This window comes from Brevibacillus sp. BC25 (assembly GCF_000282075.1).
Classification (GTDB): Bacteria; Bacillota; Bacilli; order Brevibacillales; family Brevibacillaceae; genus Brevibacillus.
In genome coordinates, this window is record NZ_AKIX01000055.1 from 1 (window position 1) to 57,671 (window position 57,671).

At 47.0% G+C, this 57,671-nt stretch carries 59 protein-coding genes and 1 riboswitch (1 of these 60 running past the window's edge); of the genes, 13 read left to right on the forward strand and 46 right to left on the reverse strand.

Features of this window, described 5'->3' with window-relative positions:
• Positions 1-99 precede the first annotated feature (99 nt).
• The 26 genes from PMI05_RS15775 to PMI05_RS15895 all read right to left on the reverse strand — a co-directional run bounded on the left by PMI05_RS15775 (position 100) and on the right by PMI05_RS15895 (position 23,147).
• Positions 100-690 (reverse strand): hypothetical protein, encoded by a 591-nt coding sequence (locus PMI05_RS15775; RefSeq protein WP_007723447.1) that lies wholly within the window; start codon positions 688-690, stop codon positions 100-102.
• Positions 687-3,068, reverse strand: coding sequence for a hypothetical protein (locus PMI05_RS15780; RefSeq protein ID WP_007723449.1), 2,382 nt, complete (start codon positions 3,066-3,068; stop codon positions 687-689). Before PMI05_RS15780 ends, PMI05_RS15775 begins: the two co-directional genes overlap by 4 nt.
• A 227-nt stretch (positions 3,069-3,295) precedes the next feature.
• The gene (locus tag PMI05_RS15785; RefSeq protein WP_007723451.1) at positions 3,296-3,682 is read right to left on the reverse strand and encodes a hypothetical protein; all 387 of its coding nucleotides are present in this window, start codon (positions 3,680-3,682) and stop codon (positions 3,296-3,298) included.
• Between the two features lie 14 nt (positions 3,683-3,696).
• Positions 3,697-4,149, reverse strand: a complete 453-nt coding sequence (locus PMI05_RS15790) for a hypothetical protein (protein ID WP_007723453.1) — start codon at positions 4,147-4,149, stop codon at positions 3,697-3,699.
• Positions 4,150-5,487 carry a phage tail sheath subtilisin-like domain-containing protein gene (locus PMI05_RS15795; RefSeq protein WP_007723456.1) on the reverse strand — a complete coding sequence of 446 codons (1,338 nt, stop codon included), beginning with the start codon at positions 5,485-5,487 and terminating at the stop codon, positions 4,150-4,152.
• A 2-nt stretch (positions 5,488-5,489) separates the two neighbouring features.
• Positions 5,490-5,681 carry a hypothetical protein gene (locus tag PMI05_RS15800; protein WP_007723458.1) on the reverse strand — a complete coding sequence of 64 codons (192 nt, stop codon included), beginning with the start codon at positions 5,679-5,681 and terminating at the stop codon, positions 5,490-5,492.
• Complete coding sequence (locus PMI05_RS15805; protein WP_238543307.1) at positions 5,681-6,178, reverse strand: hypothetical protein; 498 nt, start codon at positions 6,176-6,178, stop codon at positions 5,681-5,683. Before PMI05_RS15805 ends, PMI05_RS15800 begins: the two co-directional genes overlap by 1 nt.
• Positions 6,179-6,194: 16 nt before the next feature.
• Positions 6,195-6,338: a hypothetical protein gene (locus PMI05_RS30730; RefSeq protein ID WP_007723463.1), complete on the reverse strand. Its 144-nt coding sequence runs from the start codon at positions 6,336-6,338 to the stop codon at positions 6,195-6,197.
• A gap of 212 nt (positions 6,339-6,550) precedes the next feature.
• Positions 6,551-7,204, reverse strand: coding sequence for a hypothetical protein (locus PMI05_RS15810; protein WP_007723465.1), 654 nt, complete (start codon positions 7,202-7,204; stop codon positions 6,551-6,553).
• Positions 7,205-7,455: 251 nt separating this feature from the next.
• A complete protein-coding gene (locus PMI05_RS15815; RefSeq protein WP_007723468.1) occupies positions 7,456-7,650 on the reverse strand; it encodes a hypothetical protein in 195 nt (64 codons plus the stop codon).
• Positions 7,647-7,874: a hypothetical protein gene (locus PMI05_RS15820; protein ID WP_007723470.1), complete on the reverse strand. Its 228-nt coding sequence runs from the start codon at positions 7,872-7,874 to the stop codon at positions 7,647-7,649. The genes PMI05_RS15815 and PMI05_RS15820 overlap by 4 nt, the downstream gene beginning before the upstream one ends.
• On the reverse strand, positions 7,820-8,158 hold the full coding sequence (locus PMI05_RS15825; protein ID WP_007723472.1) for an RNA polymerase sigma factor: 339 nt from the start codon (positions 8,156-8,158) through the stop codon (positions 7,820-7,822). Before PMI05_RS15825 ends, PMI05_RS15820 begins: the two co-directional genes overlap by 55 nt.
• A 400-nt stretch (positions 8,159-8,558) precedes the next feature.
• The gene (locus PMI05_RS15830; RefSeq protein ID WP_007723474.1) at positions 8,559-9,035 is read right to left on the reverse strand and encodes a DinB family protein; all 477 of its coding nucleotides are present in this window, start codon (positions 9,033-9,035) and stop codon (positions 8,559-8,561) included.
• Between the two features lie 28 nt (positions 9,036-9,063).
• Positions 9,064-9,621: a DNA-3-methyladenine glycosylase I gene (locus tag PMI05_RS15835; RefSeq protein ID WP_007723476.1), complete on the reverse strand. Its 558-nt coding sequence runs from the start codon at positions 9,619-9,621 to the stop codon at positions 9,064-9,066.
• Positions 9,622-9,744: 123 nt separating this feature from the next.
• Positions 9,745-10,488, reverse strand: coding sequence for a type I methionyl aminopeptidase (gene map / locus PMI05_RS15840; protein WP_007723478.1), 744 nt, complete (start codon positions 10,486-10,488; stop codon positions 9,745-9,747).
• 135 nt (positions 10,489-10,623) lie between these two features.
• The gene (locus PMI05_RS15845; RefSeq protein WP_007723480.1) at positions 10,624-11,439 is read right to left on the reverse strand and encodes an alpha/beta fold hydrolase; all 816 of its coding nucleotides are present in this window, start codon (positions 11,437-11,439) and stop codon (positions 10,624-10,626) included.
• 72 nt (positions 11,440-11,511) lie between these two features.
• Complete coding sequence (locus PMI05_RS15850; protein ID WP_007723482.1) at positions 11,512-11,841, reverse strand: DUF2085 domain-containing protein; 330 nt, start codon at positions 11,839-11,841, stop codon at positions 11,512-11,514.
• Positions 11,842-12,157: 316 nt separating this feature from the next.
• Positions 12,158-13,690, reverse strand: coding sequence for a YcdB/YcdC domain-containing protein (locus tag PMI05_RS15855; protein ID WP_007723486.1), 1,533 nt, complete (start codon positions 13,688-13,690; stop codon positions 12,158-12,160).
• 84 nt (positions 13,691-13,774) lie between these two features.
• Complete coding sequence (locus PMI05_RS15860) at positions 13,775-14,650, reverse strand: PepSY domain-containing protein (RefSeq protein WP_007723488.1); 876 nt, start codon at positions 14,648-14,650, stop codon at positions 13,775-13,777.
• Positions 14,651-14,662: 12 nt separating this feature from the next.
• The gene (locus PMI05_RS15865; protein WP_007723490.1) at positions 14,663-16,027 is read right to left on the reverse strand and encodes a HAMP domain-containing histidine kinase; all 1,365 of its coding nucleotides are present in this window, start codon (positions 16,025-16,027) and stop codon (positions 14,663-14,665) included.
• A gap of 3 nt (positions 16,028-16,030) precedes the next feature.
• On the reverse strand, positions 16,031-16,717 hold the full coding sequence (locus PMI05_RS15870; RefSeq protein ID WP_007723492.1) for a response regulator transcription factor: 687 nt from the start codon (positions 16,715-16,717) through the stop codon (positions 16,031-16,033).
• A gap of 97 nt (positions 16,718-16,814) precedes the next feature.
• Positions 16,815-18,155 (reverse strand): SLC13 family permease, encoded by a 1,341-nt coding sequence (locus PMI05_RS15875; RefSeq protein WP_369751215.1) that lies wholly within the window; start codon positions 18,153-18,155, stop codon positions 16,815-16,817.
• Between the two features lie 56 nt (positions 18,156-18,211).
• On the reverse strand, positions 18,212-19,396 hold the full coding sequence (locus PMI05_RS15880) for a glycerate kinase (RefSeq protein WP_007723496.1): 1,185 nt from the start codon (positions 19,394-19,396) through the stop codon (positions 18,212-18,214).
• Between the two features lie 144 nt (positions 19,397-19,540).
• Positions 19,541-20,539, reverse strand: coding sequence for an ABC transporter permease (locus PMI05_RS15885; RefSeq protein ID WP_007723498.1), 999 nt, complete (start codon positions 20,537-20,539; stop codon positions 19,541-19,543).
• Between the two features lies 1 nt (position 20,540).
• Positions 20,541-22,031 (reverse strand): sugar ABC transporter ATP-binding protein, encoded by a 1,491-nt coding sequence (locus tag PMI05_RS15890; RefSeq protein ID WP_007723499.1) that lies wholly within the window; start codon positions 22,029-22,031, stop codon positions 20,541-20,543.
• Between the two features lie 93 nt (positions 22,032-22,124).
• Positions 22,125-23,147, reverse strand: a complete 1,023-nt coding sequence (locus PMI05_RS15895) for a sugar ABC transporter substrate-binding protein (RefSeq protein ID WP_007723502.1) — start codon at positions 23,145-23,147, stop codon at positions 22,125-22,127.
• A 316-nt stretch (positions 23,148-23,463) separates the two neighbouring features.
• Positions 23,464-23,583, reverse strand: a riboswitch (SAM riboswitch).
• Positions 23,584-23,785: 202 nt separating this feature from the next.
• Here PMI05_RS15895 and PMI05_RS15900 point away from each other — a divergent pair.
• Entirely contained in the window at positions 23,786-25,039 is a 1,254-nt protein-coding gene (locus PMI05_RS15900; RefSeq protein WP_007723504.1) for a sensor histidine kinase, read from the forward strand.
• A gap of 47 nt (positions 25,040-25,086) precedes the next feature.
• On the opposite strand, the gene PMI05_RS15905 is transcribed toward PMI05_RS15900, so the two are convergent.
• Both PMI05_RS15905 and PMI05_RS15910 read right to left on the reverse strand, forming a co-directional pair.
• The gene (locus PMI05_RS15905; protein WP_007723506.1) at positions 25,087-25,806 is read right to left on the reverse strand and encodes a DUF421 domain-containing protein; all 720 of its coding nucleotides are present in this window, start codon (positions 25,804-25,806) and stop codon (positions 25,087-25,089) included.
• Positions 25,807-26,137: 331 nt separating this feature from the next.
• On the reverse strand, positions 26,138-26,881 hold the full coding sequence (locus PMI05_RS15910; RefSeq protein ID WP_007723508.1) for an IclR family transcriptional regulator: 744 nt from the start codon (positions 26,879-26,881) through the stop codon (positions 26,138-26,140).
• A gap of 190 nt (positions 26,882-27,071) precedes the next feature.
• Between PMI05_RS15910 and PMI05_RS15915 the strand changes: the two genes are divergently transcribed.
• The 4 genes from PMI05_RS15915 to PMI05_RS15930 all read left to right on the forward strand — a co-directional run bounded on the left by PMI05_RS15915 (position 27,072) and on the right by PMI05_RS15930 (position 30,558).
• Positions 27,072-27,947 (forward strand): dimethylarginine dimethylaminohydrolase family protein, encoded by an 876-nt coding sequence (locus PMI05_RS15915; protein ID WP_007723509.1) that lies wholly within the window; start codon positions 27,072-27,074, stop codon positions 27,945-27,947.
• Between the two features lie 244 nt (positions 27,948-28,191).
• Positions 28,192-28,446, forward strand: coding sequence for a FeoA family protein (locus PMI05_RS15920; protein WP_007723510.1), 255 nt, complete (start codon positions 28,192-28,194; stop codon positions 28,444-28,446).
• Positions 28,443-29,174, forward strand: coding sequence for a FeoB small GTPase domain-containing protein (locus tag PMI05_RS15925; protein WP_007723512.1), 732 nt, complete (start codon positions 28,443-28,445; stop codon positions 29,172-29,174). The genes PMI05_RS15920 and PMI05_RS15925 overlap by 4 nt, the downstream gene beginning before the upstream one ends.
• Entirely contained in the window at positions 29,152-30,558 is a 1,407-nt protein-coding gene (locus tag PMI05_RS15930; RefSeq protein WP_007723514.1) for a nucleoside recognition domain-containing protein, read from the forward strand. The genes PMI05_RS15925 and PMI05_RS15930 overlap by 23 nt, the downstream gene beginning before the upstream one ends.
• Before the next feature lie 83 nt (positions 30,559-30,641).
• Here the strand turns inward: PMI05_RS15930 and PMI05_RS15935 are convergent, their stop codons facing one another.
• From PMI05_RS15935 to PMI05_RS15945, 3 genes are all read right to left on the reverse strand, one after another.
• Positions 30,642-32,045, reverse strand: a complete 1,404-nt coding sequence (locus PMI05_RS15935; RefSeq protein ID WP_007723515.1) for a hypothetical protein — start codon at positions 32,043-32,045, stop codon at positions 30,642-30,644.
• Positions 32,042-32,599: a sigma-70 family RNA polymerase sigma factor gene (locus PMI05_RS15940; RefSeq protein WP_007723516.1), complete on the reverse strand. Its 558-nt coding sequence runs from the start codon at positions 32,597-32,599 to the stop codon at positions 32,042-32,044. The genes PMI05_RS15935 and PMI05_RS15940 overlap by 4 nt, the downstream gene beginning before the upstream one ends.
• A gap of 198 nt (positions 32,600-32,797) precedes the next feature.
• On the reverse strand, positions 32,798-33,538 hold the full coding sequence (locus tag PMI05_RS15945) for a GNAT family N-acetyltransferase (protein ID WP_007723517.1): 741 nt from the start codon (positions 33,536-33,538) through the stop codon (positions 32,798-32,800).
• A gap of 144 nt (positions 33,539-33,682) precedes the next feature.
• On the opposite strand from PMI05_RS15945, the gene PMI05_RS15950 reads away from it, so the two are divergent.
• On the forward strand, positions 33,683-34,855 hold the full coding sequence (locus tag PMI05_RS15950) for an NAD(P)/FAD-dependent oxidoreductase (protein WP_007723518.1): 1,173 nt from the start codon (positions 33,683-33,685) through the stop codon (positions 34,853-34,855).
• 45 nt (positions 34,856-34,900) lie between these two features.
• A complete protein-coding gene (locus PMI05_RS15955) occupies positions 34,901-35,767 on the forward strand; it encodes an RNA polymerase sigma-70 factor (protein ID WP_007723519.1) in 867 nt (288 codons plus the stop codon).
• Positions 35,768-35,857: 90 nt separating this feature from the next.
• On the opposite strand, the gene PMI05_RS15960 is transcribed toward PMI05_RS15955, so the two are convergent.
• From PMI05_RS15960 to PMI05_RS15970, 3 genes are all read right to left on the reverse strand, one after another.
• Positions 35,858-36,424 carry an SMI1/KNR4 family protein gene (locus tag PMI05_RS15960; RefSeq protein WP_007723520.1) on the reverse strand — a complete coding sequence of 189 codons (567 nt, stop codon included), beginning with the start codon at positions 36,422-36,424 and terminating at the stop codon, positions 35,858-35,860.
• Between the two features lie 29 nt (positions 36,425-36,453).
• On the reverse strand, positions 36,454-37,026 hold the full coding sequence (locus tag PMI05_RS15965) for a histidine phosphatase family protein (RefSeq protein ID WP_007723521.1): 573 nt from the start codon (positions 37,024-37,026) through the stop codon (positions 36,454-36,456).
• Between the two features lie 100 nt (positions 37,027-37,126).
• Positions 37,127-39,193: a methyl-accepting chemotaxis protein gene (locus tag PMI05_RS15970; protein WP_007723523.1), complete on the reverse strand. Its 2,067-nt coding sequence runs from the start codon at positions 39,191-39,193 to the stop codon at positions 37,127-37,129.
• 248 nt (positions 39,194-39,441) lie between these two features.
• Here PMI05_RS15970 and PMI05_RS15975 point away from each other — a divergent pair, with 248 nt between their 5' ends.
• Both PMI05_RS15975 and PMI05_RS15980 read left to right on the forward strand, forming a co-directional pair.
• Positions 39,442-40,011 carry a DoxX family protein gene (locus PMI05_RS15975; RefSeq protein ID WP_007723525.1) on the forward strand — a complete coding sequence of 190 codons (570 nt, stop codon included), beginning with the start codon at positions 39,442-39,444 and terminating at the stop codon, positions 40,009-40,011.
• A 233-nt stretch (positions 40,012-40,244) separates the two neighbouring features.
• Positions 40,245-41,876: a peptide ABC transporter substrate-binding protein gene (locus PMI05_RS15980; protein WP_007723527.1), complete on the forward strand. Its 1,632-nt coding sequence runs from the start codon at positions 40,245-40,247 to the stop codon at positions 41,874-41,876.
• A gap of 57 nt (positions 41,877-41,933) precedes the next feature.
• Here the strand turns inward: PMI05_RS15980 and PMI05_RS15985 are convergent, their stop codons facing one another.
• From PMI05_RS15985 to PMI05_RS16005, 5 genes are all read right to left on the reverse strand, one after another.
• Positions 41,934-42,953, reverse strand: a complete 1,020-nt coding sequence (locus PMI05_RS15985; protein ID WP_007723530.1) for a nitric oxide reductase activation protein NorD — start codon at positions 42,951-42,953, stop codon at positions 41,934-41,936.
• A 74-nt stretch (positions 42,954-43,027) separates the two neighbouring features.
• Entirely contained in the window at positions 43,028-44,149 is a 1,122-nt protein-coding gene (locus tag PMI05_RS15990) for an AAA family ATPase (RefSeq protein WP_007723532.1), read from the reverse strand.
• 16 nt (positions 44,150-44,165) lie between these two features.
• Positions 44,166-45,374 carry an MFS transporter gene (locus tag PMI05_RS15995; protein ID WP_007723534.1) on the reverse strand — a complete coding sequence of 403 codons (1,209 nt, stop codon included), beginning with the start codon at positions 45,372-45,374 and terminating at the stop codon, positions 44,166-44,168.
• A gap of 1 nt (position 45,375) precedes the next feature.
• Positions 45,376-45,855, reverse strand: a complete 480-nt coding sequence (locus PMI05_RS16000; protein ID WP_007723537.1) for a DUF6530 family protein — start codon at positions 45,853-45,855, stop codon at positions 45,376-45,378.
• Between the two features lie 23 nt (positions 45,856-45,878).
• A complete protein-coding gene (locus PMI05_RS16005) occupies positions 45,879-46,238 on the reverse strand; it encodes a GIY-YIG nuclease family protein (protein WP_007723539.1) in 360 nt (119 codons plus the stop codon).
• A 365-nt stretch (positions 46,239-46,603) separates the two neighbouring features.
• Between PMI05_RS16005 and PMI05_RS16010 the strand changes: the two genes are divergently transcribed.
• The 4 genes from PMI05_RS16010 (at position 46,604) to PMI05_RS16025 (ending at position 49,513) form a co-directional block, all read left to right on the forward strand.
• Positions 46,604-47,401 (forward strand): hypothetical protein, encoded by a 798-nt coding sequence (locus PMI05_RS16010; RefSeq protein WP_007723540.1) that lies wholly within the window; start codon positions 46,604-46,606, stop codon positions 47,399-47,401.
• 283 nt (positions 47,402-47,684) lie between these two features.
• Complete coding sequence (locus tag PMI05_RS16015; protein ID WP_007723546.1) at positions 47,685-48,005, forward strand: helix-turn-helix domain-containing protein; 321 nt, start codon at positions 47,685-47,687, stop codon at positions 48,003-48,005.
• Positions 47,945-48,859: an IS3 family transposase gene (locus PMI05_RS16020; RefSeq protein ID WP_157230902.1), complete on the forward strand. Its 915-nt coding sequence runs from the start codon at positions 47,945-47,947 to the stop codon at positions 48,857-48,859. The genes PMI05_RS16015 and PMI05_RS16020 overlap by 61 nt, the downstream gene beginning before the upstream one ends.
• Positions 48,860-49,045: 186 nt before the next feature.
• Positions 49,046-49,513 (forward strand): SMI1/KNR4 family protein, encoded by a 468-nt coding sequence (locus PMI05_RS16025; RefSeq protein WP_007723552.1) that lies wholly within the window; start codon positions 49,046-49,048, stop codon positions 49,511-49,513.
• Positions 49,514-50,078: 565 nt separating this feature from the next.
• On the opposite strand, the gene PMI05_RS16030 is transcribed toward PMI05_RS16025, so the two are convergent.
• The 7 genes from PMI05_RS16030 to PMI05_RS16060 form a co-directional block, all read right to left on the reverse strand.
• Positions 50,079-50,543, reverse strand: a complete 465-nt coding sequence (locus tag PMI05_RS16030) for an N-acetyltransferase (RefSeq protein WP_007723554.1) — start codon at positions 50,541-50,543, stop codon at positions 50,079-50,081.
• A 12-nt stretch (positions 50,544-50,555) separates the two neighbouring features.
• On the reverse strand, positions 50,556-51,686 hold the full coding sequence (locus PMI05_RS16035) for a mandelate racemase/muconate lactonizing enzyme family protein (RefSeq protein WP_007723556.1): 1,131 nt from the start codon (positions 51,684-51,686) through the stop codon (positions 50,556-50,558).
• Complete coding sequence (locus PMI05_RS16040; RefSeq protein ID WP_007723559.1) at positions 51,683-53,149, reverse strand: serine hydrolase; 1,467 nt, start codon at positions 53,147-53,149, stop codon at positions 51,683-51,685. The genes PMI05_RS16035 and PMI05_RS16040 overlap by 4 nt, the downstream gene beginning before the upstream one ends.
• 36 nt (positions 53,150-53,185) lie before the next feature.
• Entirely contained in the window at positions 53,186-54,826 is a 1,641-nt protein-coding gene (locus tag PMI05_RS16045) for an ABC transporter substrate-binding protein (protein WP_007723561.1), read from the reverse strand.
• A 162-nt stretch (positions 54,827-54,988) separates the two neighbouring features.
• The gene (locus PMI05_RS16050; RefSeq protein WP_007723563.1) at positions 54,989-56,302 is read right to left on the reverse strand and encodes a transcriptional regulator; all 1,314 of its coding nucleotides are present in this window, start codon (positions 56,300-56,302) and stop codon (positions 54,989-54,991) included.
• Positions 56,303-56,322: 20 nt separating this feature from the next.
• Positions 56,323-57,327, reverse strand: a complete 1,005-nt coding sequence (locus tag PMI05_RS16055; protein ID WP_007723565.1) for a dipeptidase — start codon at positions 57,325-57,327, stop codon at positions 56,323-56,325.
• Positions 57,328-57,344: 17 nt separating this feature from the next.
• Positions 57,345-57,671: the 3' end of an aminopeptidase gene (locus PMI05_RS16060; RefSeq protein ID WP_007723569.1), read on the reverse strand. It continues 780 nt past the right edge of the window; 327 of the gene's 1,107 nt are visible here — the last part of the coding sequence; its start codon lies beyond the right edge, outside the window; the stop codon is at positions 57,345-57,347.

Consider the following 57,671-nt stretch of genomic DNA (forward strand, 5'->3'; position numbering starts at 1 on the left):
TCCCCTGGCCGAGGACCAGGACAACTCGGTAACGGCTGGGGTCAGGTCATAGCGGGTCTGTTCTTTTCCGTAAATGACTTTCATTTCGTCTGCCCTCCGTTACATTCTGTTTTCTCTTTCTAGCTTTTCGTTAATCTCTCTTTTCCTGTCTTCCAATCTTTTGCTGTCTATCCGTGGGGCCGCTTGCTGTTTCCGTGTCTTCTTTGCTACCTTCCCGCTCGTATTCGGACGAGCTGGCTGCTGTCGTGTGATAACCGCACCCGGGGATAGAAGCTGTGTCTGATTGCTCCACGTAATGAATTCGTCTTTGACAAACAATGGAAGCTCAATCGATCCGTGAAAATCGACGTTTTTTCCGTGGAATTTTCCGTCACATGGCCCGATGAGCACATTCCAAGCCAGATCAAGCTCGTCAATAGTCAAAAGTGCTTCTGAACCCGTTAAGCGATCCAATCCAGCAAGCCACTGTCTAGCACCTTGATAGCCCTGCACTTCAACATAGGGAGCCGTACTGTCTCCGGGTAAGATGAAGTCAAAGGAAATGGACTTTGGGCGTCTGGAAGAGATGCGGTTGCCAGCCAATAACGTGATTGATGTCGTGCTTTCGATGTCGTTGCCGTAGCCGCGAAACTGGATCTCCGCAGGTGTGACCGGAAATGTCAGCCTATATTTTCCTTGTAGACGGATCATGTCGTTACTCCTCCCCTCGTCTCTAGTGCATCGAGCAGCGAGCGTTCGATGATGTCTTTGATGCGTTGGGCGACAGACGGGTCAGTAAGCATTTTCAACATGGTCGGGATATCCTGTAGCATTCCTTGTACGTGAAGGGGTACCGTAATTTGCGGAATGTTTACCGAGGTAACCTGTTGTTTTGCTGGCGAGTTGCCGACAGGAGAACGACCTGGAAAAGGAGGACCTGCTGGTATTGATGGTTGTGTACTGACAGATTGTGCAGGAGGCGTATCTTGCCACCACGACTTGATCCAGTCGTATAGAGCACCTCCCGCCATTGATCCACCGATATTTCCACCGACACCACCGGCCACACCACCGATCGCTGTTCCAACGCCAGGGGTAACGAGTGAGCCAGCGGCTAATCCGACTGTCGCTCCCAATCTTGCTCCAGCCCAGCCACCGAGGGATTCCGCCCCCAAACGAGCTGCAGCATCAAGCTTGTTCTCCGATGTGAATACTTCTGCGAGGCTTTCGATGATTCCGAGTTTGGGTACCTTTTTCATCCCAGCTTTCATTTTGTCGATGGGCAATTTGTTGAATTGTTCCATGAGCTTGTCTTTGAGTTTACTCGGGTGTAATTCTCCAAGCTTATTCATGAACCCATCCTTGAGTTGGTCGAATGACAAGCCCTTGAACTGCTCCACAAGCTTGTCTTTACCCAACTGCAATCCCCCAAGCCCAAGGCCTTTCATGAGTCCATCTTTGAGCTTACTCGGGTGCAATTCTCCAAGTTTATTCATGAACCCATCCTTGAGTTGGTCGAATGACAAGCCATTGAACTGCTCCACAAGCTTGTCTTTACCCAACCACAATCCCCCAAGCCCAAGGCCCAACATGAGCCTACCTTTGCGTCCACCTTTGCGCTTCCCAAAAGGAAAGCGGTTCATGAGCTGGTCTTTTAACTGATCTGCTAACTGGTCTATGACCTCACTCGTACGTCGTTTCCTAGGAGTATTCTTGTTACGTCTATTTTTTGAAGAGGTACCTGATTTACTTTTACGGTTATTACGGTTATTACCCTCACAACAGCAACAGTTTTTCCCGCCAGTTGCTTCTTGAGGAAACTTTTCTTTGGTTGTCCGAAGATCTTTGAATTTTTTCAGTTGAGATATCGTGTGGATCAGAGCACTGCCAAGGAGTAGTAATCCTCCGGCAAAAATCACAGTACCTTTTATCGACTCGCCCAAAGAGTTAAACGAGCCCATTATTCCTTCAGCTGCTTTTGAAATCCCTGTATTTATCCCAGACATTTGTTCTGCGTACAGAGTCGCGATCTCCATGGCCTCGTTTCTCGCCATCACTTGTGCCTGCCCAGTTTTATAATAAGCATCGTTCTGAGCAGACAGTTGATGCGCATTTACCGCTTCATTCCCGACTTTATATGCGCTCTCTTTCCCCATTTCCGGAACAAAAGCCCCTGTAGATATATCTTTTACTTCTCGCAGACCATTCGCCACGTCAACTCCGGCATCGCCTGTCAAAGTATCGAATGCACTTTGTTGTAACGTTTTATCCTGGATGCTAGAAAAAGTCATCAGGAGTTTTCCGAGGGCGATATTTATTGTTTCTTTCTCCCCCGTTGCGAGACTTCGATTCAGCGTTGCTATATCTTGGGCGGCCTTGGCCTTTGCATCCTTCTTATTTTGAGCCTTGTAATGCTTCTCAAGGATTGCGGCGAGATCACCATTATCCGACATCTTCATTGCATTCTCATACAACGCACCATACGTTTTAAAATCATTCAAAAGGTTCCCTATTGAAACATAGGTAGCGGCCATTTTTTCAGGCGTATTCAGCAAATTGCCATTCTGTAGGTTGAAGTGAGCCATAGACTCCACAAATTTTCCAGTCGCGGCTCCCCCTCCCTTGTTGCTTAAATACTGAACGGCATTTGACTGCCTAACGGTACTTTCATCACCAGTAGAAATCTCAATAGAGCTCATCATTTTCATGATTTCATCTTCCGTAAACCTCGTCGTGTATTTCAACATGCCTGCTTTTTCTGCGTACTTTAAACCATTGGTTGCATGCACAAGTTCGGCTTTGGCGATGAGGCCGTATGCTTGATCTTTCTTTATATCAGGGTTGAGCTCACGTATTGTTATGGAAGTCTCTTCTACCTTCAGGAGTTGCTCATTACCTTTGCCACCAGCTTCAAAAAGCGTGCGTTCTCTTTCAGTCGCCTGAGCTTCTTGGGCAACCGAACTCAGCGTTGTTCCAAGAGCCTTTTCGATCAAAGGAGTTAGTGAGCCCAGGAGTCCTTTTGCGAAATCGTCATATTTACCTACTACTCCGCTATAAGCATCAAACGTTTCCATCATTGTTCCTGCCATTCTTTCACCTCCTTGTCCTCCCAGATGTCTCCACCCAGCAAAACCGAGAAAAAGCCGGGAGACCTACCCCCCAGCTCTTTCCTCGTCCTCTGCCTCAATCATCTGACAAGCAAAAATAAACAGCTTCTGCTTGTACAAATCGACTTCGTACTCGAGTAGATCCGACGGGCGGCCTCTGCCTTTTAGAAAAGCGCGGCAAATATGCCAGGCCTCGCCGTCAGATCGGATTAGTTTTTTGCTTCTTCAATGGCTTCTTCTTCCGTCTGGGTTGCATTGACTTCACGGACCGCATTGAGCAGCTTGGTATAGCCTTCTGGATTGTCGCGGAAAATTTTCTCGACGAGTTCGTACTTGGTGCCGACTTTATACGCTTTCTTCAGCTCTTCCTGATTCCAAGGGAAATCGTGCTCGGTGGCCTTCACCAAACGGGCATCGTTGTACAGGAACCAGTCCGTTTTCTCGCCTTTGTCAGCCATGCGTTCGCACTCGCGCAGCTCGGACAAATTCAGTTGGCGAACCTTCCATTCGTCACCGTCGATGGTTACGGTGATTTCTTTTCGCGGAGCTTGTTCATTGGCTTTGGCCAAAAATTTCTCAAGTTTGTTTTTGTTCATTTTCAAACACTCTCCTATTCGGTGTAGGTTGGCAATTCATCCAGGTAGTCTGGCTTTTCGATAGACATCCCTTTCAGGTCGTATGTCGCGTGATCGTTGCCGTCTGCTTTGGCTTCCCACAGCGTAATTTCGTCTGGGTTCAGCACGATGTTGGAGATGCGGACGCGTTCGGAGTTGCCCGCTTCCTTGTCCAGTGTTTCGCCGATCAGGAATGGGAGGACTGGTGTCTTGCCTTGAGTCAATTGATCGACACAGTAGTATTTCAACGCAGCGTTGGTTGCGGTAATTTTCAATGTCACTTCTACATGCCAGTCGTTGACGGTCTGGATTTTCCCTTTTTGCAGACGATTCGTGTCGCCGTACTCTACCTTGAGGACCATTTTTCCTTCCAAGGTACCGAAGATCGGGTCTCCGTTTTCATCGTAAATTTGGCAGTTCTTCAGTTTAATATCGCGTGCAATAGCCAATTACAGCACCTCCCAGTCAATGTCAAAGTATTCGATGGCATCAAGCGGCTTCGCAGACAAGAGGAAGCCACGGCGATCCCCCATGCCGTTCTTTTGATCCGTAAACGTCCAGCCTGTATCAATCGCGCCTTGCTGCTCGCGGACGGTCATGTACGCGTTGACGGCAGAGACAAATACCGCGCCGCCCAAATCGTTGTTAGCGAGCTTGCCTTTGTATTTCTTGCCGACTTGGCTGATGTCGTTGACGATCTGATCTAGCGTCATGCTGACACGGATTTTTCCGTAGTCCTCGCGCTCATGCGTACCCAGAACAGCCAGTGTATTGACGGCGCTCTCGATGATGTACACATCTCCGTCGCGGGTTGCGATCAGCGTACCAGAACCGAGTGCACTCAAAATATCGGTGTGGCCCCAATCCTTGAGCGCTTTTTTCAACGGAACGACAACGGCCGTCAGCGATTCATGCGCAGGTGTCGCGGCGATCATACCCGCTACCCATGCGGCCCACTCCAGGCTGCCGTATACTTTTCCGTTGTTGTGCTGACCAGCGATAGCACTATTCACGACAAAACGGGCATTTTGCGCCACAGAGCGCTCGATATGCTTCGCCATGTTCTCGTCATCCGCCGCCTTGCCACCGATCACCAGCGTGCTGAGCTTCTTATTTTGCGTGCGACGATCGCTACTAAATTGCTTCGCTGCCGCTTGTACAGCCGCATCGTCAAAAGGCAGATACATCGTGTCAAAATCAGCACCGGACACCGCCATGAACAGCTTAGTCGAGTCAGCAGGGGTAAGCGCTACTGTGCCACTTTTCGCTCCTGTCAGCGCTGTTTCTGGCATGATTGTAACGGCAGTCTCGCCCAGCTTTTTCACACGCACATAGTTGGATTGGCTCGTTTTCGCTGCCAGCTCATTCGCATCCGCAAACGAAAACTTCTCGGTTTGCAGCGGGCCTGTTACCTGGAGTTCTTTTTTACCTGGCTCAGACGTTGAGGCCGTGATGACAACCTTCAACTCATTACCTACCAAACCTGGATACAGAGCCTCGACCCTGATCGCATCCGCTTGCTCATACGCTGCTTTTGTGGCCGTGCCATTCGTCATGCGGTATGCGAGAATCGTCGCGCCGCCTTCTGCTGCCAGTTCTACGGTATCGACCTTGCCAAACGTCTGCGCTAGTCGCTCCTCAAAGCTCCCCAGCTTAACGAGCTCATCTGGCGCGCCCCACTCTGCTTGGTACGGCACCAATACGACACCGCTCTTCGGTACTACACGTTCTTTTGCTTTTGCGATCAGTTCGACCGTTACACCTGGACGTTCACGTTGAATAGTCATGCTTACACCCCGCCTTTGTATTTGGTCAGTCGGCTCTTCACTTGTCCTTCTGCCAGTTCTTGATTATCTGCTTCAGAAAAAAGAGCACCTGCTACCTCGAACCGTTCGGCTCCAAGATAAGCGGCGCTCTTGATCCACTCTTGTTTGGTTTGCACAAGCTCTGGGGCCTGTGCTTGTTGTTCTTTTCGTGCCACTATGATCGGACCCCCTCTACATCAAATTCGTTGATCTTGTCTGTGACTGCTCTCTGCACCGCCACGTTGTAGGTGAACTGGAACGCGATTTCCGTCCGGTCCTTTTTATCCCGCCAAATACGCAAGGTGGAGCTGTCGATCTCGATGGACAATCCAGACGTCCTGCCTTGATAGCTAAATTGCTTTTGGCGAAGAAGCTCACGCAGCGGCTCAGCTGAAAGCGGCTGATAGACACCTGCTACCTTTGGATAGTGGAGGACGATGGCTGCTTCTGAGACCACCTGATAGGAAGTGAGGCTTCTTCCTTCTTCACGGACCCCTTGCGTCAAAAGAAACGCGATAGGCGGCTGGAATCGCTGCGCCATCCAGTCGTCCACGTTCACAACAGTAGCCAGCTCTGGATACGCTTCATTCACCAGTTCAATGAGAACGGTTAGCTCACGATCCATCCAGCTTCCACCTCCCATGCTTGCGGTATTCTCTTCTGTCTTCGTCACATGTCTCTTCCCCCCACTACTTCACTTCATTTGGCAAGGCATCCACGGCAAATGCCCGCCGAGCAGGGAGCGAGTAGCCTTTCGCTTTGGACTCGCAACATCGTGTGGCGCCAATCGCCGTTTTCCCTGCTCGCCGGACATTAGAGTCTGCGGCGTACATAAAAAGCCACCCGACAGCTTCATCGGATGGCTCGTATCTCTCTTACTTGTTTCGCTTGACTCAAGTATAACTGATTCGGAGGAAAAACCGGGAAAATGACCCGATGTGTCAGGAAGTGTCAACCTTTGTCAGTTTTAACATGCTTGTGAAAATGAAAAGAAGCTGTCATCATCAGACAGCTTCTCGTCTATCGAGCCGGGCCCTGTTTTTCATTATCCAGTCTGCTGAACCTGATCGCCATACATCGCCCATGCCATCTTCATCACGGCACTGCGCTTGATTTCATAATACCGCTGTCGGGACACACCGATTTCTTTGGCAATCAGATTGTTCTTATCGCCATCCAGCAAAGCTTCGACTACCAATCGCTCCTGCTCCCCCGGAATCGTCTCGACCGCTTTGTTGATCCGCTCGATTTTATCCTGCAAACTTTGCAGCCTCTTCCACTTTCGTTCCCGGCGTGCAACCTCCGCATGCGTTCTATCTCCCGTGGTGCCCTTTCCTTTTGGCATGACTGCATCCAATCCGTACTGAGAGACCATTCCTTCCCCCGCCTCGCGCAAAAACCGCTGGATGCGTATGATCTCGATCTGCATGTAATTGTAGTCGCGGATTTCTTCCTCGGCTTTTTGTAGAAAATCTACGATGGGTGCTTGCTCACTCAGCCGGACGAATCCTTCTTTTCTAGCGGATACTGTCTTTTGCTGCCCTTTTGCCTTTTGATCCCGCATGTACTTGTCCCACTCCGGGCAAGAATCGATTTTTCCTACGTGCTTATCATGAACCTGGCAATGTGATTTCTTTCCCCAGCAAGTTGCCGGACACACCTCGCATACTGCTTCCATGAAAATATCTTTGCTGATCAAGGCACTATTCCCCCTCGGTCATCTATATGAAGTCCGTATGATTGCTTAACGGTTTTCGTTGATTCCTGCGTCTTTTCTTAATCTTTGAGACAAACCGATCTGTCCGATAATGACTCCGATCAATAAGACAGCTGCTCCGATTAATGCTGCTTCTATCATTTCGTACGTATCTCCTTTGCATCGTCATTTTCTTGTATAATGAAAGGGGGGCAAAGAGGATACTCACCAGTTGTATTCTTTGCCCCAAGCAATTAATGGGGATTCCGATCGTCAGTCGGAGTCTCCTTTTTTTCCAGTTGCTCTTTCTTTTTCTCTTTGTTTGCCTTTAATTGCAGGTTGAACAGATTATTAATCCGAATCTGCAAATCTACCTGCTTAAACGTGACGATTAAAGCTAGGAAGCACACGACAACCGCGAGAACCTGAACGTAATCAATCGTCATCATAGCATCACTTCTCCACTGCGGATCGCTTCGAGCATCGCCGTTTTCATTTCTTGCATGCTCTCTTCGCGAGGTAGTTTGATAAAGGAAGCAAGGTACTCCATGTCGGGAAGCAGAAAGTCGAGGATTGTCAGTACGGCCCGATTATCCCCTGACTGTGCTTTTTGGAGGGTCAGGCTGAACGTGTCAGCTTCTCGGCCAATTGGCGCAAATATTTGTTTTTGCATTTACTCACTCCTTGTCTGGTCATATTCAGTTTTTTGGCTACCTGTTCTTCTGTCATTCCTTGAATAACGACTTGCTTGATAATGATCCGAGCTTTTTCTGGGAGTTGCATCAACACCTCCTGAACATACAGGTCCGACAGGTTGTCCTCGATCTCTTCCGTTCCCCGCATCTCCTCTTTGATCACCGTCTCCCTGTACAAACGCTTCTTGGCGGCGTACTGCAATCGCCAAGCAATTCTTTTGAGCACTTTTCTGCAATGCTCTTTCAACTGCTCATCTGTCATATGCTTCACCTTCTGTTTTTTTCGAACATCTAATCGCAAAATAGGAACACTCGTTCTCTTTGTAGTACAAGTATCTCATACTATGGTAATAAGTTCAAGTTCTTTCCACCAGATTTTTGGAGATGATTTTTCCGGTTGATTCACTGCATAACTTTCAAAGAAGACATTAAAAAACACGATCCCAAGTGGAGATCGTGCTTGTGTAAAAGTATTCATTTTTCCTTACACAACTGATGTTTCTACTCTACAAAAGTACATAATTCTCATACTTTTTGAGTTTTATCTTCCCATCATGCAAGAAACACCTTAAATGAAGAAGGCCCTTTTAAAAATAAAAAAGCAAGCCCCTCTCGCATTCATAACAGAAGAGCTAGCTTGCTTTTCTATCTTTCGCACTCTTTTAATCCCAAATATTCGGACGTTCAATACCCATCGTTCGCATATAATCTAGCAGTTGACCGGTATGTACCGACTCATGATAGGCGATTCGCAGCAGCATGTCTCCAAGCGTGCGGACATAGCCTACATCGGATCGATCGATGCGGACACTCTCCAAGTCGCCCTTGGACAACCCTTTGACAAAGCGGAGAAATTCTTCTCGATACGGCTTCGCAAAGGCCAAATCTTCTTCTACAGTCGAAAACTCTTTGGTTTCATACGGATTGGGGATAGTAGACAAAGCGGCGCTTCCCCGTTGGATCAAAATCTGGTGATACAAAAACTCACCCTCGATGACATGGCGAATCATTTCCCCACACGTGAATGCTTTATCGTCAGGCTTCCAGTTCAGCATTTCTTTAGGAATTGCCTTCCAAACTTTGATGCTTCTACGTCTTACTTCCTCAAAGTTTAAGATTAGGAGATCATTTTCGTTCATGTCATTCTCCCCTTTCCGTAAGCCCGTCCTAGTTTTTTTGATAGAGATCACATGTCGCTACGTGATCATTAACCATACCGACTGCTTGCATATAGGCGTAGCAAATTGTTGAACCGACAAACGTAAAACCGCGCTTTTTCAGGTCCTTGCTCATCTTGTCGCTGATTTCGGTAGAAGCAGGCACATCCTTCATTTCCTGAAAATGATTATGGATCGGCTTCCCGCCTACAAACGACCAAATATAGCTGCTAAAGGACCCAAACTCCTCCACAATCCGCAAATACGCGTGGGCGTTCTTCACGACGCCGCGAATCTTCAGCCTGTTTCGAACGATGCCTTCGTCTGTCAGCAATTGCTCGATCTTGGCTTCATCGTATTGAACGATTTTCCCCGCTTCAAAATTATCAAACGCTCTTCGATAATTTTCCCGCTTCTTCAAGATCGTGTACCAGCTCAGTCCGGCTTGAGCGCCTTCCAAATTCAAATATTCAAAGAGCAAACGATCTTCATAGACAGGAACTCCCCACTCGTGATCGTGATAATCCATATAGATAGGGTCTTGATTCACCCAGCCGCACCGATTCATGGAAAGAAGCCTCCTCTACGTAACACGAACATATATTCTTATATAAAGAATATACAATCATTGGGTATTCTGCAAGTTTTTCTTCACAAAAAAAGACCTCATCAATCTGAGGTCTCCCGACGATCAAGCTGTTAAAATAATTGGCTTCCCCTTCGTCACAACGATGGTGTGCTCGTATTGAGCAACATAACTCTTATCAGGCGTAATGATCGCCCAACCGTCCCTGCCATCATCCACATATTCCGTCCCCGTCGAAATAAATGTTTCAATGGCCAACACGAGACCCTCTGTAAGCAAGCGTCTATCCTTTTTGTCATAGTAATTCAAAATGTAAGCAGGCTCTTCATGCAAGCTTTTGCCGATGCCATGACCCGTAAGGTTTTTGACGACTGTAAAGCCTTTTTTCCTAGCCTCCTGGTGAACAATGCGCCCAATCTGGCTTAGCTTCGATCCCGCCTTCGCCGCATCCAATGCCTTGTACAGCGACTCCTCGGCGCATTGGCATAAGGTTTGCTTCTCAGGCTCGCCTTCCCCTACCACGATAGAAGCACCTGTATCGGCAAAATATCCATCCAGCTCTGCCGAGACATCAATATTGATGATATCGCCATTTTTCAGGACAGTATCATCAGGGATCCCATGCGCAACAATGTGATTGACACTGATGCATGTATGCCCAGGAAAATCATAGGTGATATTCGGTGCAGACCGCGCTCCGTACTTTGCCAAGATCTCTCCGCCAATCTGGTCGAGCTCTTTTGTTGTCACGCCTGCTCGCACGGCTCTTATCATCGTCTCTCTTGCCTCTGCCACAATACTACCGATCCGTTTCAAGCACAGCAAATCATGTTCATTTTGAATCGACATGTGTTTCCCTCCTTTTCGCATATACCAGTATTTCCTTGACCCATTTCTTCATTTGAACATTTTTCTTCGCCAATCGCAACCGAAGCAAAAACAAAGAACCCCAGAAGCATTCTCTGCGGCTCTTATCTTACGAAGCTATGCTGGATTCAGTGCATACATTCCGTGTGCTATTGTCGACTGCTTTTGAATAAACCCGATGGAGATTCGGTTAAATTCTTCCGGCTGATCGACATTGACGACATGACCGCAGTCAGCGACTAGACTCAACTGTGCAAACTGTCTTTTTTTCACGCGCATCTGGACGAACGGCAAAAACATATGGTCTTCGTCTCCCATAATGAACAAGGTAGGGATGGGAGGCTCTTTATCAAAGAGGGTTCCTAGGAATCGATTAATGCCTTTTGTCAGCTTGAACCATCTCTTGAATTCTTTTTGACAAAGCTTTTTGGCTTCGCGGATAAACAAGGAACGCGATTCTTTATGACGCTTGCTCGGCATGATCACCCATGCAAACAGTCGATACAGCCACATGTACGGGATGAAATGTTTGACCATATTCCCCAGCGTGATCAGTACCTGCGATCGAACGTTCATGTGCGTCACAGCTCCTGCCAAAACCATAGAGCGCATTCTCTCTGGGGCCTGCTCCGAAATAATCTGCACAATGATCGTCCCCAAGGAAATCCCCACAAAATGGGTGGAAGTGATTTTTAAATGATCCAAAACCTCAATGATATCTCTGCTGACATCATCAAAGGTGTATGTTTTGAACAGCTTGCCTGGGATGTTCTTAGATTTTCCGTGACCACGCATATCTACTAGAAGAACATTGAAATTCTCTTTGTATGCCTTGAGTTGTTTACACCAAATCGATGAGCTTCCCCCTGCCCCATGGACAAAAGTCACCCATTCGCAATCTTCACCACGTATGTATGTCTTATAATGGATCACTAATATCCCCCCACCAGTATTATATAGGAGGGATGTCCCAGGTGAAAGGATTACCATAAAATTGAAATTCAATCACCTGAGTCTCTCAACCAAGAACCAAACGAGATTGGAAATGAGTAACGACTGTCCGACACCAAAGCTAAACCCTGTTAAAAATCGGAGCTTGTTATTGCTTGTCCGCCACTTCCATTGTTGGGTAAAGCCATCAATGAGCATTGGCAGTAAAAGCAAACCAATCAAATAGTAAGAGGTCAAGAGATGCATCCCTACAAAAACTGGCGCAACCAAGTATCCAGCCAATATCGAAACACATCTGGCACATAGCGGCATTTTTTTACCCGCTATATAAAAGGAACGATCTGGGCGCCGATGACACGGAATCCACTGCATATTGATCTTCATCAGCTCCCTCAATGTGAGCAATCAGGCTTGCAATCGCAATCGGGCGTATCACAATCTGGAACCGGACAATCAGCTGGAATATAGTTGCAATCTAACGAGCAACTGTTACGCTTCTTACGATAGAAGATGATCATGCAAATAAAAAGAAGTAGACCTAGTCCGATCAAGACCCCGCCCATTACATAATCACCTTGATACAGAAATACGCCTCCCGCTATCCATGCGATCATGCAAACCGTTAATCCAAGAAAAAACAGATACATCCTCCCCCTTCTTTTCTTTCTACGTCAAAGAGTATCAGCCGTTTCACTTTGGGTTACGTCCTGGGCTTGAATTGATTGGTAATCGCATCCAAATATTGATAGCGCTCTTGCCTTGCGTATTTGAGCTGATAGATTGGAATCGGAACAGAGGCCTTTTCCCTTCTACTTGTATTTCTGTCTTCCACTTGCACATATTCCAGTTCCATGTCATACAGGCTCATGAAGCTCTCCGCCGCTTCCCTAAGAGACACACACGAGCCCGGATCGGGAATGACTTTGTTCTTACGTACATCATGCTTGTAAAAACCCGTTACTTGGCCCGTGCAACGATTTACTTTCACGGAGTACATCCGATTTGTCAGAACGATTCCATTTTTGCGTTCATAGAAGTAATACGTATTTCCCGTACCGCGTAAATAGCATAATTCATAGTAGTGCAGCTCGGTAATTCCCTGCTCGATGTATGTTTCCAAATAGCGCGTGGCTATTCGCAGAGCATCGCGGTCAGACATCCGCGGCGCTATATACTTCATTTTTTGATTAAACGTAAAGGCAAGTAGCTCGTTGGTCTGGCGATTGAGAGTCACGCATACAAAATCAGGATCGTAGACAGTTTCCGCGTCTTCTGCTTCTGGCAGCGACCAGAAGTAATGGATAGTAGAAGGCCAGTCCGGCTTTTTCACAGCATCAATATGTTTGAAATAACCGCTCCTAGGATTATAAGTGACCCCATCCTCGTTCGGTGTCACAAGCGTTTCTCTTTTGATATCCGCTTCGATTACATCAATTTGAAAAGATTCCTTCACCCACAACTCAATCTCTTGCACGTTTGAAAAAATTAGAGATTTTCCTTGGGTTACTACTGGAATGACCTCTGAGTGCTCTTCCTTAAGGTGTCTGCCCCCTACCACTGTCTTCGTGATTTGCCCTGTCTTGGCATGAACAACCGCATAGGCCATCGGTGGCTCATCAGGGAGATACTGGAGTATCCCTTCTTCCTGTTCGTCGCAGGCGAGCATCAAATTTTCCTGATAGAGAGCAAAATATACTTGTTTCGCCTCCTCTTTCGTTATTACTTCTGGCTTGGAGGGCTTGTTTTTCCGATCAAAATCATGAAATCCCCGATATTTGATGTCAGTTAAATTCCCCCACTCGTCTACCTTAATAAACAGATACACGCTGGAAAGTGGAATGTCGTGAAAACAATAACGATAAGAAAGTTTCCAATTCTTTTCCTCACGATACTCTGACAAGCTCGCTATATCCTCTCTCACCATCTCATTTAGATGATCGCCATACAGTGCTTCCGCCACTTCTATGATACGCTGTGTTGCTGTCTCGGCATCAATTGGCTCGCCAGAAGCAGCCGAATCTTGATAGGTTCGATCCCTCAAACGAAACTCCGTCACATACCCCGTTTCTTTGTCGATTTCCAGCTCTGTACCATCATGACCTACTTTGATCTCGCACGTCTTCCACTGATCGTACGTTTCGATTTGCACCTGAGACAATTCATACATACTTGGAAACATAGCAAACCATTTCTCCATCGTCAGGCGAACCGCTTCTGTCGGATATGTCACCATCTCTTTTCCTCCCGAACGAAAAAACCGTCAATGCAGACACTGACGGCTTTCTCTATTTGAATGCTAAATGCTAAATGCTAAATCTTAATCATCATCACCATCATCCAGATCATCATCGTCGGTGTCGACGGGGTTCGTGTCATCACTTGAAGATGTATCCGCCGGAGCACTACCATTTTTATCGGCTGGTGTCTGATCATCATCGTCATCATCATCGGTAGAGCTATTGTCGATGGTCGTAGTCGAGAGCACTTTTCCAGTAATAGCATGTATGCGTACATCTACCGTTTTGGAGTCTTTTTTCGTGATCACCCGATAGACTGCCCCACTCTTTGTCTCGATTAAATCAACATCATCGATCTTGCCGCCACTTGTTCTTTCCGTCGCAATCTGCTTCGCTTGCTGTTCGGTAATTTTGGTCTGTGGCTGCGCTGGTGGATTCAAGCTTTGGTTGGGTTTCGATTGCTGCTGCGTTTGGGTTGGGGTTGTAGCTGGCTGTTGTTTACCTGTCGCAACAGTCCCCACTGTCCCCGTACCTACTGGCTTGGTCGCGTTGCCTGAAGCATCCTTTCCGCCGTTATTCGGTTGTTGCGCTGTACTGGCTGTCGGATTTGAACCCGGCTGTATTGGATTCGCCGCCGTTTCGTTTGCCTTCGGCTGCCCAGTGGCTGCGACCAAGGAGAGCTCCTTCAAATCAATAATTTCGCCCGTATGTGCATTCACCATCACACTATATGTTCCGCGCTCATTGAGGAGTTGGAGATTGTAAATGCTGTTTTCTCCTACATCCGTCATGGAGATCGATTCAATCTTCCCCGGGTAGCGGGCCGTCACGATCTGTTTGACTTCCTCGGCAGACAATGACTGCAAATCCATGCTCGCAAAGATCCGTTGCATGCCAAATACCGTAGTGACCAACAGAAAGCTCGCCAGCAACCCTATTTTCCATTTTTTATTCATACGTACCTCCTGCTATTTCTTAGCCTGCCCCGGCAAAAAAACGGTCACGAGCGTCCATTTCCCTTCTTCGCTATCCAGTGCAATATCGCCTTGATGGGCATCAACGATCTGTTTGGCAATGGAAAGACCGAGTCCTACGCCCCCTGTTTCGCGACTGCGGGCTTTGTCTACACGGAAGAAACGGTCAAAAACATGCTGCAAATCTTCTTTGGGAATCCCCATTCCGTAATCCTTGACTGAGATATATGGGCGGTCCCCTTGAAGTCCCACCCCAACCTCGATTTCATTGGAGCTGTATTTCATCGCATTGTCGAGTAAAACGACGAGCACTTGTTTTAGTTTTTGTTCATCGGCCATCACAGGAACCGACTCGTGGTTTGCGCCCAGTTGAAAGGACCTGCCATACGCATTGGTCAATTGTGTAATGGTCGTTTGGCACATCGGGACCAAGTCGATTTCTTTGACATCCAGATTCCATTCGGCGCTATTGTTTGCGAGAAGGAGCATTTGATTGGTCATATCCTTCATGCGCACGGCTTCCGAATAGATCGCTTCCACCGACTCTGCCAGAACCTCCGGCTTTTTCGTCCCCCAACGCTTCAGTAGCTTCGCATAGCTTTCTACTACGGTCAGCGGCGTTTTCAATTCATGGGAAGCATCTGAGACGAACTGCTGCTGCTTCTCGAAGTTTTGCTGTAATAAATCCATCATTTTGTTAAAGGTACTTCCTAGCGCGTGCAATTCATCTTTGGATGTGTGCTCAAGCGGTATTTTCTTAAAAATACTGCGCGCTTGAATGTCTTCCATCGTTTGTATCATCGAGTTGACTGGTCGCAAAATCAGATTGCTCAACATGCGTCCTGCAAAAAAAGCAGGAACCAGCACGAACATCGAAGCAAACAACAGAACGTTTTGCAGCAGGCTCAAATTTTCTTGCAAGCCCGCAATACTTTCAATGACTTCTAACGTGACAATTTTCCCATTCGTCCAAATGATCGGGACCTTGACGTACGCGTATTTCGCTCCGTTGACATCGAAGACACCGTCACTCGCTTTTCTATCAAAGATGGGCTTCGGTGCCGGGATTGGCTGCGTGCTGTCTACTTCCTGCGTGACGATGGCCCGCGACTGCTGATCGATAATCCGGATCATCCCGTTCGATGGCAAATACGGCTGCAAGAGCGTCGCAGGGTCGAAACTTTCTACACCGATCTGATTGAGTCCACTTTGGATGTGCAGAACTTCTCGTTGCAGACGATCCAGCTCTCCGTCTGTTGTCACTTTGTAGAACATGAAGTAAATGAAGCTGTTGACCATGAGCAACATTAGCAAGAGTGCGACCGTAGAGAACAAATGAATTTTATTTTTGATTTTCATAATCTACCCCTTCAGCATATAACCAACGCCTCGTACCGTATGCAAAAGCGGGGTTTCATACCCTTGGTCCACCTTTTTACGCAAATAACGGATATACACGTCAACGACATTTGTGTCTCCGAAATAATCAAATCCCCATACGTGTGTAAGAATCTGTTCACGATTCAGAACTTGGTTTTTATTCTGCATCAGATAAAGCAACAAATCGAATTCACGCGGCGTCAGCTCGATCTGACTGGAGCTTCTCGTCACTTCCCGCGATTTTTCATCCAAGCTTAAATCCGCTACTTCTACTTTGGAGCTGGCCTCCACTTTTCTTGTCATTTGGGACAAGCGGAGGCAGGAACGGATGCGAGCCAGCAGCTCTTCGATTTCAAAAGGTTTCGTGATGTAGTCGTTCGCGCCTTGATCGAGTCCATTTACTTTGTCCACGACAGCATTTCTTGCCGTCAATAAAATGACTGGCGTCGCGGAGTCCTTTACCCGAATCCGGCGAAGCACTTCTATGCCTGACAATCCTGGCAACAGTACATCGAGCAAAATCAAGTTCCATCCGCCTTGATTGTATTGTTCCAGCGCCTCGAGCCCTGTTTTGGCGATCTCGCTTTCGTATCCTTCGTATTCCAGCTCTAATTGAATCACACGAGCAATTTTCTCTTCATCTTCCACAATTAATATTCGCTCCGACATGTAATCCTCCTAAACCTTGCATCCATTATCCAGATGAGTTTAGCAAATATTGGCTGAGGATCAAAGAGTAATCCGTACGAAAGATATAATTTTTTACTTATATCGATAACCCTACCCACTGCCAGTACGCGTAATAAAAGACGACCATCAGGATCGCGTGGGCCGCACCTGCATACAAGCTCAATCGCAGCAAATCCTTAGGCAAAAAGGTCTCCTTGCCGCTTTCCTGGAACATGAGCAATGCTTTGGAGCTAACAGGGAAAGTCAGGCAGTAGTTCATGCCGACGATTCCTAAGAACAACACGGTCACTTCATTCAAATCAAGGCTACTCGCAAAGTAAAGAAGCGGTGGAACAAGAATGACGGCTCTCGTTGTATGCGATGTAATGTACAGATGGGAGGTCAGTGTCAGCAATGTGATAACCACAATGATTAACAGCGACGATTCCCCTTCCAGTTGCTCGGTGATCGTGAACAGCTTCTTCATGATCCACTCTGCCGCACCGCTGTCCAACAACGACTTTCCGAGGGCAATGGCTGCCCCTACAAACAGAATCAGGTTCCACGAGACAGACTGAACGCCATCTTTCCACTTCATGACACCCACATTGGGGAGTGTCAAAAGAAAGCCGCCGACAACTGTCGTGGTAGCAATCTCGATTCCGTGAAAACGCTCTGTCAGCCAGAAAATAACCATCGCCCCAATCACAATTACCGTATATTTTTCGTTGCGGGACAAGGTAAGGGAGAGCTTTTTGCTCGCAAGTGGGCGCTGCATCTCTTCTTTGGTGAGAAACAGAGCCAGAACAATCCGGCAAGTAACGATGCTGGCCACTACCCCGAACGGCAGTCCCCACAATAGCCACTCCGCAAAGCTAATCCCTTCTCCATTGAACTCCTTCAGCATATCGAGTGCGATAAAATGGGAGCCCGCTCCGATCATGGTGGAGCTCGTCGACACTAAAATAATCGTCGGAATCAGGATCGCCATGGCTTTCGTGATTTGCTTGTTCCCGATTTCTGAGGTCAGCGAGTGGAAAACAGGCAGTAGCACCGCTGCGCGTCCAGAAGTAGACGGGATAAAGAAAGCGAGAAATTGAACGACGACCGTCAAGAGCCAAAACAAGCTTTTGACATTCTTTGCCTTGCTCACGACCAGATCTGTGAGTTTGCCTGCCAAGCCAGTCACTTGAAGAGCACCGCCGAGAATGAACGAGCCAATCATTAACCAAATGACATCGGAGGCGAGCGAGTCGAACAAAATTTCCTGGTCAGCCGTTCCTGTCACGACGAGGAGTAACACGGAGCCAATCGCTACATAGGCGGAGTTCAGCGAGGTAGTCGTCCACAGGATCACGGCGACACAGAAGCAGAACATGCTCCATTTGGCTTCAAATGTCAGGGAAGACGGCAGCATGAGCAGTAATTCAACGAACATAATCAGGACAATCGGAAGGACCCAGGCAGGTCTTTCCTTTGCAGCAGTCTGTGCAATCACGATACTTGCTCCTTCTCCATTAAACGATTTGCGAGCTGCAGGCCCACCATGATGGTTCGCATGGAGCTTTCCGAGCAATCAGTCAGCCATTTTTGCGCATGCATGAACGCTTCCTCCAACGTAGACGGCATCGGCAAAATACTCGTGTACGCATCAATTCCGTGCTCATAATTGAGTCGGGCACCTTTGCCAACAGTCCCCACCAAAGCCACTACCGGCAGGGCATGCTTTTTCGCTCGCTTCGCAACTTCCACTGGAATTTTTCCTCGCGGTGTTTGAAAATCTATGCTGCCTTCCGCCGTAAACACAAGGTCTGTCTCTTGAAGCATTCGATCCAAATCAATGTACTTCATGATGATGTCGTAGCGTGGATACAGATTCGCACCCGTCAGCGCATGCAGACCAGCACCCAAGCCACCCGATGCACCACTGCCCGGCATTTCTCTGACATCGATACCGAAATCCCGCTCGATGATAGCCGCGAATTGTTCGAGTGCTTCTTCCAGCTCAACCACTTGCTCTGGCGTTGCTCCCTTTTGCGGGCCAAACACGCGAGCGACTCCATTTTCCCCACAAAGCTTGTTAAACCAGTTGCAAGCCACATCGATTTGCACCTGCTTGAGTCTTTTGTCCATGCCGGATACATCGATTTTCGTTACTTTTGCCAGCGAGATTCCGCCTTCAATACGGATTTCTTGACCGCTTGCATCCAAAAATTTCGCGCCAAGTGCTTGCGCCATGCCTGCCCCGCCATCGGAAGTACCGGAATCGCCGCAGCCTAGCAAAATACGATCTGCCCCCATGTCCAGCGCCGCTTTGATCAATTCACCGACGCCATGTGTCGTCGTTTTGCGCGGATCACGCAAGCTTCTTGGAACCAGTCGCAGTCCCGCTGCTGCCGCCATCTCAATCACAGCCGTTTGACCGGTCGTCTTTGATCCGAATATCCCGAAATGGGAAGGAACCTTTTCTCCTACAGGGCCAGTTACTTCCTTATCAATAATCGATCCATTCGAAATTTTCACAATCGCTTTTGTAAAGCCTTCTCCTCCGTCTACCATCGGCAGTGTCTGCACTTGGGAGAGCGGGAGTACGCGCAGGATTCCTTCTTTCATGCATTCTGCTGCTTGCTCGGCATCTAAACTTTCCTTAAAGCCCGAAGGCACAACGAGTATACGCATAAAAACAACATCCCTTCTCTTTATTTGAATTTGCTTTCGCATTTGTCTCACTTGAGTAAGACCAATACTAAGCTTCAAAAAAGAGAAGGGAATAATAGGAAGATGAGAAATTGATGAGAGAAAAGCGAGAAGAACGTTACGATTCTAAGCGTTTCGTTTTCTGCGCAGTTGATAATAGGTCACAGCCAGGGCAAGCGCCAAAACCGTCCCCTTAATAATATCGTAAGCGTAATACGGAAGATTGAGCATCGTCATGCCGTTGAGCAGCACTCCAATCAGGATGGCTCCCACAAATGTACCGAATACGTTTGGCTTTCCTGCACCGAAAACGGAGAAGCCTACGAAAGCAGCCGCTACTGCATCCATCAGCATGGAGCCGCCACTACTCACCTGCCCGGTACCGATCCGCGCTGCCAAGAGCATCCCGCCCAAGCCTGCAAAAAGAGCAGAAAGCACATAAGCCAAGGTACGATAGCGATTCACAGGAATCCCCGACAGACGGGCTGCTTCCAAATTACCGCCTGTCATGTACAGCATCCGCCCCTGTCTCGTATAGGTCAAGTACACATGCGTGATCGCGACAAGTAAAAAGGTCAGGATAACCGGAACCGGTACGGAAAAAATTTCTCCTTGGCCCAGCCAGAGGAACCATTCCTGGAATTTTCCCGGTGCCTGTGAGCCGTCCTGCATCGGCATGTTTGCGTAGATCGAGTAACCTTGGGAATACGTCATATGAATGCCGTTGACGATGTAGAGCATCGCCAGAGTAGCCAGCAAATCAGGAATGCGGATTTTCACGACCAGGAAAGCGTTGACCAGCCCGACGAGCAAGCTGAGTACAATTGGAACAACCAGTGTCGTGAAGACCCCTTGTTCGTACCAAACCATCATCGAAGCAGAAACGACAGTGGTCAATGAAACCGTCGATCCTACAGACAAGTCAAAGCCCCCGACAATCAGCGAGAACGTAACACCAATCGCGACAAATGTCACAATCGAGATGGAGCGAAGAATGTCCGTCAAGTTGTCGTACGTGAAGAAATACGGGTTGGTCAAACTGAATAACAACATGACAATAACGATGACTGCAACCGTTCCGTATTTGTAAACAAAATCAAATAAGCTAAACTTTTTATCTGCCACGTTACTCACCTCCGCTTGCGTAGTACATAATTAGCTCTTGTGTTGCTTCCTCGCGACTCAATTCCTTCACGATCTTGCCCTCGAACATGACGAGAATCCGGTCTGCGATCCCGATGACCTCCTGAAACTCACAGGAGAAATACAGGACGCCCTTTTTCTGCTCGGCAAGATTTCCGATCAGACGGTAAATATCGCTTTTCGCGCCGATATCCACCCCTTTTGTCGGCTCGTCAAACATAAAGAGGTGAGCGTTTGTATCCAGCCATTTGCCGATAGCAACTTTTTGCTGGTTTCCACCGCTAAGGAAACCGACCAGCTGCTTGATATCCGCTGTTTTTACACCAAGGCGCTGCACGAGCTCTCTTGCGTTGGCCACTTCTGGCCCTCTTTTGATAAATCCAAGCCAGGACTTCTTTTTCAACGAGGCGACAGACAGATTGTTCTGCACGGACTCCTCTACGAAAATTCCTTCCTTGCGTCTTTCCTCTGGGACGAGTACGATTCCTGCATCGACGGCGTCTTTTGGAGAGCGCAGTTGGATACGTGATCCATGCAATCGAATGGCACCAGCCTTTACCTCATCCGCACCGAAGAGCAATCGGGCGAGCTCAGTCTTCCCTGCCCCAACCAGACCGACGACACCCACGATCTCTCCCTCGCGAACCTTCAAGTCGACTCCGCGTACTTTGCCACCAGCCACTCCTGACGCCTCAAAAATCGTTTCGCCAATCGGCACCTCCAGCTTAGGGAACTCCTCGTCGAAGCTTTTGCCCAGCATGTTCGCGATCACTTCATCCATGGTGGTATTTGCCGTGTCTGTGGTCACGACATGCTGTCCATCGCGCATGATGGTGATCCGATCACAGATTTCAAAGATTTCCGGCAACCTGTGGGAGATATAAATGATCCCGACTCCAGCTTTTTTCAACTGCGCAATGATTTGAAACAGCCGTTCGCTCTCCTTCGTGCTCAACGGCGCTGTCGGTTCATCGAAAATGACGTACTTCGCCTTTTGAACGGTAGCACGTGCAATCAAAATCAATTGCTTTTCCGACAGCGTACATTCTTCGACGAGCATTCTCACCGGAATGGAGAAGCCGAAGTTTTTTAAAATCTGCTCCGATTCGTTGTACAAGCTCTGCCAGTTGATCAGTCCCTTGGTTTTCGACTGGACGAGCTGGCCCGCCAATATGTTTTCGGCGACGCTCAAATACGGGATCAAGGCGGTGTCCACTTCCTGATATACACATTGAATGCCCTGTGCTTTGGCGTCCTGCGGCGATTGAATCGACACGGCCTGTCCATCGATGGTGATCGTACCGCCATCTGCCTGATACGCTCCCGTGAGGATTTTCATCAGTGTACTCTTTCCTGCGCCATTGGCACCGAGAAGTGCGTGAACCTCTCCTGCGCGCACCTCAAAATCGACGGATCGCAGGGCAGGAACCCCAGAAAACTGCTTCGCCATCCCTTTCATCTGCAATGTGGACATTTTTCGCACCTCCTGTTTACCTGCGTGTTCCAACCTCTATAAGGAAAAATCCCGTTGACGGATACAGATCAACGGGAAAAGCCAATTTGGTTCTTACTTGCCCCACTCTTGTACGTATTGGGACAGGTCGCCCATCGTTACTTTCTTATCCTTCGGCAGGTCTTCCTGTTTCACCAGCACTGGATTCAGCTTCACGTTGTCTGGCACTTGCTCACCTTTGATTTTTTGGAACACGGTTTGCGCATGAATGCGTCCGATATTGGATGGGTCTACTGCTGCCGTCGCTGCCCACGGAGAGTTTTCCGTCTGGATCATTTGCAGATCCTCATCGCTCAAATCAATGGAGTATACCTTGATTTCCGTACGGCCTGCTTGCTGGATGGCACGTGTCGCCCCTTTGGCAAATTCATCCCAAGCCGCCCATACTGCTGTGATGTCGCCTTTATTCGGATACTTTTTCAAGATCGCTTCCATCTGCGTTTGTGTATCGAGTGCCGTATTGTTAGTAGCAGAACCGAATGCCGCAATCTCTTTTATGTCTGGGTATTTCTTCTGGAAAGCTTCATACGTGACTTGGCGTTTTTCCATAGGCGCAAAGCCAGCTACCCAAATTTTTACGATGCTGCCTTTGCCGTTTGTATCTGCACCCAGCTTCTCCAGGCTCAGCTCTGCCAATTTGTTGTCATCCTGCGCCACAACTGGCACACCCGGAATGTTGATGTCTGTATCAAACAGGACGACCGGGATTTTTTTATCCACAGCTTTTTGCGTGCCCTGCTGCAACGCTTCCGCCGTACCATGGTCGATCAGAATGCCATCAAACTTTTGGTTCACAGCCGCATCGAGGTTGGACGCCATTTTTGCCAGATCAGTATCTGCGTTGAATACAGTCAACTCGCCGCCGTTTTTCTCCACCTCTGTCTTCACACCATTAATGTATTGTGCGGAGAATGTCCCTACGTTTTGACGCATGATCAATGCGATTCTCTTTGCCTTCTCTCCCGAAGCACCGCCGCTTGTGCTGCCGGTTCCGGTGCTTGTTCCTCCGCCGCATGCAGTCACGAGAACAGATGCAGCCACAACTAGTGAAGTTAGTAATCCCAGTTTCTTTTTCATCAAAAATTTCCCCCTTTTTCTTTTTGATAACAGATGACAAAAGCCTCGTAGAAGAAGCGCATTTCCAGTCCAAGCGCCTTTGGAGCCCACCTCAGCGTAGGAAGAAATGGCGGGGAATTTCAGCTTCACTTATGAAATCCTGCCTCGAACCTTCTACGTTTGAAGCGCTCCCGCCATTTCTTCCGAAGCGGACAGTCTTCACTCACAGCGGGGCGGAGGCCGAAGCGTAGACTGGAAATGCGCTTCTTCCCCACGTTAGCTACGCAAAAAATCCTCTTTCACAGAGAAAGAGGACAAAAATCGACAAGATTCTCGCCTCTTATCTGTCAGGTATTCTACCTGTTGGAGTTAGCACCTTGGCTCGAAAGAACGTAATCTCTCGTGCTAGGTTGCCGGGCTTCATAGGGCCATTCCCTCAGCCTTCTCTTGATAAGAGTAGTTTCTATTTTCAAAACGTTTGTATAAGTATATACAGAATATAATCTGGCAATTACCTATCTGTCAACTGGGTTTACCGAAAGAATTTTCTTGATAAATATTCCAGTTTCTTCTGTAACATCAAGAGGGATTTTGTTGTGTCTTGTCGAATTATCGTAGATTGATACAAGCCTAGCAAATATTTGCGATGGGGATGCTACATGAGTCTATTAAAAGAAGTCATTCTTCAATGGTTTTTCGCCATTATCCCGTTTGTGTTTTTCAACATCTATTACCGTGACAAAATGCGGAACTACAGCCGTTCCTTTATTGTCATCACCAGCTCAGCCTGCATGTTTCTCGCGATGACCTTCGCCCCGAGTGTCACGAATGGCATGTTTTTTGATATCCGACATATCATCATTCTTTTCGGACTCGTTTATGGCGGAATCGAGATTGCCTTGCTCCTTCTCATTGAAGCCTTGGTTTATCGGTACTACCTAGGTGGAGAAGGAACATGGGTTGCGATGCTGATCCTTACAGTCAATTTTGTCTTGTCACTCTTTTTATATCGACACTACAAAGCCAGTTATCGGAAAACACTGTATCTTTTTATGACGAGTGCGATTTTTTCTACGGTTGCTTTAGGGACTACTTATTACTTTTTTCCCACGTATGTAACTCAACACCTCGTTTACTACACCATGGTGATTCCTATTCAAAACTTTTTCGGCCTCTGGTTATTAATGTCGCTATTCAGCAAATGCGTTTCGGATAAGGAGCTGTTTATTCGCCACGCGCAAAATGAAAAAATCCAGACGATGAGCCATGTTGCTGCATCGCTCGCACACGAGGTTCGCAATCCACTGACAGCTGTCAAAGGCTTCTTGAAATTAATACAAGAATGTCCGGAAAATTTGGCAAAAGTCGATCAATACATTCGCATCAGTCTCGACGAAGTCCAACGGACAGAAGCCATTTTGACCGAGTACCTTGCGATTTCGAAACCGCTGAAGGAACGGCATGAGATCATTAATATGAGCGAGCATCTGCATACCATCCGCGAAGTAATGCTCCCCTTTGCCAATATGCATAACGTGGAGCTTACGCTGCAAGACTTTGAGAGACCTGTGACCGTCAAGGCCAATCCAGACGAGTTCAAGCAAGTGTTGGTGAATTTCATCAAAAATGCCATCGAGGCGTGCTCGGATATTTCGGACGGAAAAGTCTCCCTGGACTTGCTCATCGAGCGAAACAAAGCACTGTTGATCATCAAGGATAACGGTGTCGGCATGGATGCAGGACAGATCAGCCGCCTCGGAACGATTTACTTTTCTACGAAAACAACTGGGACCGGGCTTGGATTGACGTATTCCTATCATGTCATTCATGCGATTGGCGGAACGGTCAATGTATCAAGCAAACCACGAGTAGGAACCAAGTTCACCATTATGCTCCCGTATAAGGCACAGTGACTTCATGCAGGTTTTGCAGAGGGACTGTGCCTTTTTCCATTCGATAGCTAATGATGCAACGGGGGTACTTGTGATTCTTTTTCGTTTTTTAAGGAGAACTGCAATTCATTTTGGCGATTGATCGTTGCAAGAAAGACTTGTTCGGACGCGATCCCCTTTTTCTTCAATTCGTGCACAAGCCATTGCTCATCGCGGTTCCGATATGACAGCACATCCGGATATATCTTGCCTTCCACAATGACAGGCAATGACATTCCCGCAGAAGAAGTCTGGATGTTTAAATCTTGTTTCGTTACGAACTGCTGCTCTACTTTTTTGAGCACAGTCAACCGACCGTTCGCCTCGATAATAGCCAAATCAATCTCCGCCAGGTCAAAAATATCTTTTTCGCGAAGCATATGGAGGACATTATCGAGCGAGTAGCGGATTTTTTTCATGTTTTTGACGTGAAAAGTCCCGTTGTAGAAGATGACGGTCGGTTCAAATGTAACCATTCTGCCAAACCAGCGAAAGACAATGGACAACTGCGATACGACCCTTTGCAAGATGCCCAACATCAAAATCGCTACTGCAATCGAAATATGCCGGACATCTGGCTCTGCAATGTCAGCCCCTGCCACTGATCCCAAAGTAATAATGATGATAAAGTCAAAGACAGGCAGCTCCCCAATTGAGCGCTTGCCCATGAACAAGGTGACTAGCAGTAATAAAGGAATAATCGTACATACGCGCCCGATGACGAGCATGCTTTCACCGAATCCTTCCACGTTTGTCCCCTCCCTTCACGCTTTACTATGCAATTTCTGGGAAGGCATTATGCAAAACAAAACACCAGGAGTCTCCCCCTGGTGTATCTCTTTCCCGGACAAGTGGGAAGATCGAGTTTTATGAGATCGATAACCACAAGAGCTGTTACCACCATGAACATTTTCGAAAAGCTAATCTTGCCTTCTTTATCAGTATCTTTTCGAAAAGGTGGTTGAAATCCCAATAGATTAGCCCCTCTCGTAACTTCTTGTTGCACTCCCTTTATAGAAATTACATTTTTTTCTACGAACTATCTTCACAGTTGGTTTCATCGAAATAAAAAAAGGCCAGTCAAGCCTTTGACAGGCCGCCTAGCCGTTGCGAGGTTTTGTGAGCGACATCCTTTACCCGTTCAATCAAATACTGGAGTCGTTCCTCCTTCAAATCATACGTAACAATTCCAATGCTTAACGCCCCGATTACCTTTTGGGTGTAATCAATTACTGGTGCTGCGACGGACGCCGTATTTTCCGTCCGCTCCGCAAAGCTGACCGCATGACCAGCAGCTCTGATTTCCTTGAGCTTCTCCATAAAAGCAGGTACCTGCTCTTCACCCACCAGTTGCACTACGGTTTGTCGTGCTTCTTCCACAGACATATGTGCCAGCACGACTTTATTGGCCGCACCGATATGCATCGGAATCCGCAAGCCCAACTGATCGTAGATGCGGATATTGTGCTGACTGTCTACGCGATCGACGACAATGGATTCGAGTCCGCTAGGCTGACTGAAATAAACACTCTCGTTCACTTCTCTGGCAAGCTCCTCGATCTTCGGCTTGATTACTTTGCGATAATCGATCCGATCAAGCACGCGCAAACCGAACTCCATCCATTTAATCCCCAACGTATATTGCTTGGTCGCAGCATCCTGCTCTACCAGTCCATGCTTCATCAACGTGTACAACAGTCGATAAATGGTGCTGACCGGGAGCTGGCATTCCTTCGCTAAATCATTGATCGTCCACCATTTTCTATGTTCATCCGACGAAAGTGCCGTTGCAATCGCCATCGCTCGGTCAAACGATTGAATCACGGTCATCCCCCCTTTTCTATCTATCTTCTCATATGAAACTATGTTAAACCATTTGCTCTAATTTTGTGAATCGCAAAAAAACTCCAGGTAGGAATCACAGATTGACAGTCAGAAATCAGAATGTGTAAACTAATGGTGAACATTTCGAAATATGAATAATATTCTGTAATGTGGAAAAAGGGAGGCAACTATGTTCCAAGGCAGCCAATCCATGGTCAAAAAGATGAATACCGTCATCATCAAGCATCCCCATCAAGCATTTATCAGTCAAGAACATCTCGATCAATTGTGGAAAACCTTCAACTATACAGACCGCCCTGACTGGGACCGCGCTCTGCATGAATACGCCAAATTCGAATCGATTTTGCGCGAGCATGTAGAAAACGTCCTGCACTTGCCACAATCTGATAAAACCGGACTAGACTCCATTTACGCCCATGACCCTGTGAAATTTACCTCTAAAGGGGCAATCATCCTCAAATCTGGCAAGGAGCTCCGTCAGGGAGAAGCCGAAGTATACAAAGCCTTTTTAAAAGAAAACAATATCCCGATCCTGGGACAGCTCACAGGCGATGCCTTGTCAGATGGCGGCGATCTCGTCTGGCTGGATGAAAAAACGCTCGCGATCGGCCTTGGCTTCCGCACGAACGAAGCGGCAATCGCTCAAATTACGGAAATGGTCAAGGATTTCACAGATGAAATCATCGTCGTACAGCTCCCGTATGATCGCGGTCCTGCGGAATGTCTGCATCTGATGTCGATTATCAGCATGGTCGATCATGATTTAGCAGTTGTTTACTCCAAGCTGATGCCAGTATTTTTCCGCCAACTGCTCATTGACAGAGGCATTCAGTTAATCGAGGTACCGGATCATGAGTACGATAATCTCGGTAGCAATGTTCTCGCTCTCGCGCCGCGTGTGTGCATGGTCGTGTCCGGCAACCCGATTACGAAGCAACGCCTTCTCGATGCAGGTGCGACTGTGTACGAATATGAGGGCCAGGAGATTTCTTTTAAGGGAACAGGTGGGCCTACTTGCCTGACAAGCCCGGTGGAACGGATCTAGCCGTTAGATACACGCGATAGACCATCAAGACTGAACTGTACCTCCATCGTTAGATACCATGAACGATTGGCGGTGCAGTTTTTTCTATGACCAAAAAGTTTCCTTAAGCAAAAACTTTGTTGCCAGGGAAAGAGTCTTATCTTAAACTAAAATCATGAAGAAATCGAATACGTGCACTTTTTTTTACCTTATTTTTTGCCCTAAGCCAACAGTTTGTCCTTAACGAAAAAGGAGAGTGAACATCATGCCATCTATCAGCGTTCCTTTGTCTGATGCCTTGATTGGTAGCCACATCTGTCTGGATCGTATTGACGTTCAGGGTATACTGCGTAGGCGATTGTTGGATCTCGGATTCGTCCCCGGCAACATCGTTGAAGTCATGCAAAAAAGTCCGCTAGGCGATCCCATTGCCTTTCGGGTAAATAACACGATCATCGCCCTGCGCAAAGAAGAAAGCTCCCTCATATTCGGGGAGTACGTGGGAAGTGACGAAAAATGAATTCCTACACGATTGCCTTGGCAGGAAATCCGAATACCGGTAAGAGTACATTATTCAACACATTGACGGGACTTCGCCAACATACGGGAAACTGGGCAGGAAAGACAGTCGTAATGGCTGAGGGAGAATTCTCACGGGGAAATACGACTTTTCGGATCATCGATTTGCCAGGTACGTATTCCTTGTATTCCAACTCGACGGATGAAGAAGTGGCAAGAGATTACATTATCTTCGAGCAACCTGACGTCACCGTTGTGGTACTGGATGCAACTTCATTGGAACGGAATCTCAATTTGGCCTTGCAGGTATTGGAAATGACCCCCCACGTCGTCGTATGCGTCAATTTGATCGATGAGGCGAAAAAGCTTGGCATTCATATTGATCTGGAAAAAATCTCGCAAAGATTAGGTGTTCCCTGTGTCGCCATTTCCGCCAGAAATCATATCGGGATCGAGAATTTGCTCGATCTGGTGGAAAAAGTAGCGAACGGAACAATCGTGCCCAGTCCTGTACAGATAACCTACAGTGAACAGATTGAATCCAAGCTGGCACAGTTGGAGCCGCTAATCGAGAAAACCTTGGGTAGCCGTTTTCCGACAAGATGGATCGCTCTGCGGTTGTTAGATGGAGATGAAAGTTTGTTGCGAACCTTGAGAGATCGCATGCAAGATCCGGCTACAGCTGCAAGAAAGGAGCCTTTGACCCATGGCCGAACCGTTTGCCACTAATCCGTCTGATTCCCTTGATGCGCTTCTTTCCGAGGCCCGGAGCTCAGTGGAAGGAAGTGCAATTCGGGACACGATTGTGAGTGACATTTACCGCACCAGTCGCAGCATTTGTAAGGAAGCTGTGACATACGAAGATAAGCAAAAGCTGACTAGTGCATATAAGCTGGATAAAATTGTGACGTCCAAACTATGGGGCTACCCCATCATGCTGACGATTTTAGGTGCGGTGTTCTGGATCACGATCGCAGGTGCCAATGTTCCATCCGGAATGCTTGCCGACATGTTCGGTGTTGTCGAGGGTTATCTAACTGCTGGCTTTCAAGCTGTACATGCACCTGATTGGCTGCACGGGATTCTGATTCTCGGATTCTTTCGCGGTACCTCATGGGTTGTCAGCGTCATGCTGCCTCCGATGGCTATCTTTTTCCCAGTCTTTGCCCTGCTCGAGAACTTCGGATATCTGCCGCGTGTCGCGTTCAACATGGATCGTCTGTTCAAAAACGCCGGCGGACACGGAAAACAGGCATTAACCATGTCGATGGGGTTTGGCTGTAACGCAGCTGCCATCCTTTCCACCAGGATTATCGAATCTCCTCGGGAGCGAATGCTGGCGATTCTGACCAATAATTTCGTCCCGTGTAATGGTCGCTGGCCTACCTTGATCCTATTGGCTTCACTGTTTATGGCGACCAGCGCGACTAGTGGCTGGCAATCACTGACCACTGCTCTCATCGTGATGGGAATGGTTATTTTTGGAATCGTTATCACTCTTACGGTTTCCTGGACGCTATCCAAAACAGCCTTGCGCGGAGTACCGACACACTATACGCTGGAGCTGCCCCCATATCGGCGTCCGCAGATTTGGAAAACCATCCTGATTGCGAGCAAAGATAAATCGTGGAGCGTGCTGAAAAGGGCCGTCATTGTGGCCGCCCCTGCCGGTATCCTCACTTGGATATTAGGCAATATCTATGTCGGTGGAGACAGCATCCTCGCGCATATGGCTGCCTTTTTTGATCCGTTTGCGCAAATCATTGGTCTCGATGGCTATATTCTCATGGCTTTTATTCTCGGTCTACCCGCTAATGAAATCGTGCTGCCGATCCTTCTGATGGGGTATATGTCCTCCGGTGCCATGGTGGATGTGGAGGGGATCGACAATATCAAGGATGTCTTCTTGCAGCATGGGTGGACATGGTTGACAGCACTCAATATGATGTTGTTCTCTCTGCTTCATTACCCTTGCGGCACAACCTTGTTCAATATTTACAAGGAAACGAAAAGTGTGAAATGGACGGTGCTTTCCGCACTCATTCCTCTAGTCATTGCGATCGGAGTAACGTTCTTGACTGCCCAGGCGGCAAGAGCACTCGGTTGGGTGTAAAAAACAACAAAAAGCCTTTGCACAATACCAGACCTCCTGGTTCGTGCAAAGGCTTTTTCGTGAATCTTCCAGTGGAATCTTATTTATTTTGTAATAGGTATAACGCTATCCAAGGCGAATCTCTCAAACTCCAGACCACTCATCTCTACCTTGTACGTATCCTGTTTGGGTACCTCGAAGACAATCGAAACAGTCTCCAAATTTTTTGCGATCATAAAATCCTTGTAGTACTGACCTTCTACTCGCAGGTTAATGTCTTCCGGTGCCTGGTTTGGAATAACGATGAACAGCTTCCCTTTGTCGTAATACGCCTTTTCTATGTTCAGCTTATTCTTTTTTCCAAACGGAATGCTTTGCGGATATTTGGCATTCAGATCAAGCACGATATTTTCTCTAATGGACTTATTCGCAGTTACCTCGTCGAATCGAAGCTCGAGTTTTTCCGGTACATCTTCAAAGAAGAGAGATGGGAAAAACTGCATTGTATACTTGTCGCTGCCCTGAATCCCGGTAGCATCGCCACCTCGAACCCGCTCCAGATTCTCATTGATTCGGTCGTCAATTGCCGGATATTCCTTTCCCTTCCCATCTACCAGCTTCACATTCTCCAAGCGATACAGCTCGAATCCATCCTGCAAAGCAGCTTCCAGCTCCGCTTCCATCACCGTCGGAGAGGCTATGATCTGATTTACTTTCAGCCTCGTCAACAGGCTGTCTGTTTCTAGCACAGCCTCTACTTCTGTATCCGGTTGGATTGCTTTTTCTGTTACAGTGACGGACCTTGGCAGAGGCAGCAACAGCTCGGCTACCACTTCATCAGCTTCTTTCTTGCGCATATCTACAATTTGCACAGGCAGAACAGGCTTCGTCTGATTCATGAACTCCCGCATTTTTTTCTCGTCAATTCGGTAATTCGGTTTGATGATAAGATAATGCACACCATCGATTAATTGAAAATCTTTCGGAGCATGACCTACTTCTATCAGCTCCCCCAAATCTACACGAAGACTCCCATAAAGCATCTCGCTTCTTTTCGATTCGTCTGGAATTCGCGCAATCTCCTCCATTTTTTCACCGGAGATTAACAGCGTAAACGTAATCCGTCTGTCATCGACCATGGCATCCCTGATCTGATAAACAAAACCGTCCTTCTCCAACTTCACCTCAGGCAGAATCGGATAGCCGTTCTTCAAAGCATGCATGAAACCTTCGTCGGGTGTGATCCATTCAAATACTTCCTGGCCTCGCTCTGCACCAGTCAGTCCCCACAAGCTTCCATCGAAGGGCTGAACAATCTGGAAGAAAAAGGTAGCGACAACTGCCACTCCAGCTGCCCAAGAGGTTACCTGCCAGCGACGGCGACGCTTCTCACGCTGAATTTTTGTGAGTACTTCCTGCTCGAATTTTTCCAAATGAAACGGATATTTTTCACGAACGGATTGCTTTGCTGATTGACTCCATTCCTTCCACATGCGATCGTCGCTCATCCTTTTACCTCCTTCGACATAGTCTCCTTCAATTGCTTCCTGGCTCGATGCAAACGCGTACGGACGACCTCCTGCGAAACCGCGAGAATGTCCGCCACTTCCGCAATCGACAGGTCTTCGTAATAGTGCAAGAGGATAACCTGCCTGTACTTCAGTGCGAGGGATTGAATATACGTGACGACCTCTTCCCGCTTCACCCGGTTCAAAATCTCTTCCTCTACCTGATTGTTTGCCTGCCGATCCATCAGGTCGCCCAGATGATCATCCATCGTCGGAAAAATGTTGCGAAAGGACCACGACCGAAAATGCTTTTTGCTTTCATTCATCGCGATCTTGTAGAGCCAATGCTTGATCTGACCGTCCCCGCGGAACTGATCGAGATGCCGATATGCTTGGATAAACACGTTTTGGGTAATATCGTCCGCCAAGGCATGGTTCTTTACCGTGAGACTCACCAGATGAAAAATCTTCTCCCCGTAATGCTGCATCAGCCATTTCAGTCTGGCTTCCCGTGTAACCTCCAGACTCGCTGGCATTGTTTCTGCTTCGTTCAACCCGTTCACCTCATCCGTTGATTGCTTGCTATTAGGTATGATCCGTCTCACGGCAAAAAGGTGACAGAAAATGCAAAAAAAACCGCTGTGATTTCCACAACGGCTACTTCGCTGTTTGTTCTTCGCGCACTGCTTCGGCTCCACTGATTAAAACATTGCCGTAATGAGGGCCATCAGGAGAACGACTTCCTGATCGCTCTACAAAAAATGCTGCATCCAAATATTCGGCTCGATATATATGACTTCGTCCTTTTCTACGTCAACCTGCACGGGAACTAATGCGTCTGGAATGATGTACGATCCGGACTCCGGGAATTTCATCCCTGTCCAGCTTTCCCAATCCGTCAGGCTTCCTTTGATCAGCATGGATTCCGGCGCAACCTGCATGATCGTCGCTCCCAGTTTCCAATGCGTGCGCACCCACGGATCAAACGGGGCGTCGTCGGTCGTTTTCCACTGAACGTACTTGTCCATGGGCGTGAGCGGGTACTTGTGCTTGAGCGATGGACGTACGGGTGCCACCAAGTATGCCAAGCCATTTTCCTTGGCGATATCCTTCATCGCCGTAACCATCTGCTTGCTGAGACCGTGTCCACGATAGTGGGGATCGATGGAGATGGAGAGTGCCGATAACGCGTTTGGCTGTATTTCTTGGCGGTAGTCTTCAATCCCTTGCAGAAAGACATCATCCCACCCTTTTGGCAGCCCTTCCGCAGTGCCATCCCAATAAAATGGAATCGCATTTCCTACAGCGATCACCTTGTCAGCTTCGTCCGTCAGCATGAATTGATAAGGAGAGAACCAGTCATACAGATGACCGTAATATTCGTTAGCCACTTCGTCATTTAGCATGAAGGCAGACCAGCTTGCTTCGATTAGTGCATCAGCTTGATCGTTTAAATCTGATCTTTGTGCGAAAGTGTAGATGTTGTATGACATGCTTGGAATCCTCCTACGAATTCAGATGTCTATCTTCCCATCTAATCCCTATTCGATTTTCCTCGACATTTTCCTCTTGCGGTGTGTCACACAATCGCTCCCTCTCTCGTTATATGGTCAAACCAAACGAGGAGCTGATTAAGCATGAAAGAACAAACATGTGTGATTGTCGGAGGCGGGTACGCTGGTATCCACGCACTAAAAGCTGTTCGCGAGACGTGCAAAGGACGCCCGATCCGCTTCATCTTAATCGATAGAGAGCCTCATCACCTTCGCAAAGTCCTGTTGTTCAAACCAGCTGCTGCCAAAACAGATATCTCGATTCCGCTAAAAAGCCTGTTTCCAGAGGGCGTCGAATTCGTCCAAGGTACAGTCACGTCGATCGAAGGGAAGGAGAAGACCCTCTTATTCCGGAACAAAAATGGTCAAGAACAGGCGTTGCCCTACGACATGCTCATTCTGGCAGTAGGAAGCGTCATTCGCCAACCGGAGCCAGAACAAGGCGGCATCGCTTTGACGGGCGTCGAGGCGGCCGAAGCGGTTCGGGATAAGTGGCTTGCCAACATGCGCCAAGCCGTCCATGAGAAACAGCCATTAGAACGTGAGCGATTGTTAACAATAGCCGTTGCGGGAGCGGGTATCAGCGGGATGGAGACCGCTGCGGAGCTGGCTTTCGCTATGCGCGAGGAAGCGAAGTACCTCGGCATCCATCCTGATGAAGTCAACGTCTATCTCATCAACGCACAAAATCGTTTGTTTACGGAAGGCCCTGCCAAAATGGGGCGCAAGCTGGAGAGTGCACTCACAGATGGCGGCGTTACCATTCTGCATGGTCAAAAGGCACTTCATGAACGGGACGGAATGCTGACGCTGGACCGTGGTCGCACGCTTGCTGTCGGGTTGTGTGTCTGGTCGCTCGGACTCTTGCCCAATCCCGCATTGCGCAGCATGGGCGTGCCACTGACCACACACGGACAGGTGGTCGTCGATGAATCCTATCGTGTAGCGGGAACACCGGGGGTGTACAGTATTGGCGATTGTGCGCGCATCGTAGATCCAACCAGCGGGCAAGCGGACACGATGACATGTAAGGAAGCCTCCGGGCAGGCGATACGTTTGGGCAAAGTTGTGCTGGCGGATTTGGACGGCACCCCTGCCCTCGCACACAAAAGCTACATGGACATTTACTGCGTCGGACTCGGCCCTGAACGCGGAATGGTTTGGACGAGAAAATGGGGACTCGATATCATTTTGACAGGGAAATTGGGGTGGAAGCTTCGCCAGTTCACCTGGAATGTTGCCAGCATGATAAAATAGGAAAAAATAGGGACGTACGAAGATACAAGAGGAAGTGACACAGCCATGGAGGCTCTGTACAAACAATATAAGGGGCTCATGTTCCGCCTCGCCTATCAGATGCTCGGCTCGGCCACAGATGCGGAGGATATCGTGCAGGACGTATTCGTGAAGGCCCATGATGTCTCGCTAGAACAGATGGCCGAACCGAAGGCCTACCTGTGCAAAATGACCACAAACCGCTGCCTCGATTTGTTAAAATCGGCCCGCAAAAAACGAGAGCTGTATACTGGACCGTGGCTACCAGAGCCCATCTCTACCCCTGATGCAGACAGCTATGATTCTGTCATCACCAAAGACTTGCTATCCTACGCGATGCTCGTCCTGTTGGAGAGGCTGTCTCCCCCAGAACGAGCGGTATTCGTTCTGCGAGAAGCCTTTGACTTCCAATACGACGAGATTGCCGAGCTGGTTGGAAAAACCGAAGCGAATTGCCGCAAGATTGTTAGTCGAGCTAAAAAGAAAATGGGGATTGACCCAGAGGAATCTCATCTCACCCCAGAAAAAGAGCTCGGCGAAGAATGGATCGGCCGTTTTCTGTCTGCGTTGGAGCACGGAAATGTCGAGACATTGCTCACTCTGCTTGCCACAGATGCGGTATTGCTCTCCGACGGCGGCGGCAAGGTCACCGCAGCCCTGCATCCGATCTTGTCTGGCGAACGCGTGGCTTCCTTCTTATTCGGCTTGATACGCAGCCTCTCGAAGCGTCCAGATTTCTCTGTAGAGCTCGTACCTTTGAACAACCAGACTGGCTTTCTGATTAGACAGGACGGCAGAATCGACACCGTGGTGTTTTTGCATATCGAACACGGAGTCATTCGTAACCTATACTTTGTCAGAAACCCTGATAAGCTAAGATTCATAGAGTCGTAGTCGGCTCCTAGCGTAACAAAACGATTCTCACAAAAACCTCACAAGCAAAACCCTCTTTCCTATTTTCGTGAAAGAGGGTTTATTTTCGCGTCATGCACGATCTAAAAAAGTGTGGTCAAAATAAGTTTTGAAATTCGGATATAAAAAAATCAGTGATTCTTTCAGTTCGTTGCGTTCTGTATTTTCGTCATCCATTTCAAACAAAATTTCATGGTCAATCTCATAGATTGCACACTTCTCTTCATCTGGACTTTCTTGTAAATCGATACATCCTAGTTTACCGTACTCCGTATCCCATGAAAAAGGAAGGTAGCCTAACTTGCAAAGTAACGGGTTGTACATATCCTTAATACGATCAAAAGGCTCATCAATCCCTTGTTCAGGAATGACGTCGAAATAATGATGGTAAGTAGAAATGAAGGCTTTATACCACTCCGGGAATTTCAGCCCAAATTCTTCTTCGAGTGCAGCCACATCCTCGTGACTTACGCTAGAAGGAACCAGCTTCCATCTGGACCATTCTTCATCGATATCAGCTACCTTCATGACATCAGGGACGTCTGGCCGGATCCATCTGCAAAAACCTTCCTCTGTCACTTGGTTATATCGAGCATAGTAAGCTTCAAAACCACTCTTGATATACTCTCTTTTATCCATATGGTAAGCCTCCTCTTTCCTATAGGAAGTCAGTTCCTCCATAATCGCTTCGTTTCCACGAGCACTTCACCCTGAAACTCCATTTTGTAAATATCAGGTTTGGACGTCGTCAATAAAAAATCCAAATCGTACTGACTGTCAAAGTACCCCATCATCAATGTCATAACGGCACCATGCGTTCCGATTACAACTTTCTGTCCTCTATATTGCTCTAAAATTTTTCGCAACGCACTTACAACACGATTCCGGCAAATTGCGATGGACTCTCCTCCAAGTAAAGAAAAGTCTGGCTCAGTAAACATCCTCTTTACTAATGGATACAATTCGCTATCAGCCATGATTTGATTGTTTCCGATAAAAACGAGTTCTCTCAGCTCTTCTAAAACGACGATCTCTCTCCCTAGGGACTGGGCTAGTTCTTCTATGGTTGCCATTGCCCTTTGATACGGACTTGAAATGAACGCATCTATCCCCTCGTCTTTCAACAATTGAGTAATGATACGGGCATCTGACCAACCTTTTTCAGTCAGTCCTCGTGTTCTTTCGTCCCCTTCGTTTTTTGGTGATTCTCCATGCCTGACCATGTAAATAAAGGTTTTCATACATACCCTCCGTAGAACCTTTTTATTTTCAGCCCTACATCCTTCCTGAAAATATATTAACAAACCCCCCTTCCATTTTTCACTAGAAAGGGGGGCACTCTTAGATTTTGAACCGATGCACGATCTCTTCCATCGTCTGCGTCAAGCCGACATTTCGCTCTGAAATAGCCGCGACCTGTTGATTGTTATCCGCAATAATGCGAGATTGCTCTGTGATCGACTCCACACTGTGGGCACTTTCCTCCATCGAGTTCGTCACTTGCTCCACGACAGAAACCACACTGCTGATTGTAGAATTCAACTCTTCAAAAGACGCATTGAATTCTTCCAGCAACGTATAGAAACGATGCGCATCCAAATTGTACTTCTCCGATGTTTCCATCATGCTATCATAGTCAGGAATGACCCGCGTTTCGATAAAGTCCAATACGCTCGACGAATGAGTCGCCAAATTGTCTACGGATTCGCCCGTGACCTGGATAATGCGTTGAATATCAATCACGACCTCAGACGATTGCGTCGCCAGTCTGCGTATCTCATCCGCTACGACAGAAAACCCTCTACCGCTGTCTCCCGCACGTGCAGCTTCAATCGCCGCATTCAATGCCAACAGATTCGTCTGCTCGGAGATTGTGAGTATCGCCTCTGCCAACAGGTTGATTTTTTCCATCGATTCCTTCGAGTCGCTGATCGCAATTTCCGTTTGTGCCTTCACATTCATATACAGCTCTGTCGTCATTTTATCCGCAGCCAATGCATGTTCCCGTAAAGCAGTTGCCCGAGAGCTGACATCCTGCGCGGTCGCAGCCGCTACTTCCGTTCTTTTCGTAATCGAGTGAATGACGGTCTCCATGTCGTTCAAGGTCGCATTCATCTCTTCTGTGGCCGCCATCGTCTCCTGCATATGGGCGAGCAAGATGCCCGTAGCCTCCGCTGTTCCGCTGGACTGCTCGCTTACTTTGTTCGTAGCTTGCTTCGCGCTTTGCGCATTTTCAGCGATCGAGCGGGACACCGCTGCCAGCTTGCTCACAACCTCACTCAATTGCTCGCGCATGACAATGATCGACTGTGCCGTCAATCCTATCTCATCCTGCGTGCCCTGCTCGTTCACCGCTATTTTTTCTCGCAAATCAAATTGAGCCGTCTGCGTAATGATCTCCCTCATTTGATCAATCGGGCGGGTAATCCAGCGACTCAGCAAGAAGGATAGAAGCAACGCTCCTGCCACGGAACATACCAGCTTCCAGACAACGGACTCCAGATTGTCCGCCAGCTTCTGGTTCAGCTCCGTATTATCATACACAATCTTGATGACACGTGATCGGCTGAGATCATTGGAATCTTTGCCTAGCTTGTACGGGACGAGGCGATAAGTGAGATCTTTCTCCTCTGTTTTTTCATGAAACTCTTTGATCTCTTGTGATTGGTATGCTTCCGTAAAAATCGGCAAGTGACTATCAATCACCCGCAAGGCTTTCCCGTCGCTCCCTGTTCTCCCCAAAGCGTAACCATCATGAGAAAAGACCAGAATGTCTTTCACCATGTCGTATTTCTCCGTGATCGCCTGGGACACAGCCAAGAAATTAAAGGTCTGGAAAAGCGCGCTGTCCTGCAAATTCACACTGACTTCAAACAGGTACTTCTGGTCAAACGTAGGCAGATAAGCGAACTTTTTGATTTGACCTGTATTGACGGAAACCTCCATGCCATCGGCAGAAAACTCATTTCCATCGATCCGCTTTTTCAACAGCTCCGTAAATGCCCCAGCATTGCTGAAATCAAGCCCAATATCGGTTTTGACGCTGGAATGAACGACCTTGATATTTCGGTCAATGATGAAAATATCCATCCCATACTGCTCACGCAGGGCTGCATAGTCCCATGTCTCCACCCCTGGGTTTTGCCGATAATTATTTGTTAACACTTGCAGTGTTTGCTGCATGCGGGTTTCCATGTCTTTCTCAAAGACGCCGTATGCCATATCCACATTCTTCACTGAATTCGTGACATGATCCTCTACCAGCTGGTACTGTACCGCTTGGTCAGAAATAATATTCGCCTTGAACTGAGCATAGTCAATAATAGACAACACAATGGCTACCAGCATCGTAAATAAAGAAATCATCAAGGTAAGCTTAGTACGAAAAGATTTCCACATTCGTTTCATAAGTCTGCTCCAAGAAGTTTTATTTTTTAACATAACTTAACATAATTTACCACATCTTAACTTGTCAATCCTTTCATGAGTTTACTGTATTTTGGCAATATACACACTAGGATTTACCATTAACACCGTGCTTATAGTGTCAATGAACACCGTATGAACTTATACCCAAAACGGCACTACACCGCCATTTGTTATGTTAAAATCAGCTCGAACAAAGATGTGCAAAACGTATGTAGGAGGACACCCACATGCAAAATCGTCAAAACGAAATTATTATTCCTGAAAATCCTGTTTCACACTTCCTATTCACCAGCACAAAATCGGCTGCGCTCTGGTTGATCATCAGACTGTATGTCGGCTATTCATGGATTACTGCGGGATGGAAAAAAGTCCAGTCCGATAGCTGGACCGGAGATGCGGCTGGCGGTGCGATTCAAGGATTCGTAAAAGGCTCCTTGGCAAAAGCAGCCGAAGGAAAGGACGTAACGGGGTGGTACGCCTGGTTCCTGGAAAATATGGTATTGCCAAATGCCAAGGTGTTCGGCTTCCTCGTTGCTTGGGGTGAGGTACTCGTCGGACTCGGCTTGATCCTCGGATGCCTGACAGGGATCGCAGCGTTTTTCGGCGGCTTGATGAACGTCAGCTTTCTGTTCGCAGGAACGGTCAGCACCAACCCACTCCTTTTTGTTTTTGCCACTTGGCTCGTTCTGGCTTGGAAGGTTGCGGGCTGGTATGGTCTTGATCGCTGGGCACTTTCTTATCTCGGAACACCTTGGACGAGAAAATCGCGCGATGGTGTTTTGCCGATGAACAAGTAATCCTTTCTTCCCTCCCAATGACAAAGCCACCTTTTGCGGGTGGCTTTTGTTGTCCATTCAGATCAATCGTTACTGAAGTAACGGACAAATTGTATGAATTTATTCCGACATGTACCTGTGATTTTCGGTGAATATTTATACATTATGTTGAATGACTGACTGATTGCTGTGCTTTATTCTTTTGAGGAACTATAAATTTTCTTATTTTTCAAATAATTTAACAGGAGGACAGTATGAACAAGTGGCTACTAGGCATTTCTACTGCTGTTTTGTTGTTTAGTCTCTCAGTCGGCTGTAGCTCGAAGCCCGCCGACAATGTCCAATCCCCTCCAGCGGAAACAACAGCTAAGCCTACTACTTCAGAGCCAATGGTCTTGCAATGGAGCATCACCGGGGAGCCGTCTACGATGGATGCCGGCATTGCAACAGATTCGACCTCGATGGACATGATCAATCTCACCTTCGAAGGACTGACCACCGTCGACCGTCAAGGCCAGATGATCAACGCCATCGCGGAAAGCTACACGCACACTCCTGACTTCACTCACTTTACTTTTACCATTCGAAAGGACGCCAAATGGAGCAATGGCGATCCTGTTACCGCTCACGATTTTGAGTACGCCATCAAGCACAATCTCGATCCCAAAACCGCTTCCGGCTACGCGTATCAGCTCTTCTATATCAAGGGGGGCGAAGACTTTTACTCCGGAAAAGGCAAGCCAGAAGACGTCGGGGTAAAGGCAAAGGACGACTACACATTAGATTTCACCTTGCGCTCACCAACACCGTTCTTCCGCGAATTGACCTCATTCACTACCTACTACCCACTTCATAAAAAGACAATCGAGAGCAACCCCCAGTGGGCAACAGAAGCCAAAACAATTGTTGGCAATGGCCCGTTTATCATGGATACGTGGGAGCACAAGTCCAAGCTCACCTTCAGCAAAAGCCCTACTTATTGGGACAGCACCAACGTCAAGCTAGATCAGATCCATATTGTCATCATCGAGGATAACAACACCGCCCTGTCCATGTTTGAAAATGGCGATCTGGATTGGGGAGGCTACCCTTCCTTTGGCTTGTCACCGGATGCAGTCGGACAGATTAAAGAAGAAGGTAAGCTGCTCGTCGCAGATAACCCCGGCACCAAAGCCGTCATCTTCAATACAGAAAAGCCCCCTTTTACCAACAAAAAGATTCGCCAAGCGTTTTCGTATTCCATCAACCGACAGCAATTGGTAGATAACATCCTACAGACCGGTGTTCCACCAGCTTATGGCTGGGTTCCCGTTTCCATGGGGTTGAATCCGGATGGCTACTTTAAAGAAGATGTGACGAAGGCCAAGCAGCTTTTGGCAGAAGGCATGAAAGAACTCGGGCTGACGCAATTCCCTAAAGTCACGTACTACTACGACACCGGAGAAACGGACAAGAAGCTGGCTCAAGCACTCCAAGACGAGTGGAAGAAAACACTGGGGGTCGACATTGATATTCGCACCTCAGAATGGAAAGTGTTCAACGAGGATGTCCAAAATGGCAAATACGACTTCGGCATCTGGCTATGGGGAGCCGATTTCAACGACCCGATCAATTTCCTCGAAATGTACAAGGACTTGGGTGGCAACAACGTCGTTCGCTTCGACAACAAGGAATACCGCGATCTGCTCAATAAGAGCTACTATGAGACCGACGAGCAAAAGCGCAAGCAGCTGATGTTTGACGCCGAAAAAATTCTCATGGAAGAAATGCCGCTGGCACCACTGCACTTCCGCGGCAATGCTTATGTGAAAAGCGACAAGGTGAAGGACTTTGTAATCTTCCCTCTCGGCGGTTCCTACTTTAAATACGCGTATATTGAAAAATAATAGAGCGCGGGCATCCTCTCTATGCGACACAGATAGAGAGAGATGCCCGCGCTTTAATCATAAATACCGAGCGATAATCCGAACTAACTTTGCAGGGAACTCATGTAAATTTGTAATATCCAAAAATCTTTCATTCCCATAGATTTCACTTATCACATCCTTGTCTTGACCGATTGCTGCTGCAAGAAATGTAACTCCTTTTCGTTCATATTCCTGTATGGTCTGTCTCATATCTGTAACAGCGTAACTTCCAGTATAGTCATCCATTGCTTTCGGTTGTCCGTCACTTATGCTAATCAACAGTTTTGTTTTTTGGGGGGAAGCGGCTAATCGTTCCGCCATAATTCTAAGAGCCATGCCATCGCGATTATTACTTCTCGCATGAATTCTCATTAACCTGAAGCGATCATTGGCATCCGCTTTATCGAAGTCGGCATAGGCAAAGATCGACATTTGCTCCAATCTGGAAACATCCGCAGTATCGCCGTAGATCAAAATGGGGATATGACAAAGCTGACAATATTCATACACGGCGATCACTGCTCGTTTTGCTGCTTCTAATCTCCCGTAAGCTGACATAGATGCCGATTCATCAACCCGTAGACCAACTACAAGAGAAGGGGATTCTGTTGGAGGACGTTTCTTGGCAAAATACTTGTAATCCCTGTAAGCAACGCTGTCTGCTTGAAATTTGCTGCCGTAGTAACGATTCCTCGCAAAGTCGGAAGATATCTCATGTTCCAGATACGGAAGTGTCTTTCTAGCAATCTCTTGCACGATAGGCATGAGTCCCTGACAAAGACGAACATATTCCTGTTGGTTTTCCTCATCGTAGTCTGGACGGTGAACAATGAGCTTTACTTTTTTATGAATCGAATCAGAAATGACCTCTCTTGCATCTCGATTCAGCTTTTTACGGAAATCGCGTTCCTTTTGTTTCGCTTCCTCTGACATGGATTCAGGATTTGCCTGATGATATTTAGGAGAGCCATCTTCTCCCAAACCTGAACGTTCCATATGGGTAGAATCATCAGAGACACGGGAAGAGCTTTCGTCACTATCGGCAGATTTTTTCAATGCGATTCCCTTTTCCTCTACCTGGTTGTCTTTGCCAAAATCAGTGTCGTCTATACCTCCCCATGTTCTGATCTCTATGGCGTCGTCAGATTTTCGTTTTTTTTTAACTCAATCTCGGCTTCTTCCAAGCTAGCAAACAAACCATGATTTTTTAGTGCTTCTTCCAAAAGCTTTATTTCTTCCGAATCGGTTGTTATCTTGTAGATGACCTTATGATAAAGAGATTCCTTTGCGGAAGCTCCTCCTGCAATTGCATCTGCCCAGTAGAAAAAGGAACGCATTCCAGCCACGCCCTTGATCGCATTGGCCCTCGCTGTTCTGTCTAAAACCATAATCATGTCCGCTAAAATCCCCAGCACCTTTCCATCTTGAAAACCGGTTTTGGCCATTACACGTTCGATCATGATTTCTTTGGTCGGCAGGTCCATCTTTTCCGTATGTTGAACCCTGTCACGCAGCGCTTCGTTTAACGGTCTGGTTCCCGCATAACTGCGGTTTGTTGTGATCACCGCAATGAAGTCCGGGTGCCTGCGTATAATCTCGGTGGGAAGATTGATGCTGCCATCCAGCTCCAAGGCAGAATTTAATGCCATTAACACCGCAGCATCACGAATAACGTTTGGTTCTTGGATTTCCAGAAGATAACCCTTTTGATAGGCCCTGACGATTTCCGAAGGGTAAAATCGGTACTCAATCGCTTCGCCATCGGTGTTTTCCGCTGCTGTAAGCTTCAGTAATTGCTTCATCTTTAAAGCTGCCTGTTCCTGAGTAATCCCCAGTGCATCCATTAAAATTTCAGATATGCTTTGAAACCCATCGCTTTCATATAATGCTTTCCATACCGTTTGCTCGGCAGGCTCCATTTTCTCTAAACGTTCAGAAGAAATTACCGGCAAAATAGCGCCAATAATATCCGATTTATCCATATCAGCAAAACAAGTCACTTTCGTATATGGCAGCCCGAAATTAGCCGATAATGCTTTGGCTAGTTGTGTTTTCCCAGAACCAGCGTCACCTTCTAATAATATATTGGCGATTTTCATTTCTCCGCGATTCCAGTTGCGTTTGATTTCATTACTAATGCGCTGTTCTTCTTCACTGACCTTATGAGTGAAAGGCTTTTTCCAAACAAGCTTTTTTTCTGCATCCGTCAGCTGTCTTTCGGGTGACAAATCATATGTTCCATTTTCAGTCATTACATTTCTACTCCCCTCATAGTGCCGGGTTCTTCGCATCTTTGCTCTTTTTCTCAACAAGAAGAGGCAGCAGCAAAGCCGCACCGATCATAATCAAAACCCCGCTCACCACATATACCGCAACTAGAGAAAACGTCTCTTTTAAATAGCCGGATATAAACATGCCAATCACCATCATCCCCATAAAAACAGGCGTGATCGCACCAGATACCCGGCCCATAAATGCCCCTTCTGTGTTCCGTACAAGTAGCGTCTGGATTCCGCTTTGAATACAAGGGAAAAAGAAACCGCTGATCACTAATAGAACAATCATCAACCAAATCGTTGTGGTAACCCCTACTACCATCGTGCAAGCGGCAGAGACAAGCAAGCCTACCATGAGCAACATCTGTGGCCTTACCTTTTTGGCTATCCCGATTATGATTGCTCCTCCTGCCAACATGGCTAACCCGTTGGTCATAACCAACCACTGCAAAAATTGTTTGTCCTGTCCCAAATTCTCGATGACAAGGAATATCTGAAGCGGCTGTGTCAGACCTGACGCCAAACCGACAGCGAAGAAAGTCAGACAGAGAGTTCGTAAGGATTGATTGGACCCGATATAGTGCAGTCCGGCCTTCAATTCCTTTATGAAGCCGCCAGCATCATCAGACTTCGGTTCCTCCACGTCACGGGGAAGCGTCGCTAAGATAAGGGAAGACCCTAGGAACAGAACGGCTGTCAAAATCAGAGAGACTGTAATTCCAAACTGGATGAAAATAAACGTGCCGATGACCGGACCTAAAACCGTAAAGACAGCGACAAGCGTTTGGGACATGGCCATCGCGCCCTGCAGTTGTTCAGCTGGCACATGATGCTTGTACAGTTTCATCGCCGAGGGTTGAGAAAATTGAGACAGGCTGGCGGAAATAAATGTTCCGATGAGAAGTGTCATCCATCCCCCATTCATGAGTACAAGCAGCACAGCCCCGACGGACACGGCAGACAGCAGATCACTCCAAACCATTGTCCGCTTCGGCCTCCATCGATCGGCAAAAGTTCCGCCAATCAGGCCGAATAGAAAAATGGGGGCGAATTCCGCAACCGAAATCAGTGATACATAAACCGAATTATTATTCGTCAATTCGCTAACGAAAAGTAGAACGGCATAATTTCGGATCCAAATCCCCAAATGCAGCAGCACACGGGAGAGGATAATCGTTCGAACATAAACATTGGAAAACATTTCAATACCCCATATCCTTTAATAGTTTTGATAATGTGCGCAGACGTTCGCCGATCAGCTCATCGTCGTTACTCAGCCCTTGGCTGAACAGCTTAATGTCTTCATGAAGACTCTCATTGTCCGTACATATCGCCACGTTCATTGCGTCCCCTTGCAGGGCAACCCGGTCGATGACGGGCTCCTGCGGGTCATAATAATGCTCATATCTGTATGCGTCGCGAAAATGAGCCAAAGACCGACAAATCAGTATGGACATATCAAGAACGCGATGGAGAGGCAGTTCCTCCGATTGTTTTGACCATTCTTCTCCCGTGTATCTCCATACCTTGGCAGATATATCGACCTTTCTTCTGGAGTTGCCCTCTGCCACTCCCAGAGAAAGTGCTTTCACATCTGTGTTTCTGGCTAATCGACCATCAACGCGCTCATAGTTATCCGACACGACAACAGGCTTATGGTTCAAGTTCGTAGGTATTTTCATTTTCTTTCCCTCTTTTCGTTTGATTATTGCTCTTTCTTTTTTTCCTGATTGTATCCGCGCTCTCCGTACGGCTGGAGCTGGTCGAGCCATTTTTGTTCCAGTTTCTTCAGGGCATCTTTTTCATCAAAGAATCCGTCTTCCTTCTTTTTCAAAACCTCCAACACTTCAAAGACGAATGCCTCTTCTCCGTACTCATTCCATTCCTGTTGAAGCTGCTTGTTTATATGCGAACCCATTTTGAGAGTAAACAGCTTTCCGTTCATCGTCTTGAGGTTCCGGGTGGCGCTGATCCAAACTTTTTGGTTTTTGGTGTTTTTAATCTGATACACCCCTGCCTGCGTTTCCGATTCTTTATACAGTTGTTTCAGTTCTTCGCGATTCATCGTTTCTCCCTCACTTTTCAAATACCGAATTAAATAGACAAAATTAGTTTTTGTTTATTATTTAATAAACATAATGATTCATCGTCTTGCAATTGTCAAGTGCACAAAAAAACACCGGAACATGTCCGGTGCCTAATTTTGGTCGGGTTACAACGAGTACAAGGCCAATGAATCACCAACAAACAATAGAGAGAAATGTCTACGCTTATACTAGTAGTTACCTATCAATAAAAGTCATTTGAATAATTCACAACTAATACCAAAGCGTTAATTTTTTTATCGTATGTTTGTTATATAGATTCATTTTTAGATAAATATGGTACATATTCGATTTGCGGTTAAATTTCTGAATTGAGGTGCTTTTGATGAAAAAAGTCGTAGCTATTGCCACAGTTTTGTCTCTATTAACTGTCAACCCTGCCTTCGCTTCTGACAAACAAAACACCAAAGAAGAAACTCAAGAAGAGAATTTCACACCATTATCAACTGTAGAACGTGTTTTAGCTCTGGAGAAATTGGATTTCGCTGAACATATAACTCCAGATCAAATTGATAGTTTATCAGATGCTGCTATCTATGAATTAAGTAAAGAGGAGGGCGAGATTGTTAGTATTCAGGAGGTTTATAGAAACCTTGATGAAGAGGATACCGGCGAAGTTAAGCTCCGAACATTAGACAAAGACGATTTTAAAATGAGTGTTGTTGCTAAAAGAATTAATGAAAAGCGTAGCAAGGATAATTTTAAGTTTGTAGCCACTGGTGAATGGCTGACAGACCCTTTTTATGAATTTACTGATGCAATTGCACTCGCTTGGTCAGATGATTTCACGTTATACGAAGATGACTGCTATATCATGAGAACATTTGGATCTGATCGTGATGACGTTGCATTAAACGATGTTGACCCAGAAAAAGGAATTGCCTATGATGTAGATATTGACTCAATGAAAAACGACTACGAAATTGTACTGACCGCAAAAGTTTATAAAAATGATGACGATGGCTCAGCAAATGTTGTTGGAGAATATGGACATGTTCAAATTCATGCGAGTGGTATTGAAATTGGCTTCTCTGGAAGTTCAACTCCTTCAGTTAACATGAATGTATCTTATGCTGCAGATATTGAAATGGCTTCTCCAGATTACGATAGCTTTGACTACTAAAATTAGGATGATCTTCTATGCTTAAAAAAATTTTGTACGGTCTTCTAGTCTACGTCATTGGACACATTGTGGTAGTTGCTTCTGTTTCAATTTATAACAATGACACAGATCAAGAATCCTTTTTAAGAGCCATAGTAGCATCAATTCTTTACTTAGCAGCAATAATTTGTGTTACGAACAATCGTAATACATAAGAAAAGCCCTCCCCGGAATATTGGTATTATCCCCTTTAGGTAGACAGTAAAAAGAAAGCCCTTTACTGTTTACTTGGAGGGGAATTTTTATGAGCAGTACTAAAAAGACGTATTCCCTTGAATTCAAACATCATGTAGTGGAATGTTTCGAGCAAGGGACTACCTATAGGGAGATCAGAGAAACATACGGTCTTGATTTAAGGATGTTCCGCAGATGGGTTAGAAAATACAGAGATGATGGATTGAAAGGTTTAGAGGATCGTAGAGGGAGAAAAAGAAAAACAGAGGGGACTCGTGAAAAATCTCTTCCCCGGGAGGAGAAAATACAGCGACTTGAGGCAGAGGTAGAATTCTTAAAAAAGCTCTTAGAAGCCAGAAGGGAGGGAAAAAGACCAGGGAGAAAACAGTAGAATTTAAGATCATTACGGAGTTGGCTAAACGGTTTCCTGTTTCACTTCTTTGTAAGATTGCTCAAGTTTCAAGAAGCGGCTATTATAAATGGCTGCGCTACCAAGAGTATCCGTCCCAAAGGCAGAAGGAAGAACAAAAACTAAAAATGATCATCACGGCTGCTTATCAAAGATTTAAAGGCATTTATGGGTACCCACGGATACAAGCTTGGCTCCACAAAACATACGGCATTCAAATCAATCTCAAACGCGTGTATCGACTGATGAAGGAATTGGGAATTCAAGCACGCATTCGGAAAAAACGTAAATTTTTTGGCCGAAGAGAGCAAGTTGTCGTTTCCGAAAATAAATTAAATCGTGATTTTGCTGCTTCACGTCCACTGGAGAAATGGGCAACGGACATTACGTTTGTAATCTTTAATGGACGTCGTCTGTATCTGTCGGTCATTTACGATCTATTCAATAATGAGGTCGTTGCTTACCGAATCAGCAAACGAAATGACCTAAAGCTTGTAATGGATACCGTAAAAGCAGCTATTAAAAAAAGAGATGTGAGTGGCTTACTCTTGCACAGTGATCAAGGATACCAATACACGTCAAAAAAATATAACGAATTACTTCAAGCATCTAATATTACGGTTAGTATGTCAAGGAAGGGAAAATGCCTAGACAACGCTTGTATCGAAGGCTTTTTCAGCCATCTCAAGACAGAATGTTTGTACATAAACACTTTTACGCAGGATGAAGAGGTACAAAAGGCAATAAAACAATATATTCATTTTTATAATAACGAGCGTATTCAAGTCCGTTTAAACAATCTGAGCCCGGTACAATACCGAGCTCAAATTGCCTAGTGTTCACTAAAAATAATGTATTAGACTTTGAAAATGTAGTTTGTAGACTAAGAAAATAATGCTTTAGACTAACTTGAGCCATTACACTAACGGGCAGGTTTGTTCGGCTTGATACATAATGGTTGAAATAACATTTGCTTGAACACCCCAATGGGTTGGATAAGATGCAGTAAAGGAGGTACGACAATGAAAAATAATAAAATCAATGAAAAGCCTTCTCTTGGTGTTTCTGAAGAGATGATAAAGGCGGCCGCGGAAGAATTGGGAGTGGAATTTCCCGAACAATTAAAAGAGATTTGGAAAGTATCTAATGGACTAGAACTACCAGGTGGTTGGCATTTTCACCCCGTTTTTGATATATCAAATCCTCGGAAAACATCAAATCATATCGTTTACGAAAACACAAAAGCACGTTGGGAATACATGCACGAAAATCTAATTTCAATCGCTGCTGGTGATACAGGAAATCAACTGGTTCTTCAAAAAACGAGATCAGGGTTATTAAACCCTGACGTATACTTATGGAATCATGAAACAAATAAGATAAAGAAATGGAGTAGGTCGTTAGATTTTATCAAAGAAAAAGCACAAAAGAGAATTGAAAATATAAAGTTACAAATACAAAGAGTTGCTAAACGGAAAGCTAGGGAATAACATCCTGCCTGGTTTAATTCATTGAACTAACGGGTTCGATAGTTCAATAAAAACAGCGGTGAGCTTAAGACTTTATTATCGGGTCTGAAGTCGCCGCTGTTTCATGTATTAGGCTTAGTCTAAAACTTAATTTTCAACGAACACCTAAACGAGGGCTTGTTTCAAACTGTCTACTTGACAGGGGTAAGACCATATTCCAAAGGAGGGCTTTTCAATTATTTTTAGATTCCTGCTTCATCGGCTGCGTAATGTGCAGCATCTCTTACTTTTGTATCAGGGCTTGCTGTCCAAAGTGCGCCAAGGACTCCGGACACCCCAACAGTTTTGCTTCGATATTCGCAAAAAATCCAGGCATACACCCATGCCTTTGTCGTTCATTTCGATCTTGCGTACGATCCCACTTCGGTAATCATCAAAATGTTCACCCATCTGTTTTTCCAAATGGATTGCCTAAGTTGGTCATAATTTCACTGCGAACATTGAGCGTTACAATATCAAGCAGATCCCGCGCTGTCCCCCTGATCCGATAGACAGGAAACCGTTCTCATCGTAAGCGACTTCCCTTTTATAGCGTTTTCACCATATAATAGCGATCGTTTCCACTACCATATTCCGCAATCCGTCTCTCGATAACCGCAAAGCCTGCTTTTTGATAGAGTCCGACTGCTCCAGTATTATCAGGGCTTACGGTCAGGCAAATCTGACGAAACCCAACCTCACGCAGCTGCTCCAACAATCGGTTCAAGAAAGAGAACCCATACCCCATCCCTTTCCGATCTGCTCGGATGTAATACCCATACATGTAGCACTTGTCCGGCTGACGGAAATCCCTCAAGAGCTGGCATACCCCTACAGGACACGCCTCCTCCGCTTCCATGAAAAGTGCAACGCAGCCATGTCTCGCGAGTGGTACGAGCACCCATTCATCAATCGCTCCATGTACACCAAAAGCCTCCTGCTCCATTGCCTTGATCATCTGAAGCTGGCTTTCTGTCAATGTCTCTACGATTTCTATGCGCGTATTTTGCATTCAGTCATCTCCCTATACGGGTTGCCGCTTCACTCCGATGACCTGCTCTGACTTAACCGTTATGTCGGCAAGCACCGCTTCATCTAGCTCTACACCTAAGCCTGGCTGATCTGTCACGATAATTTGGCTTCCGTGAATCGCAAGCTCAGCCACATCCCGCGAAATGATAGTAGGTCCTGCCAACTCGTTGGAAATGATGTTTTTCTTCGCAATCGCTAAATGAGCGCCGGCTGCACTGCCAATCGAAGACTCCAGCATCGAACCAATCTGACACTCCATCCCGGCCATTTCCGCCTGATTCACTAATTTGAGAGCAGGATAAATCCCTCCACTTTTCATCAGTTTGATGTTTACTTTATCTGCAGCTTTCTTCGCGATGACTTCCCGCATTTCCTTCGTCCCGTGCAATCCCTCGTCTACCATAATTGGAGTAGTCGTTTGCCTGCGAATATCCGCCAGAGCATCGAGATCATCTGCCAAGACAGGTTGCTCCATCCAATCAATGTGACAATCCTCGATCTGTTTCATAACAAGCAAGGAGTTCGCACGGTTCTCCCACCCTTGGTTGGCGTCCACCCGCAGCCCTACGTCAGGGCCAACTGCCTGCCGAACAGCCCGGATTCGCTGGATATCTGTCTGAAGATCAGCTCCCACCTTTATTTTGATCGAGTCATAGCCATCTGCTATGGCTTGCTTGGCTTCAGCTGCCATGACCTCTGGCTCCAAAATGCTTAACACATAGGGGAAGGAAAGAGTCGTGTGATATTTTCCGCCCAAGAAATGATAAACAGGTTGACCAGCCGCCTTGCCCATCAGATCATAGCAAGCGATATCGATGGCGGCTTTTGCTGCTGGGGCTCCCCAAACAGCCTGGTTCATCTTCTCATGGATTCTCTCGATATCAAACGGATTCTCACCGATCACAACATGCGCCAGGTTTTGAACGAGCATCGTATAGGTAGACTCCCACGTCTCTCCGGTGACATTTTGATCCGGTACCGCTTCGCCTAGTCCGACCAAGCCATTGTCTGTCTCCACTTTTACAATAATGGACGGCATATCCTCATACGAGGCGTATGCGATAATAAATGGGCGTTTTAGCGGCAACCTTATGGCATGAACCTTTACAGACGTTATTTTCATACTCGACTACCCTCCGTAGCTGCTACTCGTGGAATGATTCGATAATAAAGGGACATGGCTTTTACAGAGCCGTCTTCGCCTTTTACAAAGCCAACTGTCAGCTCGCTTCCCTCTCTCTCGGTGATAAATTGATGCTCTCCAATTGGTCGCAATAGATAGTTCAGTTGTTTTCCACCAAACGCATCCGACGTTTTATCTATCATCATCAGGACATCCTCTACCACATATACGATGATATCCATTCCTTCCCCACTAACGTATCGACCGACGTACTCCCCTAATTGGGAAGCAGGGACGCTATATGTCTCGAATTGGTACTGTGGCGTATTCAATGGACGCCCTTCTACGGCATGGAGTGCTGTCAGTGATGCTTTTTCGACGGGGCTTCCGGTTAAATTGGCCAAGGCCATGGATGTAATTCCCCGCTCTGGAACAATCGCTAAATGGGCAGCGACACCTTTGATCGCTCCACCGTGCTTGATCAAGGTCCCCCCATAGTAGTCGGGTTGAATGGATAAGCCATACCCGTAGTACCTGCTGTAGCTGTTCTGGACATGCGGATAGATCATTTGTTTGACGCTCTCCTCAGATAAAATCCGTTCCTTGCCCACACATCCGCCCGTACGGAAAATTTCAGCGTAGTTCAACATGTCATGCACTGTTGAATTCAAATACCCCGATGCCGCTACGAGTAGCCCATCCTCCCAATTTGGATCAGGGTAAATCTCAGATACGCCATTGCTCTCTTTAAAATGATAGATGGTCGTTACATCTGGTAGGTGTGGCAGATCGCTCAGAAGAAAGGTGCTGCTCTTCATGTCTGCTGGTTCCAAAATATGCTCTTTGACATACACGTCATACGACTTCCCACTCACCCTGGCTATGACCGCTCCCAGGAGAGAATAACAATCATTCGAATAGCTGAACAATTGTCCTGGTGAGCCCACCAAGTCATATTCCGCCAGAGCAAGAGCTTCCATCAGCTCTTCGAACGTGTAGATCGGTTTCTGGTGCTCCTTTTTCAAGTAACGGTGAATCGGGTTATCCTCGTCCGGCATGTCATCGAGCATGGAGTTGCGAATCGCCAGGTTATCAATGGGCAGCGGCGGTAAGCCCGTCGTGTGCGTCATAAAATGGTGGATCGTCATCTGCTCCGTTTTTTGACGATCCGGGGTACGAAACTCAGGGAGGTATTTGATCACTGGATCATGAACAGAGAGCTTTTTCGCTTCCTGTAGCTGCATGATCGCCATGCATGTAAAGGACTTCGTAACGGAGGCCAAACCCATCACCGTATCAGGAGTGATTTCGAGTTCCTTTTCACGATCCCGATAGCCAAAGCTTTTGCGAAACAGGCTCTGCCCATTCAGATTCACACCCATAACGAAGCCCGGAACTCTACCTTCCTTCATTTCTTTCTCAACAAGTTCTTCCCACTCTACTGACCAGCCTTGCTGTCTCATTTCTTTCACCTCTTTCGAATGTTGTCATACCAAGCCCTACTCGTTCACCCACATGTCCTGAATAATCAAGGATGCTAATGGATTTGGCTTGACGCCTTGAATCCGGTTACTGATGACCACGAATGTTTTTGCGGAATAGAGCGGAACCCAATAGGCCTGTTCCACGACTCTTTTTTGAATGTCTGCAAAAACCTGCTGTCGCAGTACTTGATCTGTTGTCGTTCGTCCTTTATCTAGCAGGCTATCGAGCTGTTGATCACTGAGGCGAAAGAAATTCAAGCCCCCGATCTGACTCGAATGCAGTACCAAGTGCAAAATATCTGGATCGACGCTGCCATGACTCGTTGTGAACAAATCGAACTCGCCCTTCAGTGCCTGTTCAAGAGCTGTCGCTGATTCATACTTTTGAATATGCAATTCGACACCAATCTCTTTGAACATGCTTTGCACCAGCTGATGTCCGGGATTTGTATCTTCGATGAGCATCGTCAGGCTGAGCGTCTTCCCATCCTTTTCCCTTATCCCTTGCGCGTTTGGCTTCCATCCTGCCTCTTCCAGCAGTTGTCTGGCTTGCTCAGCATTGTACTTGTAGCCGTACTGCTCTACTGCCGCATCGTATCCGATCATCGTAGGCGGGATCGGTCCGTAGACAGGCACCCCCTCTCCTTGCAGATCTGCCATGATTAATGCATCTTTGTTGATCGCCAAGTTTAGTGCTTTTCTCACGCGGACATCCTGCAAGATTTCATTTTCCAAATTCATCCCAATGAAGTACTCTGCAGGCTGCATCCCTTCCAACACCGTAAAATCTTTGTGATCCTTGTATTTCTTCGCGTCTTTCGGGGGTACAGTGGCAATATCAATCGTCCCACTGTCGAGAGCAGCCATCATGGTTTGGTTGTCTTGAATAAATTTCAGAACGAACTTGTCGGGTCTTACAGGTCCTTGATTCAGAGCAAAAGGAGCTGCCCATTTATACTCGTCGTTTCGTACCAGTATGATTGATTCGCCTGTTTTCCAGCTCTCGAATTTCCACGGACCTACCCCCACAGGATTGCGTCCCAGCTCATTTCCGTATTTGTTTCGTGCCTCTATGGAAATAGGTTGCTGGTAGCCGCTATATGTTAAGTTAGAAAGTAACGAAGGGGAGGGCTCATCCAAATGAAAGATCAATGTGGAATCATCAGGAGCTGAAATGGATTTGATCGAGGATACGTCCGGTCCCGTAACCGGTGAGGCTGTTTTTGGATCGAGTGCACGTTCATAGCTTTGCTTAAAAACTTCCGCAGTGAGCGGTGTTCCATCATGGAACTTTACGCCAGAACGTATCTTGAACGTCATGGTCTTGCCGTCTTCCGAGATCGTGTACGATTCAGCCAGATGCGGCTTCAACTCAAACGTAAAGGGATCGAGGATCAGCAGAGCTCCCCCCAACATGCCCCCAACAAAATTTCCCGCTGACAACGACGTCTTTTGCGGGTCCAGCGTATCTGGCTCCATCTGGTAGCCCATGGTGATCGTCCCTCCCTTTTTGGGCTGGGAGTTTTTTGCTGGTTGACTTGCTTGCTTGTCGTCTGTAGCCGGAGTGGGAGTAGAACTGCAGCCAACTATGGAAAAGACGAGTACACACATAAGTAAAACGCTGCGTATTTGGCCTTTTGACCGTTCTGATAGCATGTAGCGACCTCCTTTTTTCGAGTCATTTCATTCGAAGTCTACTTACGTCGTTATATAGTCGCTAATTGGATCGGATTATTTCTTAGATAAGGGATGTGGGAGGGTCCCGGATTTTCTTCGTAAACGGAAAAACCGGGACAGGTTGATATTACAAGAGGAAAGTCATAAATGATTAAGGCGATACACAGCCCGCGGGCGTCCTTGCTGATACGGCTGCTCTTCTCCGACGACCTCTACGACCTGATGCTCGATCAGTTTTTTCAAGGTTCTTTCTGAGCTGCGGCGACTGATCTGGAGGTACTCGGCTAAATCTGAAGCGGTGAAGCGGTTATCGCGGCGAAGCTTGACATACTGCATAATTTTCGTGATGGTAGCGACACTTGCGCCAGTCTTCTCCGCGATCTCCAGCACTTCCTTGTTCTCGCTTTTTAATTGGAATGTCTTCGATTCTGTATTCAACGGACCGATCACTTCTTTTTCATCCGTCACCAGATACGCACTGCTTTCATTTGTTTTCTGGGCATGATAAATCGCAATACGTGCATTGGCTTCGGCCTCTTTCGCGGTTTGGCCAAAACCAAATCCGATGGCAACCGTCACTTTGGCCAGCAGATCGACATTGCCCACTACTTGCATGATCTTCCCGGATTCAATCATTTGCTCGATGCTGCCTCTCGTGCCATAGATGATGAATTGATCCATTCCCAATTTTTGAATGGAAGCATCCGTCTCTTTGACGAGCTCCAGTAGCTCTTGCAGCAAAATAATCGTCGCATCCTGCCATTGTGTTTCTACTGGTGGACCATCATTTTGTTGGATCGCTGCAATTCCCACAGCTATCTGCGAATTTTTGCTAATTTTCAATTGACCATAAGCAACGGCTTGATTGACGGCATCGCGAATATTTTTATCGGGACTGACGAGCGATGCGGAAGGGATGTTCATCTCACGTAATCGACTGTATACGTAGTCAACACCAGTCAAAGCAAAATGGCTCTGTTTCTGTTCCCAAAGCTCCTTGTGGAACTGAATAATCTCCTCTACGTCAAATCTCGTCCCGCCTTCTTCAATAATCTCACTGTAGTCTTTTACATACCAAGGCGTAGAAATAATGCCCAATTCATCAGCGACCTTCTCAATATACTCCGCTTTTGGCAAATCTATCGAGATGCGGTCCAGTCCTCCTGGTACATTCAGCAAGGTATGAAATAAAGAGAGGGAAATGGTATATTCATCGATCGGGATGTACACGGCAGGCAGCTTCTTTTGCTCTACCTTTTCCTTGGCAAAAAAATAAGGAAGTGGGCCAGCAAAAAGCAGCACGTCGCAGTCATGGATTTGATCAAGCAACGCAACACTCTCTTTGGGGTTCTGGTATGTATACGAGGTCAGTTGAATGTAATCGATGGATTGGGTATGCTTCAAGATCCTTGGCAAAAATTCTTCCGAAGAGATTACCGCTATCGTAATGGTCAATGTTCCACTCCCTCATCTCTCTATGATTTCCACACGTCCTTAAACACGCGGATGAAGTTTTTGCCCAAAATACGCTCAATCGCTTCATCCTTGTATCCTCTTTTGGCAAGGGCACGCACAAGCTCCGGAACCTTGGTATGTCCTTTTACGACATCAAAATCTTTGCGTCCTGGTTGAATAAACACATTGGGAGAATCGTATTTCATAAATGGCTCGATGATGTCCAGACCAAGTCCGACGTGTTCAACCCCAACCAGCTTCACGATGTGATCGACGTGGTTGATCATGTGCTCGATATCAGCCTGGTCGTCTGTGTCCGCTACGAACAGATTGACGCCATTGATGCCGATTACGCCGTTGGTGAATGCGATCGCCCTGATTTGCTCATCCGTCAGATTGCGCATGGAGCTTGCTAATGTCCGGCAATTGGAATGTGAAGCGATAATGGGCTTACGCGCTACCTCGATTAGATCCCAAAAACCTTCGTCATTCAGATGGCTGACATCAATGATGATGCCCATTGCTTCTGCCTCTTCGACGACGCGGATGCCGAACTCGGTGAGCCCGCCCTTGCGCCCTTCCCGTACCGGACTAAAATGACTACCATCTCCAACGAAGTTCCGCCTGCTCCACACGAGACCCAAAAGGCGCACGCCCAGCTCGTAAAAAACACGGAGCATACTCAGATCATTATATAACGGTTCCGCGCCTTCCAGAGAGAGCACAAAACCAATTTTCCCCATTCGCTTCGCGGTCTCGATGTCACTCACACTTTTGCAAACCATGATTTTCTCAGGTGATTCATCTGCCTCCGCATGTAGCGCGCTGATTTGTTGCAGTGCTTTTCTCAAGCCCATCTCCGGCAGGAATTTGTTGTCGATATAAATCGCTGCGACAACTGTCTGCACCCCGCCCGCCACGAAATCAGGTAAGTAATCCGATTCTATTACTTTTCGCCTGCCATGCTCGCGTTGAATAGCAACATCCAGCAATAGGTCAAAATGCCCATCGATTACGTGTGTCATGCCTCATGCTCCCCCTGTTATTTCAGGTTTTCCGGGTTAAGTGGTGCAAGCTCCGGTAAAAGAAAACGTCCGTCTCTGCGAATCAAGTGGTCATCGAACCAAATCTCACCGCCACCGTACTCCGGGCGTTGAATCATGACCATGTCCCAATGGATGTTCGACTTGTTACCGTTGGATGCCTCGTCATAGCATCGTCCCGGGGTAAAGTGGAAGCTGCCGTCGATTTTTTCATCGAATAAAATATCCTGCATGGGCTCCCGAATGAACGGGTGGACCCCCAAAGCAAACTCCCCAATGTACCGGGCACCTTCATCCGTATCCAAAATGTTGTTCAAGCGCTCTGT

Bases quoted from the DNA above. Each gene is read 5' to 3' on its own strand.
- PMI05_RS15775 (WP_007723447.1), bottom strand. From the start codon at position 690: ATGATCCGTCTACAAGGAAAATATAGGCTGACATTTCCGGTCACACCT.
- PMI05_RS15780 (WP_007723449.1), bottom strand. From the start codon at position 3,068: ATGGCAGGAACAATGATGGAAACGTTTGATGCTTATAGCGGAGTAGTA.
- PMI05_RS15785 (WP_007723451.1), bottom strand. From the start codon at position 3,682: ATGAACAAAAACAAACTTGAGAAATTTTTGGCCAAAGCCAATGAACAA.
- PMI05_RS15795 (WP_007723456.1), bottom strand. From the start codon at position 5,487: ATGACTATTCAACGTGAACGTCCAGGTGTAACGGTCGAACTGATCGCA.
- PMI05_RS30730 (WP_007723463.1), bottom strand. From the start codon at position 6,338: ATGTACGCCGCAGACTCTAATGTCCGGCGAGCAGGGAAAACGGCGATT.
- PMI05_RS15815 (WP_007723468.1), bottom strand. From the start codon at position 7,650: ATGATGACGATTGATTACGTTCAGGTTCTCGCGGTTGTCGTGTGCTTC.
- PMI05_RS15820 (WP_007723470.1), bottom strand. From the start codon at position 7,874: ATGCAAAAACAAATATTTGCGCCAATTGGCCGAGAAGCTGACACGTTC.
- PMI05_RS15825 (WP_007723472.1), bottom strand. From the start codon at position 8,158: ATGACAGATGAGCAGTTGAAAGAGCATTGCAGAAAAGTGCTCAAAAGA.
- PMI05_RS15830 (WP_007723474.1), bottom strand. From the start codon at position 9,035: ATGAACGAAAATGATCTCCTAATCTTAAACTTTGAGGAAGTAAGACGT.
- PMI05_RS15835 (WP_007723476.1), bottom strand. From the start codon at position 9,621: ATGAATCGGTGCGGCTGGGTGAATCAAGACCCTATCTATATGGATTAT.
- map (WP_007723478.1), bottom strand. From the start codon at position 10,488: ATGTCGATTCAAAATGAACATGATTTGCTGTGCTTGAAACGGATCGGT.
- PMI05_RS15850 (WP_007723482.1), bottom strand. From the start codon at position 11,841: ATGAAGATCAATATGCAGTGGATTCCGTGTCATCGGCGCCCAGATCGT.
- PMI05_RS15855 (WP_007723486.1), bottom strand. From the start codon at position 13,690: ATGGTGACATATCCGACAGAAGCGGTTCGCCTGACGATGGAGAAATGG.
- PMI05_RS15860 (WP_007723488.1), bottom strand. From the start codon at position 14,650: ATGAATAAAAAATGGAAAATAGGGTTGCTGGCGAGCTTTCTGTTGGTC.
- PMI05_RS15865 (WP_007723490.1), bottom strand. From the start codon at position 16,027: ATGAAAATCAAAAATAAAATTCATTTGTTCTCTACGGTCGCACTCTTG.
- PMI05_RS15870 (WP_007723492.1), bottom strand. From the start codon at position 16,717: ATGTCGGAGCGAATATTAATTGTGGAAGATGAAGAGAAAATTGCTCGT.
- PMI05_RS15875 (WP_369751215.1), bottom strand. From the start codon at position 18,155: ATGTTCGTTGAATTACTGCTCATGCTGCCGTCTTCCCTGACATTTGAA.
- PMI05_RS15880 (WP_007723496.1), bottom strand. From the start codon at position 19,396: ATGCGTATACTCGTTGTGCCTTCGGGCTTTAAGGAAAGTTTAGATGCC.
- PMI05_RS15890 (WP_007723499.1), bottom strand. From the start codon at position 22,031: ATGTCCACATTGCAGATGAAAGGGATGGCGAAGCAGTTTTCTGGGGTT.
- PMI05_RS15895 (WP_007723502.1), bottom strand. From the start codon at position 23,147: ATGAAAAAGAAACTGGGATTACTAACTTCACTAGTTGTGGCTGCATCT.
- PMI05_RS15900 (WP_007723504.1), top strand. From the start codon at position 23,786: ATGAGTCTATTAAAAGAAGTCATTCTTCAATGGTTTTTCGCCATTATC.
- PMI05_RS15915 (WP_007723509.1), top strand. From the start codon at position 27,072: ATGTTCCAAGGCAGCCAATCCATGGTCAAAAAGATGAATACCGTCATC.
- PMI05_RS15920 (WP_007723510.1), top strand. From the start codon at position 28,192: ATGCCATCTATCAGCGTTCCTTTGTCTGATGCCTTGATTGGTAGCCAC.
- PMI05_RS15925 (WP_007723512.1), top strand. From the start codon at position 28,443: ATGAATTCCTACACGATTGCCTTGGCAGGAAATCCGAATACCGGTAAG.
- PMI05_RS15930 (WP_007723514.1), top strand. From the start codon at position 29,152: ATGGCCGAACCGTTTGCCACTAATCCGTCTGATTCCCTTGATGCGCTT.
- PMI05_RS15935 (WP_007723515.1), bottom strand. From the start codon at position 32,045: ATGAGCGACGATCGCATGTGGAAGGAATGGAGTCAATCAGCAAAGCAA.
- PMI05_RS15945 (WP_007723517.1), bottom strand. From the start codon at position 33,538: ATGTCATACAACATCTACACTTTCGCACAAAGATCAGATTTAAACGAT.
- PMI05_RS15950 (WP_007723518.1), top strand. From the start codon at position 33,683: ATGAAAGAACAAACATGTGTGATTGTCGGAGGCGGGTACGCTGGTATC.
- PMI05_RS15955 (WP_007723519.1), top strand. From the start codon at position 34,901: ATGGAGGCTCTGTACAAACAATATAAGGGGCTCATGTTCCGCCTCGCC.
- PMI05_RS15960 (WP_007723520.1), bottom strand. From the start codon at position 36,424: ATGGATAAAAGAGAGTATATCAAGAGTGGTTTTGAAGCTTACTATGCT.
- PMI05_RS15965 (WP_007723521.1), bottom strand. From the start codon at position 37,026: ATGAAAACCTTTATTTACATGGTCAGGCATGGAGAATCACCAAAAAAC.
- PMI05_RS15970 (WP_007723523.1), bottom strand. From the start codon at position 39,193: ATGAAACGAATGTGGAAATCTTTTCGTACTAAGCTTACCTTGATGATT.
- PMI05_RS15975 (WP_007723525.1), top strand. From the start codon at position 39,442: ATGCAAAATCGTCAAAACGAAATTATTATTCCTGAAAATCCTGTTTCA.
- PMI05_RS15980 (WP_007723527.1), top strand. From the start codon at position 40,245: ATGAACAAGTGGCTACTAGGCATTTCTACTGCTGTTTTGTTGTTTAGT.
- PMI05_RS15990 (WP_007723532.1), bottom strand. From the start codon at position 44,149: ATGACTGAAAATGGAACATATGATTTGTCACCCGAAAGACAGCTGACG.
- PMI05_RS15995 (WP_007723534.1), bottom strand. From the start codon at position 45,374: ATGTTTTCCAATGTTTATGTTCGAACGATTATCCTCTCCCGTGTGCTG.
- PMI05_RS16000 (WP_007723537.1), bottom strand. From the start codon at position 45,855: ATGAAAATACCTACGAACTTGAACCATAAGCCTGTTGTCGTGTCGGAT.
- PMI05_RS16005 (WP_007723539.1), bottom strand. From the start codon at position 46,238: ATGAATCGCGAAGAACTGAAACAACTGTATAAAGAATCGGAAACGCAG.
- PMI05_RS16010 (WP_007723540.1), top strand. From the start codon at position 46,604: ATGAAAAAAGTCGTAGCTATTGCCACAGTTTTGTCTCTATTAACTGTC.
- PMI05_RS16015 (WP_007723546.1), top strand. From the start codon at position 47,685: ATGAGCAGTACTAAAAAGACGTATTCCCTTGAATTCAAACATCATGTA.
- PMI05_RS16025 (WP_007723552.1), top strand. From the start codon at position 49,046: ATGAAAAATAATAAAATCAATGAAAAGCCTTCTCTTGGTGTTTCTGAA.
- PMI05_RS16030 (WP_007723554.1), bottom strand. From the start codon at position 50,543: ATGCAAAATACGCGCATAGAAATCGTAGAGACATTGACAGAAAGCCAG.
- PMI05_RS16035 (WP_007723556.1), bottom strand. From the start codon at position 51,686: ATGAAAATAACGTCTGTAAAGGTTCATGCCATAAGGTTGCCGCTAAAA.
- PMI05_RS16040 (WP_007723559.1), bottom strand. From the start codon at position 53,149: ATGAGACAGCAAGGCTGGTCAGTAGAGTGGGAAGAACTTGTTGAGAAA.
- PMI05_RS16045 (WP_007723561.1), bottom strand. From the start codon at position 54,826: ATGCTATCAGAACGGTCAAAAGGCCAAATACGCAGCGTTTTACTTATG.
- PMI05_RS16055 (WP_007723565.1), bottom strand. From the start codon at position 57,327: ATGACACACGTAATCGATGGGCATTTTGACCTATTGCTGGATGTTGCT.